The 57671-nt window shown below is 52.5% G+C and carries 48 protein-coding genes (1 of these 48 running past the window's edge); 12 read left to right on the top strand and 36 right to left on the bottom strand.

Going from position 1 to position 57671, the window contains the following annotated elements:
- The 6 genes from lepA to rpoE form a co-directional block, all read right to left on the bottom strand.
- Positions 1-1063 carry the 5' portion of a translation elongation factor 4 gene (gene lepA, locus HUF18_RS06175; protein WP_225691527.1) on the bottom strand. It extends 737 nt beyond the left edge of the window, so the window shows 1063 of its 1800 coding nt (coding positions 1-1063); the start codon lies at positions 1061-1063; its stop codon lies beyond the left edge, outside the window.
- A gap of 142 nt (positions 1064-1205) precedes the next feature.
- Positions 1206-2594 (bottom strand): DegQ family serine endoprotease, encoded by a 1389-nt coding sequence (locus HUF18_RS06170; RefSeq protein ID WP_145469167.1) that lies wholly within the window; start codon positions 2592-2594, stop codon positions 1206-1208.
- A gap of 13 nt (positions 2595-2607) precedes the next feature.
- Positions 2608-3054 (bottom strand): SoxR reducing system RseC family protein, encoded by a 447-nt coding sequence (locus HUF18_RS06165; RefSeq protein ID WP_225691526.1) that lies wholly within the window; start codon positions 3052-3054, stop codon positions 2608-2610.
- A 7-nt stretch (positions 3055-3061) separates the two neighbouring features.
- Positions 3062-4144, bottom strand: a complete 1083-nt coding sequence (locus HUF18_RS06160) for a MucB/RseB C-terminal domain-containing protein (protein ID WP_225691525.1) — start codon at positions 4142-4144, stop codon at positions 3062-3064.
- Positions 4141-4716: a sigma-E factor negative regulatory protein gene (locus tag HUF18_RS06155; RefSeq protein ID WP_145469164.1), complete on the bottom strand. Its 576-nt coding sequence runs from the start codon at positions 4714-4716 to the stop codon at positions 4141-4143. The genes HUF18_RS06160 and HUF18_RS06155 overlap by 4 nt, the downstream gene beginning before the upstream one ends.
- Positions 4717-4734: 18 nt before the next feature.
- The gene (gene rpoE, locus HUF18_RS06150; RefSeq protein WP_145469163.1) at positions 4735-5334 is read right to left on the bottom strand and encodes an RNA polymerase sigma factor RpoE; all 600 of its coding nucleotides are present in this window, start codon (positions 5332-5334) and stop codon (positions 4735-4737) included.
- A 271-nt stretch (positions 5335-5605) separates the two neighbouring features.
- On the opposite strand from rpoE, the gene nadB reads away from it, so the two are divergent.
- Positions 5606-7213, top strand: a complete 1608-nt coding sequence (nadB, locus tag HUF18_RS06145) for an L-aspartate oxidase (RefSeq protein ID WP_225691524.1) — start codon at positions 5606-5608, stop codon at positions 7211-7213.
- A gap of 41 nt (positions 7214-7254) precedes the next feature.
- On the opposite strand, the gene HUF18_RS06140 is transcribed toward nadB, so the two are convergent.
- Together HUF18_RS06140 and HUF18_RS06135 are read right to left on the bottom strand one after the other, a co-directional pair.
- Positions 7255-7647 carry a hypothetical protein gene (locus HUF18_RS06140; RefSeq protein ID WP_225691523.1) on the bottom strand — a complete coding sequence of 131 codons (393 nt, stop codon included), beginning with the start codon at positions 7645-7647 and terminating at the stop codon, positions 7255-7257.
- Positions 7631-7885 carry an FAD assembly factor SdhE gene (locus HUF18_RS06135; protein WP_145469160.1) on the bottom strand — a complete coding sequence of 85 codons (255 nt, stop codon included), beginning with the start codon at positions 7883-7885 and terminating at the stop codon, positions 7631-7633. Before HUF18_RS06135 ends, HUF18_RS06140 begins: the two co-directional genes overlap by 17 nt.
- A gap of 232 nt (positions 7886-8117) precedes the next feature.
- On the opposite strand from HUF18_RS06135, the gene ygfZ reads away from it, so the two are divergent.
- Positions 8118-9116, top strand: a complete 999-nt coding sequence (ygfZ, locus tag HUF18_RS06130) for a CAF17-like 4Fe-4S cluster assembly/insertion protein YgfZ (protein WP_225691522.1) — start codon at positions 8118-8120, stop codon at positions 9114-9116.
- A gap of 37 nt (positions 9117-9153) precedes the next feature.
- Entirely contained in the window at positions 9154-9990 is an 837-nt protein-coding gene (locus HUF18_RS06125; protein WP_145469158.1) for an HDOD domain-containing protein, read from the top strand.
- Between the two features lie 7 nt (positions 9991-9997).
- On the opposite strand, the gene HUF18_RS06120 is transcribed toward HUF18_RS06125, so the two are convergent.
- Positions 9998-11122, bottom strand: a complete 1125-nt coding sequence (locus HUF18_RS06120; protein ID WP_225691521.1) for an enoyl-CoA hydratase/isomerase family protein — start codon at positions 11120-11122, stop codon at positions 9998-10000.
- Positions 11123-11287: 165 nt separating this feature from the next.
- On the opposite strand from HUF18_RS06120, the gene HUF18_RS06115 reads away from it, so the two are divergent.
- On the top strand, positions 11288-11962 hold the full coding sequence (locus HUF18_RS06115; protein WP_225691520.1) for a hypothetical protein: 675 nt from the start codon (positions 11288-11290) through the stop codon (positions 11960-11962).
- Between the two features lie 38 nt (positions 11963-12000).
- Positions 12001-12975, top strand: a complete 975-nt coding sequence (locus HUF18_RS06110) for an alpha/beta fold hydrolase (protein WP_225691519.1) — start codon at positions 12001-12003, stop codon at positions 12973-12975.
- A 70-nt stretch (positions 12976-13045) separates the two neighbouring features.
- On the opposite strand, the gene wrbA is transcribed toward HUF18_RS06110, so the two are convergent.
- The 5 genes from wrbA to HUF18_RS06085 form a co-directional block, all read right to left on the bottom strand.
- The gene (wrbA, locus tag HUF18_RS06105) at positions 13046-13648 is read right to left on the bottom strand and encodes an NAD(P)H:quinone oxidoreductase (RefSeq protein ID WP_225691518.1); all 603 of its coding nucleotides are present in this window, start codon (positions 13646-13648) and stop codon (positions 13046-13048) included.
- On the bottom strand, positions 13645-14277 hold the full coding sequence (locus tag HUF18_RS06100) for a DsbA family oxidoreductase (protein WP_145469153.1): 633 nt from the start codon (positions 14275-14277) through the stop codon (positions 13645-13647). The genes wrbA and HUF18_RS06100 overlap by 4 nt, the downstream gene beginning before the upstream one ends.
- Positions 14278-14380: 103 nt before the next feature.
- Positions 14381-15241, bottom strand: a complete 861-nt coding sequence (locus tag HUF18_RS06095) for a LysR family transcriptional regulator (RefSeq protein WP_225691517.1) — start codon at positions 15239-15241, stop codon at positions 14381-14383.
- A 136-nt stretch (positions 15242-15377) separates the two neighbouring features.
- Positions 15378-16130, bottom strand: coding sequence for an SDR family oxidoreductase (locus HUF18_RS06090; RefSeq protein ID WP_225691516.1), 753 nt, complete (start codon positions 16128-16130; stop codon positions 15378-15380).
- 121 nt (positions 16131-16251) lie between these two features.
- Entirely contained in the window at positions 16252-17286 is a 1035-nt protein-coding gene (locus HUF18_RS06085; RefSeq protein WP_225691515.1) for a metallophosphoesterase, read from the bottom strand.
- Between the two features lie 289 nt (positions 17287-17575).
- Between HUF18_RS06085 and HUF18_RS06080 the strand changes: the two genes are divergently transcribed.
- Positions 17576-18085, top strand: coding sequence for a DUF4442 domain-containing protein (locus HUF18_RS06080; protein WP_145469149.1), 510 nt, complete (start codon positions 17576-17578; stop codon positions 18083-18085).
- A gap of 54 nt (positions 18086-18139) precedes the next feature.
- Here HUF18_RS06080 and HUF18_RS06075 read toward each other — a convergent pair whose 3' ends face one another.
- Positions 18140-18697: a MarR family winged helix-turn-helix transcriptional regulator gene (locus HUF18_RS06075; protein WP_225691514.1), complete on the bottom strand. Its 558-nt coding sequence runs from the start codon at positions 18695-18697 to the stop codon at positions 18140-18142.
- Positions 18698-18799: 102 nt separating this feature from the next.
- Between HUF18_RS06075 and HUF18_RS06070 the strand changes: the two genes are divergently transcribed.
- Positions 18800-19042: a thioredoxin family protein gene (locus HUF18_RS06070; protein ID WP_225691513.1), complete on the top strand. Its 243-nt coding sequence runs from the start codon at positions 18800-18802 to the stop codon at positions 19040-19042.
- Complete coding sequence (locus tag HUF18_RS06065) at positions 19042-19785, top strand: hypothetical protein (RefSeq protein ID WP_145469146.1); 744 nt, start codon at positions 19042-19044, stop codon at positions 19783-19785. Before HUF18_RS06070 ends, HUF18_RS06065 begins: the two co-directional genes overlap by 1 nt.
- 121 nt (positions 19786-19906) lie before the next feature.
- Here HUF18_RS06065 and HUF18_RS06060 read toward each other — a convergent pair whose 3' ends face one another.
- The 10 genes from HUF18_RS06060 to HUF18_RS06010 all read right to left on the bottom strand — a co-directional run bounded on the left by HUF18_RS06060 (position 19907) and on the right by HUF18_RS06010 (position 32937).
- Positions 19907-21226: a CDC27 family protein gene (locus HUF18_RS06060; protein ID WP_225691512.1), complete on the bottom strand. Its 1320-nt coding sequence runs from the start codon at positions 21224-21226 to the stop codon at positions 19907-19909.
- Between the two features lie 12 nt (positions 21227-21238).
- Positions 21239-21865 carry an energy transducer TonB gene (locus HUF18_RS06055; RefSeq protein ID WP_145469145.1) on the bottom strand — a complete coding sequence of 209 codons (627 nt, stop codon included), beginning with the start codon at positions 21863-21865 and terminating at the stop codon, positions 21239-21241.
- Positions 21866-21867: 2 nt separating this feature from the next.
- Complete coding sequence (locus HUF18_RS06050; RefSeq protein ID WP_145469144.1) at positions 21868-22278, bottom strand: ExbD/TolR family protein; 411 nt, start codon at positions 22276-22278, stop codon at positions 21868-21870.
- Between the two features lie 14 nt (positions 22279-22292).
- Positions 22293-22817 (bottom strand): MotA/TolQ/ExbB proton channel family protein, encoded by a 525-nt coding sequence (locus tag HUF18_RS06045; protein WP_225691511.1) that lies wholly within the window; start codon positions 22815-22817, stop codon positions 22293-22295.
- 3 nt (positions 22818-22820) lie between these two features.
- A complete protein-coding gene (locus tag HUF18_RS06040) occupies positions 22821-24203 on the bottom strand; it encodes a MotA/TolQ/ExbB proton channel family protein (RefSeq protein ID WP_145469143.1) in 1383 nt (460 codons plus the stop codon).
- Positions 24203-24985, bottom strand: coding sequence for a DUF3450 domain-containing protein (locus HUF18_RS06035; protein WP_225691510.1), 783 nt, complete (start codon positions 24983-24985; stop codon positions 24203-24205). Before HUF18_RS06035 ends, HUF18_RS06040 begins: the two co-directional genes overlap by 1 nt.
- A 257-nt stretch (positions 24986-25242) precedes the next feature.
- Positions 25243-26667 (bottom strand): hypothetical protein, encoded by a 1425-nt coding sequence (locus HUF18_RS06030; protein WP_145469141.1) that lies wholly within the window; start codon positions 26665-26667, stop codon positions 25243-25245.
- Positions 26668-26765: 98 nt separating this feature from the next.
- Positions 26766-29744: a TonB-dependent receptor gene (locus HUF18_RS06025; protein WP_225691509.1), complete on the bottom strand. Its 2979-nt coding sequence runs from the start codon at positions 29742-29744 to the stop codon at positions 26766-26768.
- A 199-nt stretch (positions 29745-29943) separates the two neighbouring features.
- Positions 29944-31839, bottom strand: coding sequence for a GAF and HD-GYP domain-containing protein (locus HUF18_RS19685; protein ID WP_274704258.1), 1896 nt, complete (start codon positions 31837-31839; stop codon positions 29944-29946).
- A 120-nt stretch (positions 31840-31959) separates the two neighbouring features.
- The gene (locus HUF18_RS06010; protein ID WP_145469138.1) at positions 31960-32937 is read right to left on the bottom strand and encodes a LysR family transcriptional regulator; all 978 of its coding nucleotides are present in this window, start codon (positions 32935-32937) and stop codon (positions 31960-31962) included.
- 173 nt (positions 32938-33110) lie between these two features.
- Here HUF18_RS06010 and HUF18_RS06005 point away from each other — a divergent pair, with 173 nt between their 5' ends.
- Positions 33111-33755 (top strand): leucine-rich repeat domain-containing protein, encoded by a 645-nt coding sequence (locus tag HUF18_RS06005; RefSeq protein WP_225691508.1) that lies wholly within the window; start codon positions 33111-33113, stop codon positions 33753-33755.
- A gap of 70 nt (positions 33756-33825) precedes the next feature.
- On the opposite strand, the gene HUF18_RS06000 is transcribed toward HUF18_RS06005, so the two are convergent.
- From HUF18_RS06000 to HUF18_RS05970, 7 genes are all read right to left on the bottom strand, one after another.
- Entirely contained in the window at positions 33826-34995 is a 1170-nt protein-coding gene (locus HUF18_RS06000) for a hypothetical protein (protein ID WP_225691507.1), read from the bottom strand.
- A gap of 8 nt (positions 34996-35003) precedes the next feature.
- Positions 35004-35468: a DUF6160 family protein gene (locus HUF18_RS05995; protein WP_225691506.1), complete on the bottom strand. Its 465-nt coding sequence runs from the start codon at positions 35466-35468 to the stop codon at positions 35004-35006.
- Positions 35465-36898: a hypothetical protein gene (locus HUF18_RS05990; RefSeq protein ID WP_225691505.1), complete on the bottom strand. Its 1434-nt coding sequence runs from the start codon at positions 36896-36898 to the stop codon at positions 35465-35467. Before HUF18_RS05990 ends, HUF18_RS05995 begins: the two co-directional genes overlap by 4 nt.
- 10 nt (positions 36899-36908) lie before the next feature.
- Positions 36909-45329, bottom strand: a complete 8421-nt coding sequence (locus HUF18_RS05985; protein WP_225691504.1) for a lectin-like protein — start codon at positions 45327-45329, stop codon at positions 36909-36911.
- 13 nt (positions 45330-45342) lie between these two features.
- Complete coding sequence (locus HUF18_RS05980) at positions 45343-46806, bottom strand: DUF6160 family protein (RefSeq protein WP_225691503.1); 1464 nt, start codon at positions 46804-46806, stop codon at positions 45343-45345.
- Position 46807: 1 nt separating this feature from the next.
- Positions 46808-47938: a DUF6160 family protein gene (locus HUF18_RS05975; protein ID WP_342453560.1), complete on the bottom strand. Its 1131-nt coding sequence runs from the start codon at positions 47936-47938 to the stop codon at positions 46808-46810.
- Between the two features lie 345 nt (positions 47939-48283).
- A complete protein-coding gene (locus HUF18_RS05970) occupies positions 48284-49336 on the bottom strand; it encodes a DUF2333 family protein (protein WP_145469130.1) in 1053 nt (350 codons plus the stop codon).
- A gap of 150 nt (positions 49337-49486) precedes the next feature.
- Between HUF18_RS05970 and HUF18_RS19605 the strand changes: the two genes are divergently transcribed.
- Complete coding sequence (locus HUF18_RS19605) at positions 49487-50950, top strand: sigma-54 interaction domain-containing protein (protein ID WP_274704257.1); 1464 nt, start codon at positions 49487-49489, stop codon at positions 50948-50950.
- A 156-nt stretch (positions 50951-51106) separates the two neighbouring features.
- A complete protein-coding gene (gene ccoG, locus HUF18_RS05950) occupies positions 51107-52507 on the top strand; it encodes a cytochrome c oxidase accessory protein CcoG (RefSeq protein WP_225691501.1) in 1401 nt (466 codons plus the stop codon).
- A gap of 77 nt (positions 52508-52584) precedes the next feature.
- On the opposite strand, the gene HUF18_RS05945 is transcribed toward ccoG, so the two are convergent.
- Complete coding sequence (locus tag HUF18_RS05945) at positions 52585-54030, bottom strand: OmpP1/FadL family transporter (RefSeq protein ID WP_225691500.1); 1446 nt, start codon at positions 54028-54030, stop codon at positions 52585-52587.
- Positions 54031-54374: 344 nt separating this feature from the next.
- Here HUF18_RS05945 and tsaA point away from each other — a divergent pair, with 344 nt between their 5' ends.
- Positions 54375-55115, top strand: coding sequence for a tRNA (N6-threonylcarbamoyladenosine(37)-N6)-methyltransferase TrmO (gene tsaA / locus HUF18_RS05940; RefSeq protein WP_225691499.1), 741 nt, complete (start codon positions 54375-54377; stop codon positions 55113-55115).
- Positions 55116-55141: 26 nt separating this feature from the next.
- On the opposite strand, the gene tmpT is transcribed toward tsaA, so the two are convergent.
- The 3 genes from tmpT to HUF18_RS05925 all read right to left on the bottom strand — a co-directional run bounded on the left by tmpT (position 55142) and on the right by HUF18_RS05925 (position 56971).
- Positions 55142-55816 (bottom strand): thiopurine S-methyltransferase, encoded by a 675-nt coding sequence (tmpT, locus tag HUF18_RS05935; RefSeq protein WP_225691498.1) that lies wholly within the window; start codon positions 55814-55816, stop codon positions 55142-55144.
- Between the two features lie 111 nt (positions 55817-55927).
- Positions 55928-56284 carry a VOC family protein gene (locus tag HUF18_RS05930; RefSeq protein WP_145469124.1) on the bottom strand — a complete coding sequence of 119 codons (357 nt, stop codon included), beginning with the start codon at positions 56282-56284 and terminating at the stop codon, positions 55928-55930.
- Positions 56285-56401: 117 nt separating this feature from the next.
- Complete coding sequence (locus tag HUF18_RS05925; RefSeq protein ID WP_225691497.1) at positions 56402-56971, bottom strand: PhnA domain-containing protein; 570 nt, start codon at positions 56969-56971, stop codon at positions 56402-56404.
- Positions 56972-57671: the final 700 nt, after the last annotated feature.

Genomic DNA, 57671 nt, shown 5'->3' with positions numbered 1-57671 from the left:
GAATAATTTCCATGTGCAGCATGCCAAGGAAACCACAACGGAAACCAAAGCCCAGTGCATCGGAATTTTCCGGCTCATAGAACAGCGACGCATCGTTCAGCGACAGTTTTTCCAGCGCATCACGGAAGGCTTCAAAATCGTCGGAAGATACCGGGAACAGACCGGCATACACCTGCGGCTTCACTTTCTGGAAACCCGGTAACGCATCGACATCAGGGAATTTCGCGCTGACGATGGTATCGCCCACCGGCGCACCGTGAATGTCTTTGATGCTGCCGACCATATAACCCACTTCACCGGTACCCAGTTCGCCGGTCGGAGTCATTTTCGGCGTAAAGATACCAATGCCGTCCACCAGGTGGTCACGGCCGGTGGATTTCATGCGGATTTTGTCGCCTTTCTTGATGCTGCCGTTTTTCACCCGGATCAGGGAGACAACGCCCAGATAAGAATCGAACCAGGAATCGATGATCAGCGCCTGTAACGGGGCATCCGGGTCACCTTCCGGCGGCGGGATATTAGCCACCAGATCTTCCAGCACATCTTCGATATTCAGACCGCTTTTCGCGCTGCAACGCACAGCATCGGTCGCATCCAGGCCGATAATTTCTTCGATTTCCTGTGCGACTTTATCCGGATCAGCCTGCGGCAGATCCATCTTGTTCAGTACCGGGCGAACTTCCAGGCCCTGCTCAATGGCGGTATAGCAGTTGGCGACCGACTGGGCTTCAACGCCCTGAGCAGCATCCACCACCAGCAGTGCCCCTTCACAGGCCGACAGCGAACGGCTGACTTCGTAGCTGAAATCCACGTGTCCCGGAGTATCAATAAAGTTCAGCTGGTAAACCTCACCATTGCGGGCTTTATAGTCCAGCGTCACGCTCTGGGCCTTGATGGTAATACCACGCTCACGCTCAATATCCATCGAATCCAGTACCTGCGCCTGCATTTCCCGGTCGGAAAGGCCGCCACACACCTGAATAAAACGATCTGAAAGAGTGGATTTGCCGTGGTCGATATGGGCAATGATGGAAAAGTTACGAATGTGGTCCAGCTGGCTCACAGAATACAACCCGGTTGTTAATTGAAATGGTGGGCGATTTTACTTGAAAGGCGGGGCAAAGGCTATTTTGTACGCTATCCGGCTGTTACCAGTAACCATAAATGACAAAGCCCGGCCAGTGCCGGGCTATCTGTTACAGCAATTATTCAGTAATCCGCAGCGGGATAAACATTGCCGCGCCGCGGCGCACAATGCGCATCGGTACGCTGCGGTTAGCCGGCAGCTTGGCAACCACCGTATTAAAATCGTCCATGCTGCGCACCGGCTCACCGGCAATCATGGTAATGATGTCGCCGTTGACCAGTCCGGCAAAAGCCGCCGGACCACGCTTCACATCACGTACGACCACGCCATCACCGACGCTTTTGCGCTGCGCGTCGGACAGTTCGCTGACCACCACCCCCAGACGGTTGCTGGTGCTTTCTTTCGGACTGGCATTATTCAGCGCCAGCTCGGCGCCATCGCCATCCGGCAGCACGCCAATGGTCACGTTGATTTTCTTACGCTTACCGTTGCGCACCACGTCCAGCTTGACGCTGCTGCCCGGCTTCACCCGGCCAACCTGATGCGGCAGATCGGACGACAGGTAAATCGACTTGCCGTTGAAGTGGGTAATGATGTCGCCATTTTTCAGGCCAGCCGCTTCCGCCGGACTGCCAGGCACAATCTGTGCGACCAGCGCACCGGCAGCTTTTTCCAGACCAAAGGATTCGGCCAGGTCTTTGCTAACCTCCTGAATCACCACACCGAGCCAGCCGCGGCTGACTTTGCCTTTTTCTTTCAGCTGATCGGCGACATCCATGGCCACATTGATCGGAATGGCAAAAGACACGCCCATAAAACCACCGGAGCGGGTGTAGATCTGGGAGTTGATGCCCACGACTTTGCCATCCAGATTAAACAGCGGGCCGCCGGAATTACCCGGGTTAATAGCCACGTCGGTCTGGATAAAAGGCACATAGTTTTCGTTCGGCAGGCTGCGGCCTTTGGCGCTGACAATACCGGCCGTCACCGAGTAATCAAAACCAAAAGGTGAACCAATGGCGACAACCCATTCCCCCACTTCCAGCGCATCCGAATCGCCCAGTTCAACAATAGGCAGATTCTTGGCTTCAACTTTCAGCAGCGCCAGATCAGAGCTCTCATCGGCACCAATCAGTTTGGCTTCCAGCTCACGGCGATCATTAAGACGCACAACAATTTCGTCGGCATCCTTGATCACATGATTATTCGTCAGGATGTAGCCATCTTTGGAGACGATAAAACCGGACCCGAGCGATGCCCGCTCCTGTTCACCGCCACGAGGGCCCTGCCCCGGTGCACCAAAGAAGTGGCGGAAAATTTCCGGCACATCTTCCGGCAGACCATAACGCTGCTGGAAGCCGTTATTCTGCATATGTTGCACAGTACTGATATTGACCACGGCCGGCGAAGTTTCCTTCACCAGGTCACGGAAATCGGGTAACTCCGCCCGGGCCACAGAGGCCAGCAACAGCAGAGGCAGCACTAACATACGGATCATCTGTGTCATGGTTTTTCCTTGCTCAAAGGTGTTCTGAGTGGATCATAGGGATACGTTCACAACCGGGCTTAAGAGTCGGCTGCCATTGTGACTGATAGCGTGCCGCCAGCTTGCGCGCCAGGGCAAAACCGCCCGCCAGTCCGGCAAGTGCAGCCACACCGGCCCAGCCATCGCTGCCGCTCAGCTGGCCGATAACCGCGCCGCCAATCAGGCCCAGTAAAGGCAGGCCATACAGAGCCAGTGCACTCAGTGCCAGACTACCATCGGGCAGCGTCAGCACCACCTGCTGACCCGGCTGCAGCTGTTGTTCGGTACTGACCCAGAGGCGCATCGGCCGGCCAAGTTTACTCAGGCTGTGCTGACCGCAACCAGAGCGGGCATTACAGCTGTTGCAGGCACTGCGCTGCACGGCTTCAACCCAGATACCGCCATCGCCCTGTTCTATAACTTCAACGATTTCCTGACTCATCGCCTGCTTATTCCTCTGCCGCGGACAGCGCGCTGTTTGCACTGTCGGTATTCTGTTCCGCCAGAGCTGCGGGAACGACCGATGTCGCGATACGGATCATGGTATCGGCCGGTAATTCACCCACCACGGTCACCCTTAAACGGCTCTGATTGTCGCCATCGGCCTCTGCGGAAGAATGCTCACGATAGCGCACAACCGCTGCGGTGGCGCCCCAGCGGCTGGTCATTTCCGGCAGGTGTTCCTGACTGACAGGATCAATAAACAAGGTAAAAGCAGCCAGACCATCACTGTACATCAGGCGTACCGGCAATTTGCTCATGGCCCCGGAGTCATCCTTCTGCTCAGCCGCCATTTGCGGCTGCGGCGAGCCGGCCTGAATCACTGCGGTAATATGAAAACCAGACGGAACCCAACCAGGTAACCAGCCGATATCGGCCGTACTGATCTGCTCATGGTCGGGGGAAACAGGGTAAAGAGTCAGTTTATGCCCCTGATCATCGGGCTCAAAGGCAGTCGCCGGGATATCAGGACCAATCTCAATCTGGGCAAACTGGAAACGCTCCAGCACCTGTTGCTGATGATTCAGCAGATCAGAGCGCAATAACAGGCCGGTAACCTGATCAAGCCAGAGCTGATAACCATAGCGGTCCGCATCCACCGGAGTTACCTGTAAACGCTGGGCAAAACGTCCGGCAATACGCTCCACATTGCCAAGCGTAAAGTGATACTGACCATCATCAATATCCATCACCCGGGAAAAACCGTGTAATGGGTTGCTGAGTTCGCTGTTCAGGCGTGGGGAGTGGTCGCCGGGATGAATACAGACGATGTCATGACCATGACGCACCATTTCACGCGGCAGGCCGGTAAGGTGCTGCAGTTTTTCCTGCTCCACCCCATCAATGACGGCGTGGGTGATGGCGAGGGTTTGCCACTCCTGACCATCACCATAGATTAAAACACCGCGATAATTCTGTTGTTGAAAGGCCTGGGTCATGCGTTCCAGCCAGCCCCGGGCGCCTTCCTCAGCCTGCGCGCTAAGCACGAGCAGACTGAAACTCAGGGTAAGCAGTAGTCTGCCTCCCCTCATTTGCTGCCCTCAGCAGGCTGCTGGAAATCCACCACACGGGCAAAAGGAATGGCTGCACGGCTGCCGGTCATAGTCGCCTGCTCAGTATGCTGCAGCACGTACTCCTGCAGTTTGCGCTGTGCGGCTTCAAGCTGGGCAGCATCGGCTTCAGACATGGCCTGTACCGGCGCCGATGCCAGTTGCACCGCTGCAGGCATCTGCGTTTGCTGCTCAGCGACCAGGGCATCTGGCTCAACGCTGTTCAGCCTCACCCCGACAAGTACCGCCAACGTTACCGATGCGGCAACCGCTCCTGAGGCCAACCAGCGCAGCTTGTGGTTATTGGCCACAACCACCTGAGGGCGGCTCACTTCATCCATTGGCTCGCCATCCAGCGCCTGCATAATGCCACGCGACAGATCAACAGCAGCGGCAGGCTCACCGCGCATCAGCGAACCAATCATCTGATAACGCTGCCAGGTACCGCGCAGTTCATCGTCCTGCTCGAGCTGATTAAGTAAACGGCGGACTTCCAGTTCGTCGGTTTCACCGTCCATCAGGGCGGATAAGGATTCATTCATGCGTTCATTCATCGGTTGCTATCCTCCCGGTCAGGCAATGGCGCTGGCGGTATCGGCCAGCAGTGGCTGCATTTTGCGGTCAATGGCTTCACGGGCGCGGAAGATGCGCGACCGTACGGTGCCGATCGGACATTCCATCACCTCGGCAATTTCTTCATAGCTCATACCTTCAAGCTCACGCAGGGTTACGGCCATACGCAGCTCCTCCGGCAGGGCTTCGATGGCGTCAAACACCACTTTCTGCAATTGATCGCGCTGCAGCAGACCATCCGGAGTTTCGATATCTTTCATATTAGCTTCGTCAGCAAAAAACTCGGCATCATCCAGATCAATATCGCGGGTCGGTGTCTTGCGCCCGCGGCTGACCAGATAATTTTTTGCCGTATTCACTGCGATGCGGTACATCCAGGTATAAAACTGACTCTCACCACGAAAGCCAGGCAGTGCCCGGTAGGCCTTGATAAAGGCTTCCTGAGTCACGTCCTGAGCCTCAGCAAAGTCAGGGACAAAGCGTCCGACCAGCGCCAGAATGCGGTGCTGATATTTGATGACCAGCAGATCAAATGCGCGCCGGTCGCCCTTCTGTACGCGGGCAACCAGTTGCCGATCTGTAGATTGTTGATCTGTCATGCTTTTTTCCGCTGTCGTGCGCTGTGTCTCTACAGCCATTGCTAAGCTCATCTACCCAGCCTCCTGTATGCCAGTGTGTCGACCTGGTTCTGGGAGGATAGAGGGGATTTGTTCGGATTAGTTCCGCCAGAGTGTATCATGGCTGGCATATGTGGCCGATGACGGACAGAAAGTTATTCCCCGTACAGCGTCCGTTATGGCCCGTCCGGCACTGGCATAAGCCACCGCTGCGGCATTATAGTGCCCACCACTTTGATACGTACAATACAGCATGAGCCAATCTTTCTCTTTCGATGTTCTTATTATTGGCAGCGGCGCCGCCGGCCTGACGCTGGGGTTGTCACTGCCTGATCACATTAATGCCGCCATCATCAGCAAAGACAGCCTGGATGCAGGCTCCACACGCTGGGCTCAGGGCGGCGTGGCGGCGGTGCTGGATGAAGACGACAGTGTTGAGGCCCACGTGCAGGACACCCTGATCGCTGGTGCCGGTCTGTGCCATGAACCCAGCGTGCGTTTCACCGTAGAAAACTCCACCGCTGCCATTCAGTGGCTGATTGATATCGGCGTGCCCTTTACCCAGGACAGCCCGGATCATTTCCATCTGACCCGCGAAGGTGGCCACAGCGCACGGCGCATCATTCACGCCGCCGATGCGACCGGCCATGCCATCTCCGATACGCTGCTGGCACGGGCGAAAGAAAAGCCCAACCTCAAGCTGTTGCAGAACTACATCGCCATTGACCTGATCACCCGCGAAAAACTCGGCAGCGGCGGTCATGGTTGTATCGGCGCTTATTTTCTCAATAACGATACCGGCGATGTCGACGTAATTACCGCGCGCTCAGTGGTACTGGCCACCGGTGGCGCCAGCAAGGTGTATCTGTACACCAGCAACCCGGACGGCGCTTCCGGCGATGGCATCGCGATGGCCTGGCGCGCCGGTTGCCGCGTCGCCAATATGGAATTCAATCAGTTCCACCCGACCTGCCTGTATCACCCGCAGGCCAAATCCTTCCTGATTACCGAAGCGGTGCGCGGTGAAGGTGGCAAGCTGTTGCTGCCCAACGGCCAGCGCTTTATGCAGCGCTTCGATAAACGCGCCGAACTGGCACCACGGGATATCGTCGCCCGCGCCATCGACCATGAGATGAAACGCATCGGTGCCGACTGCCTGTTCCTCGATATCAGCCACAAACCGGCCGATTTTATCAAAGAGCACTTCCCCACCATTTATGAGCGCTGTCTGGAGCTGGGAATCGACATCACCCGCCAGCCGATTCCGGTGGTACCGGCGGCACATTACACCTGCGGTGGCGTAGTGACCGATATCCATGGCCGCACCGATATCGAAAACCTGTACGCCATTGGCGAAACCGCCAGCACCGGTCTGCACGGAGCCAACCGCCTGGCCAGCAATTCGCTGCTTGAGTGTCTGGTGTTTGCCCGCTCCGCCGCGGCTCATATTGCCGCCAATATCGACCGTAACGAACCGGCCCCCAAAGCGCCGGCCTGGGATGCCAGCCAGGTGACCGATTCCGATGAAGACGTGGTGATTGCCCATAACTGGGACGAATTACGGCGCTTTATGTGGGATTACGTTGGCATTGTGCGCACCACCAAACGACTGGTACGTGCTCAGCACCGGGTGCAGATGCTGCGGCAGGAAATTCAGGAGTTTTACAGCAACTACCGGGTAAGTAATGACTTACTTGAGCTGCGTAATCTGGTGGATGTGGCCGACGTGATCATCCGCTCGGCACTGCTGCGCAAAGAAAGCCGCGGCCTGCATTTCAGCCGTGACTATCCGCAACCGCTGCCACGCGCCTTCGATACCGTTCTGACGCCTAAATATCTGAAAGAACTGGGCGAACTCTGAGCCGGCTCTGCCCGGATCTGAACCCGCTCAAACCCGGAGCATCAGTGCAGATCGTTATATAACGCCGCCGTCAGGCGGCGGTAATCCTCCGCACTGCTCAGACTGTCAGGCCGGATCATCAGCCGCTGCCAGGGCCAGAACGACCACTCCAGTATCAGCACATCCGCCCGCCTTACACTGCCACTGCGCCAGCGCACCGGCAGCCTGCGACCACGAGACTCAAGCCACCAGCTACGGCTGTCATAACCGAGTTTACGCACCACAGGTTTGCGCCAGCCCCGGGCTGTCAGAACCAACAGGAAAAATGCCGCACATAACCACCACAAAAACGGCAGCAGCCAGACAAGAATCAGCAGGGAAAACAACAGAAAGACGCCATCGAGCCAGCGTTGCCGACGCGATGACTGCAGTACCCACTCAGCGGTTGCGGGCATGCTCCCGCACCAGTTCAATAATGCGAGCCAGATCGGCATTATCCGGAACCTGATGCTCCATAAACCAGGTAAACAGGTCCGGATCTTCACATTCCAGCAGCTGACGGTAGCGGGCCTGATCGTCTGCGCTCAGACCGGTGAAGGCTTCTTCGGCAAAAGGAACCAGCAATACATCAAGCTCCAGCATGCCACGGCGGCTGTGCCAGCGGACGCGTTTTGCTTCAATTTCGTCAGACACTCGGAACTCCCAGATAAGCAATAAAAGTAAACAACAGAAGGTAAACGGCAGCAGTCGCAGGGTGCGGCCACGCCGGTGATAAAACCGCAGTATATCAAAGCTGGCAGCGGATACCGCTATCCCGACGGTGGTATAAGCCCGATAGCCACACAATCTGCAACGTTAAGAGTATGACCAATTTGCAGTAAACTGCGGCCATATTGTTATCACCGACACAAGACCCGTATTCATTATGTCTGAAGCATCCATCGTACTTCCCGGCCAAATTGACCCGCAGGGGTTCATCCCGGAGCAACCTGCCACACAGGGGCTGACCTGGCTTTCCGCCTTTGCCCTGCTGGAAATCAGCGGCCCGGACAGTGAACGCTTTCTGCAGGGACAATTAACCTGCGATATGACCAGCCTTAAAGCAGACCGCTGGACTCTGGGCGCTTGCTGTACTGCCAAAGGCCGCATGGTGGCGAACTTTGTGATTGCCCGCCATGGCGACAGCGTCTGGCTGCGCCTGCCTCGGGCTCAGGTCAGCGCGCTACGCCAGCATCTGGCACGCTACGCGGTGTTTTTTAAGGTCACCATGACCGAACATCTGGACGACTGGCTGGTCACTGCCGATGTGCCTGCCGAGCTGTCTGCGTACGACGACAACCCTGACAGCCTGAGCGATGGCCGCCTGCTGCAGCACGACAGCAGTGATAACAGCCTGACCCTGCACTGGCCGGATGGCCGCGTTGAATACTGGCTGCCAGCAGAAAAAGCCAACGCCCAACTCCAACAGGCCCCGGAACTTACTGCCGAGCAGCAATGGTGGCTGGGCGACATTGCCGAAGGCATTGTCTGGGTCGAAGAAGCCAGCCGCGAAGCCTGGGTGCCACAGTTTATCGACTGGCATATCCACGAGGGCATCAGCTTCCGCAAAGGTTGCTATACCGGTCAGGAGATCGTTGCGCGTCTGCAGTATCTGGGCAAAAGCAAAAAGAATCTGGTCGCCGTGAGCACTGTCGCGGATGCCAATATCGCCATTATGACCGCCCTGCAGGACAGTCAGGGTAAGACGCTGGGCGACATTGCCGCCTGGTGCGGCCGTCTTGGCCTGGCGGTGATGAACAGCGACTGGCCAGAGAGCGGCATAAAAGCCGGGGAAATTCCCGTCACTCTCGCCCGTCTTTCCTATACTGAAGGCACAACTGAGCAGAATAACAGCGACGCTGATCCTGCCATCACAGACAACTGATCCGGCCACAGGGCCGGAGCGCTTAAGAGGCCGGCCCATGAGCAACCTGGCACAACAGGTAAAAGACGATATCGTAGCCCAGATCAAGAAGGACGAACTGGTGCTGCCCACCCTGCCCGAGATTGCTTTACGTGTACGCGAAGTGGCAGAAGATGCCAACGCCACCATTCCCCAGCTGAGTCAGATCATCGCTCAGGACCCGGCGCTCAGTGCGCGCATTATTAAGGTCACTAACAGCCCGTTAATCCGCGCCAACAGCCCGGTCACCGACCTTGGCACCGCCATTTCGCGCCTGGGTATCGATTTCACCAGTAATCTGGCCATCGGCCTGGCCATGGAGCAGATGTTTCAGGCCACCCACGACATTATTGATAAACGCATGCGCGAATGCTGGGCACGGGCCATGGAGATCGCCTCATCGGCTCAGGTGCTGGCGCGGCATTTCACTAAACTGCAGCCGGATCAGGCCATGCTCGCCGGACTGGTACATCAGATCGGTATGCTGCCGATTCTGGCTTATGCCGAAAATCACAGCGACCTGCTCAACGACAGCTTCTCACTGGATCTGGTACTGGAAAAACTGCACCCGTCTCTGGGCAGCTATATTTTGCGCAGCTGGGAGTTTTCGCCGGATCTGGTCAATGTACCGAAGGAATATCTGAATCTGCAGCATCAGGCCGACAGTGCGGATTACTGCGACCTGATCCAGGTTGCCACGCTGCAAAGCTACGACGGCAGCGATCACCCGCTGGCACGGATCAAGCGCAGTGAGCTGGGTTCCTATCAGCGCCTGGGGCTGGATGCCGACGATGAAGTTACCCAATGGCAGGAACTGACTGAAGAAGCCGAAGCCACGCAAAACGCGCTGCGCTGAGCGCCGACTAAATACCGGCCAGCGGGTGCTTATCCTGCGGCCAGGGAGATTCCAGCAACGCCTCAATCCAGCTGGCCGGCACATCATCCACATGAGCGTGCTGCCAGCGCGGGCTGAAATCTTTATCCACCACCATGGCGCGAATGCCTTCGGCAAAGTCCGGATGCCGCACCGACTGATAGGCCAGCACCAGCTCCCACTGCACCACCTCTTTTAAACTCATCTGCTTGCCGCGGTGCAACTGCTCCATAATCAGATGTGCCGTTGCCGGACAACCAGCTTTAAAGTTATTCAGTCCCTGCTGCAGCCAGGCGTTGTCTGTGCTGTGCGCCGCAAAACGCGCGGCTATTTTGCTCAGATTGTCGCAGGCAAACAGCTCATCCAGTTCGGCCTGCACCGGCTGCAGCTGGCTGGCCGGCATCTCCGCCGCTGCTGAGCCTTCAAGCTGCTGCAACAGAGAACGCACGCAATAATGGTTTTCGGCCTGGTTATCACTCCAGTTTTGCTGACGCAGCTGCGCCAGAACCTCATCCAGCTGGGCGTGCTGCAGGCAATAGTGAGTCAGTTTCAGGTCTTTGCAATCAACGGCATTCATATGGCTGCCGGACAGCCCCATCCAGTGACCGGCCGGATACGGCAAACGTGACAGATACCAGGTGGCAGCAACATCCGGGAACAGACCGATGCGGACTTCCGGCCAGGCCAGCTTCAGTGTCTCAGTACCAACGCGGTGATTAGCACCGATAAACAGCCCCAGTCCACCGCCCATGACAAAGCCATTTCCCCAGGCAATCAGCGGCTTGGAAAACAGGTGAACACGGTAGTTTTTGCCATATTCGCCGCTGAAAAAATTGTCGGCATAACGGCAATGCTCATCGCCTTCGGCCTGCATGCTGTCATACAGCTGACGGATATCGCCACCGGCACAGAAGGCTTTATCACCGGCACCACGCATCAGTACCGCCACCAGCTTGTCGCTCTTTTCCCAGCGCTTCAGCTGCTTGTCGATCAGATTCACCATGGTTAGATCGACAGCATTCATGGCTTTTGGGGCATTCAGGGTCAGAACACCAATCTTATGGCCAGAACGGGTCGTCAGGGTGTCAAACAAAACCGGGGATTCAACAGTCAAAACAGTCTCCTTGAATGTTCCCAGGGCCTGCTCATCTTTATTAAACAGGCTCTGATAATGCTCAGTCGGCGCAGAACCGGCAGACAATCCGGCTGCCGTACGCGCATCATACAGGAGTGTTACACTCACACGGAAAGCAACCGTACGCCAGAGTGAACACCCAGCATGACGCCGTTACTGAGTCTGATCATAATTGCCGCCATTATCGGCCTGTTACTGCTGCTGATGCTAGTCGACCGAGGTAGCAGAGGCAGTGAATTATCGGCTCTGGCTGATCAGCTGAAACTGGCTTACCGGCCTTATGCCTCACTCAGCCAGCGAATCCGCGACGCGCACTTTCAGCTGCTGGATATTGGCCAGTTCCGGCACTTCCGCCATTTGCTTGAAGGGCAACTGGAGAACGATGACAGCCGCTACCTTAATCTGTTTGATTACAGCCTGATCGGGGCCGGAGGTGCGTCGACTCAGACCGTTATTCTGTTGCCCTGCCCGCTGCCCGAGGCCAGTGCCTTCAGCATCTGTCGCAAGCGCTGGTTGCAGGAAGATGTGTTTTCCGAAAGCCAGCACAAGAAGCTCGCCTCATTAACGGCACAGCAGAAACCCCTGCTGCTGCGCCAGTGGCAGCTGCACAGCCAGAATGGCGAACGCCTGTGGGCCTTACTGAAACCAGAGGTCTGCGACTGGCTTTTGGCGCATCCTCACCTTCACATTGAGTGGGCAGATGGCATCCTGCTGCTCTGCCGGCCTCACCATGTTCTGCCACCGGAGCAGATCGAAGACGCCCTGCAACATGCGCTGCAACTGATCAAATGTCTGCAGGACAGTGCCAGAACGGTCTGAACCAGCGTCTCTCAATAATAAAATTACAGGTATTTTTTATGCGGCCTATCTCAGCCATGTTTCAGACGTCCACCCGCTTGCTTATCGGCGCTGCTACCTTCGCAGCATTAATGCTGAGCGGCTGCTCGGCCAGTCAGCAGGAAGTGATTTATGACAAAGCCATTAACCTGGCCCGCAGCAGCGCCGACCTGACCCTGAAACAGGCCGATACCGGCGATGTGGAAATGCGTTATCTGGAACGTCAGGGCACAGGGCCAACCGTCTTATTGCTGCATGGTTTTTCTGCCAACAAAGATACCTGGCTGAAATTTGCCGCCGAAATGCCACAGGATTATCACCTGATTATTCCCGACCTGGCCGGTCACGGTGACACCCCGGCACCATCAACTCAGGATTATAATTTAATCCGCCAGGCTGAACGCCTGCATAAGCTGATGGCTGCGGCGGGCGCTGAACAATTCCATATTGCCGGTAATTCCATGGGCGGTGCCATCAGCGCCATTTATGCCACCCGCTATCCGCAACAGATTCTCAGCCTGACCTTAATTGATGCTGCCGGTGTTGATGCGCCAGAGCAAAGCGAATATATGCAGGCGCTGGCCGAAGGGAAAAATCCGTTAATCGCTACCGACGAAGAAAGTTTTGAATACCGCTGGAATTTCGTCATGAGCGAACCACCACTATTGCCATGGCCGCTGCGTCCGGTGGTTGTACGTAAAACCATCGCCCGCGAAGGTATTAACCGCGAAATATTCAGCGATATGCTCGCTACCCGCGAAGAGCTGGCAGCCAGCCAGTTTGAGCAACAGCTGAGCGAAAAAGTCACCATGCCAACGCTGATTATCTGGGGAGAGGAAGATCGCGTACTGGATGTATCGGCCGCACAGGTATTCAAAGAAAAACTGCCACAGGCACAGGTAAAAATTTATCCGGGAATTGGTCATTTACCGATGGTCGAAATTCCGGCGAAAGCCGCAGAACTGTACAGCCGTTTTATTGCAACCGCTGAATAATTCGGCAAAAAAGAGAATGCAGGCCAAAAAGCCCCATTACCCGGGGCTTTTTTATGTTGTTTAATAACGTTTAAACCGGTTGCAAACGCAACAGTGTCCGCGCCATATATTCTCCCTGATAAGCGGCAAGACTCAACTCCAGCTCTGACGGCTGACGACTACCATCAGCACCGGCTATACAGGCAGCGCCCAGCGGTGAGCCACCTTTTACCGTACTGATATCCGTTAACCCCGGAGCGGTATAAGGCAGGCCGGCAATCAACATACCATGGTGCAGCAGCGTGGTATGAAACGACTGTATCGTGGTTTCATTGCCACCGCCGGTGCCGGTTGAGGTAAACACACTGGCCAGTTTTCCCACCAGTGCGTTTTGCATCCACAGGCCACCGGTCTGATCGAGGAAATTTCGCATCTGAGCTGCCATATTGCCGAAGCGGGTTGGCGTGCCAAAAATAATACCGTCATAGCCGGCTAATTCGGCAACGCTGGCTTCATCTCCGGCCTGTTGCATTTTAATACCGGCTTTTTCCGCTATCTCAGAACTCAGGGTTTCCGGTACACGCTTCAGGCTGACGTCGACCCCCTCAACTTTACCGGCACCTTCTGCTACGGCCTGTGCCATGGTTTCGATATGGCCATAACTTGAATAATATAAAACCAGTAATTTTTTCATGCCGCCTCCGCCAGTTGCTGTTCAATTAATTGTTCTAACTGTTCATTGGTTAACGTGCTGGAAACCAGCGTTTTACCATTAATCAGCAAGGTTGGAATCGAACGAACATTCAACCGCCGTGCCAGCGCTATATCATCTTCCACCAGCAGGCGAAGTTCTTCCGTTTTTACCTGTTCCGCCAGAGCCTTACCGTCAAATCCCAGCGTATTGGCTGCGGCTATCAGAGTGTCTTCACTTCCAATATTTTCATTCAGCAGCAGGTGACGACGCTGAATTTCGTCGAACATATCCCAGTGGGCAGCAGTGCCGTAGGTTATTTCTGCGGCCTTGGCGAACAGTGCCGCCAGCCAACCGGACGGATAAGAAAAAGGCTTGGCGCGCATGCCCTCGGTATTAAAACGGGCCGGATCATCGGCAGCTGCCTGACACTGCTGCCAGTGGCGCAGAATTTCGGCTTTTGCCAGCGCCATTGAGCCAAAGCGCTCAATCATTTCCTGCTCATTGCGCTGCAATACAAAACAGCGCTGACGGATCTGAACCTGCGGATGATCCGCCCAGCGGCGTAAACGTGGGCTGAGCACATAGCACCAGCCGCAAACAGCATCGTGGAAAAAATCGATTGTGATCATTACTGCTCTCCTGTTGCAGATATTGGACGGAGAGCAGATTACGGCCAGGGGAAAATAAAAAATAATGAAAAGAACGGCTGAATATACGCCGTTTTTTGCATGTTTATGCGGCAGGCGGGGTCTGGGTCAGCAATTCATACAGGCGGGCAACGGCAGTCAGATGTGCAAACTCCGGGTTCAGACCGATATGCAAAGCCACTTCCCGCTCATTGCCGGCTGCCAGAGTAAGGCGCTGCATCTGCCCGGTAATCAGATATTCCGGCAGCCAGGCAAAGCCCACACCGGCTTCTACCGCCTGCTGAGCAAGTGCTGCAGAATCAAGGGTCAGACGCTGCTGTGCTGCCAGCCAGCCACTGTCGCGGTTGGCGCTGCCACTATCACGCAACACGATCTGGCAGTGTTGTTTAAGGTCGCTGTCAGTGAGTTGCCCGGCGCTCGCCAGCGGATGAGATAAACCGCAGACACAGTGTTTACGCACCGCCAGTAAAGGCTCACTCAGTATGTCATGGGGTAGTTGACTGGCGATGGCGACAGCAACCAGCCCCTGTTCCAGCAGCTGCGCGGCACCCGATAACGCACTTTCATAAATCTGTACCGACACCTGTGGCATTTCTGCGCTGAACTGCGCCAGTCGCGGTAACCAATATGCCGGAGGTAACAGGACATCCACCGCCAGGGCGATTTCCTGACGCTGTGCCAAAGCACTATCGGTAGCTTTTATTTCCAGCGATTCGGCGCGGGCCAGTAAAGCCCGTGCCTGCACCAGCAATTGTTCACCGGCCAGCGTCAGCTGCGACTGACGCCCCTGAACCTGAAATAAAGGCTGATTTAATAAAGATTCCATTTTTTTCAGACTGTGCACCACCGCCGACTGGCTTTTGCAGAGAAATTCTGCCGCTTTAATGGTGCTTCCCTGCTCAGCCGTAGCAACAAAAGTGCGCCACATTTCCAGAGTAATTTTCATACTGTTTAAACCGCATACCAATCTGGGGATACAACCGTATTTCCTGACGGAAACCGGCGATGTCAGAGCTTGCTTACAGCGGAGAGCGTGGCTCTGACAATATACTGAGCAGCTCTGACAACATACGATGACGAAGTTATTCGTCCGCCCAGGATAATACCTGTCCGGTCACGGCGCCGCCATCAATGACGAATTCACTGCCGGTTGAATAAGTGGCTTCGGTAAACATAAAGCGCGCCATGCGCGCGACCTCAAGCGCCTCACCAAACCGGGGAATGGGCTGCGCCTGAGCAATCGCATCGGGCAAGCCATCAGTCATAGCAGTGCGTATTGGCCCGGGGTGTAATGACAGCACGCGGATATTGTATGGCGCCAGATCCAGCGCCGCGGCCTTGGTCAGCCCGCGTACGCCCCATTTACTGGCCACATAACCGGCAAGACCGCCATAACCCTGTAAACCTGCTGTGGATGAGGTATTTACAATGGCCCCGCCCCCTGCTTTTTTCAGCGCCGGTGTGACGCAATGAATGCCGAGAAACACACCGTATAAATTGATATCGGTAACGCGCTTAAACTCTTCCGGCGAGCTGTTTTCTGCACCACTGAAACCCACGACTCCGGCATTATTGAATAGTGCGTTCAGGCCGCCGAATTCTGCTTCGGCAAAAGCGATTGCCTGCTCCCAGTCCTGAACACTGACCACATCCAGATGCCGGTAACGCACCCGTGAACCCAGCTCCTTAGCCAGAGCATTTCCTGCATCATCCTGTACATCGGCAATCAATACCTGAGCACCTTCCGCTGCCAGCAGCCTGGCGGTAGCGGCACCAATGCCACTGGCTCCGCCAGTGATCAGTATTTTCAGATCCTGCGTTGCGATTACGTTCATAACGGTTCTCCTTGCTGATTCTGCAGCCGGCATTTGCCGGACCATGATCAAAGCATAGGCAAAAAAAATCCGCTGCCACACGGGTGACAGCGGATTATGCGTTATTGCACTAACGCCCGGTTTATTGGCGAGTCAGGGTTTTATCAAAAGCACGGGTCAATTCACCGCTGACGCTGTCAACGGTATAAGAAGTTGCACGGAATTCATCGCCAGCGATTTCGATATAGAAAAAGCCCAGCGTTTTATCCTGCTGCCAGTAAGCGGCGTTGCGCTCGGTGTCTTTGAACTCACGGCTCTTGCCACCGGCACCGGAAACCATGTGCAGGGTTTTTCCGCATTTATCCACCGGCTGCAGGAATTGCAGTTCATGATCGTGACCGGCAATCATCACATCCACTTTGTTACAGACATGGTCTTTCAGCATGTCGTAATACACCACGCCGGCGCCCGGGAAGCCGTCATACATACCGGCGTTACCGTGCTTACCGTTGGACAGAAACGGATGATGGGCAAAGGCAATTTTCCACGGTGCGGAAGCGTTATTCAGCTCGCGGTCGATCCATTCTGCCTGGGTCTTTTTGTACGGCAGCTGCCAGTATTCAGCATCAGCATCGCCCACTGCGGCCAGCGGGTTGGAATCGAGGGAGAAGAAGTTAATCAGTGGCTGCTCTTCGTTTAACGGCGCGGAGAACGTGTAGTAACGTGCCGGCATCTGCCACTTATTGCTTGGGCGGTTCTGCTGATAGTGATAATCCACCTGAATATCGCCTTTATCGTTATCCAGACCGTCACCACCGAATAACCATGAGTTATCGTGATTGCCCAGCGTCATATAAAACGGGAAGTTGAGGTTTTTATACGGGTCTTCAAATTTGGTCTGGAACTGAATATCCGATACCGAATCTACGCCGGCTTCATAAATGTTATCGCCCAGTCCGATGGCGAAATCACAACCACGTTCGGCACATACAGATTCCAGTGCCGCAGCCACTTTATACTGACCATCGCCGCCAGTCCCCATATCACCGATAGCGATAAAGCGGACGGTCTTGTTAACAGTACCCACATCCGGCAGCGGCTCCGGGGTTTTCGACATGGCCAGCGCCTGAGCGGCAACCACACTGCTCAGCAGCACGGGAAGCATCATTTTATTCATAGGTATCTCCTTTATTCAGCGGTGAGAACAACATTGTGAAAGCCGCCGCAGCATAGTGGCACCATGTTACAGCTTTGTTTTTGTTTTATGGCAATGCGGATAACAGCACAAAGGTACCAATCTCAAAAGGACACTACCGGCCAGTGGTGAGGATATAACGCAACCCGGCTCAGGACGGCGTCAAAACAGCCTGATACACGGGCCGTTAAAACGTCATTTCGGCCATATTCAACACAGGCCAGCCACTCTACACTGCGCGCCTTTACAACCAAAACCGAAGAACCCAGCTATGGCAAACACAGATAAAGCAAACCGTCCTAACCGACTCAGCACCGTCGTCAGCAAAGTGAATAAACTGCCGGTAGCCTGGCGCGCCAAGGCACTGTCACTGGTAATGGGCCGGGTGATTCCTTTCGCCGGCACCGCCGGCACCCGCGTAGAAAAACTGACCCCGCAGGAATGCGTGATCGTTATGCGCAACAAGAAGAAAGTGCAGAACCATATCGGCAGTGTGCACGCCGCGGCGATGGGTCTGCTGGCCGAGTCGGCCACTGGTTTCATGACCGGCATGAGCGTACCCGATGACCGCATCATTGTTATCCGCTCCATGCAGCTGGAATACCTCAAGCGTGCCAGCGGTGATATGAAAGCGGTGGCAAGCTTCAGCGATGAGCAGCTCGACTATGTGAAGAACACCGAAAAAGGCGATATCGAAGTGCCGGTTGTAATCACCGATGGCAGCGGTACCGAAACCGTCAAAGCCACCATGGTGTGGGCGTGGACGCCGAAGAAGAAGTAAGTATGTGATGCAGCGGCAAAGGAATTGCCGCAGCCATTACGCGGGAGCAAAACGCTACTGCCGTTCATGCTCCTTACAAATCAGCTCTGCATCTTCTGCTGACAGTGGCTGTTGCAGCAGATTGCAGAAATACCCGTCTTCTGTCTCACGGTTATGGCGACACGAACGGCATATACCAAATGATTTCATCTGATTAGCGCTTAAAAATCCTGTCAGCAATAATTTCAGGGCGGCGCTGACCTGTTGCTGCTCAGCAGCCGATAAATGCGCACAGGCTTTAGCAAACATCGGAGAGGGAATCAGCTGCTGCAACAGCTGCTGACCCGCCTCAGTCACGCGCAGATGCGTTACGCGCTTATCCGCGGTATCCGCGACCTTTTGCAGCAATGCCTTTTTTTCCAGCACTTTCAGCGTCTGTGACACCGTACCTTTGGTCTGCCCCAGATACTCACTCACCGCCATTGGCGTATCCGAATAGCGATTGCAGATCGACAGGTAATGCAGCGCCTCCAGCTGAACCGGCAACAGGCCGAATTCTGCGCCGCACTGGCGTGCGTCAACCCGGAGTAATTCCCCAAGCCGCTCAACGTGGTTGTAAATCAGATCAGTCATCATTGGCACATAGTATCGACTAAAAACTTTATTGACAACAGGGCAATCCGTCCCTTAGGGTTTAAAAGGTATCGAGTCGATACATAAATTTGGAGAGAGATAATGAACAACGCCATTTTTTATCACGCCGGTTGTCCGGTATGTGTCAGCGCAGAACAGGCTCTGCTGGCCGCACTGGATCAGCAGCGCCTGAATCTGAAAATCGTCCATCTGGGTGAAGAGCCCGCCGAAATTACAGCTGCGGAACTAGCCGGCGTAAAATCGGTACCCGCATTGCTGCTCAACGGTCAGGTGCTCCATATCAATTTCGGAGCCTCATTAGACGATTTAAAAGGAGCGCAATAATGGCTAATCATTCACTGTTGCTGGCCTTTATAGCGGCGGGATTTTCTGCCGCAGCCTGTGCGGGCGGCCACCATCACGGCGGCATACAGGCAGAAAAGAAAAATATTGAACTGGCTCCTTTCGATATTATTCATACCAAAATCACCACTGAAGGCAGCATCGCAACCTTCCATATGGCGGTATCCGGTAATGCCGGAGAAAATACTCCCGCGGCGAGCGGACAGCTTGCCGGCAGCCATGTATTTTCTTATGTCTGGCCAACAACCATTGACAGCTACGAGGTGGGTTTTGACAAACAAGCCGGTATTCTGGCTCTGGCGGTAACCAGCCATCCGGATTTTGACGACACACCGCTGTACGATGAAAACAATGATGGCGATACCGGCAACGACGGCAATCTCTGGCACAGTCATTGGGTGGTGTTACATCCCGATGAACGCTGTGGCAAAGGTGCACTGGGCGTTGCCGATATTCCGGAAGGTGTTAAGCCGCGTTTGCCGGCAACCTGGCCGGGCCTGCCAATTCTGCTCGACAGCCCGGGCTGGGACCCGGTGTTCTCCGCCGAGCATGTGGAGGTTCGTGTTCCCTTTGCAGATATTGCCGTTGTTGAACAGGCAAACTTTGATGGTGTAACCGCAGGTTTACGGGTTAATCAGAGTGTGCACTCGCCACTGCTGTGTGTGGTGAATGTAATGGATATAGCCTCGGGTGATCTGAGTTTACCGGGCAAGGTCAATCACTGAACCGTAGCCGGACAAGGATGTCTGCTTATTCAAAAAATCCGAGGATAAATACCTGAAAAGCTCCATAAAAAAGCCCCGGCAGTATTAACTTGCCGGGGCTGTTTTATAGCCGATAAAAGAATCAGTTATTCGCAGCCATATACTCACGGCGCTTTTGTTCGCCATCGATATAACGCAACCACTGATCAGCCATTTTTTCTGCTTCGGCAAACTTCTGCGCTTCTTCAAAGCTGTCGCGTGCGTATGGCAGATCATCCAGATTAAACAGAATCAGACCTTTCAGGATATAGGCCGCCGAAGGCTGCTGCAGCTTACCCAGCTTCAGCGCTTTATCGACATTATTCAGTGCCAGCTTCCATTCCTGACGTTCGGTATGAATCTGCGCCAGCTTGTAGAAGTCTTTACCGGCCTGAGAGGCTTCAGCCGCTTTGGCCATTACCACAATGGCTTTATCGTATTCTTTTGCCAGCATCCAGGCATCACCCAGCAAAGACAGATTTTTAGCACTGGCTTCAATCTTTTTGTCTTTCATGCCGTCTTCAAGAATGGCAGCGGCTTTATACGGAATTTCCTGCCCTAATAAAGCCTGCGCCAGATTCACCAGCTCGCTTTCTTTGCTCAGCAAACCCTGCTCGTGTGCGGTTTCCAACGCCGCCAGTTCTTTCAGCGGCTGGCCAAGCTCACTGTAAACGGCCGCCAGTTGCACCCAGTATTGGGCTTTCGGATACAGGGTCGACAGATCCTGCAGACAGCGCGCCAGATTTTTGAAATCTTTGTTCTGGTAGTACACCGCACGCTCCAGCAGCAGCCAGTTTTCTTTTGGCTGGTTGCCCTGCTCTTTGGTCATGGCGATGGCTTTTTTCACATCCGGCAGAGCCTGCTGATATTTCTCCAGCTGGAACTGCATCTGTGCCCGTAAAATAAAGGCTTCAGCATTCGGTTTTTCAACCATCGCGAACCATTTATTCAGCTGCGTCAGTGCATTTTTATAATCTTCCTGAATCAGATAGAGTTTAGCCAGACTGTACAGTGTGGTCTGCTCCAGACTTTCCGGAATATTTTTGGTTGCCACGACGTTTTTATAGGCACCAATAGCGTTCTTATAATCTTCCTGATTAAAGTACACATAGGCGAACATATTGTGTGTCATCGCCTGTTCGTAACTGTTGCGTTTGATTTTCTCAACCGCGTTCAGTGCCTCAATTGCTTCGGCGTATTTCTTTTCATCAGACAACGCCCGGGCAGCATCCAGCTTTTTATAGATATGAGGTCGTAAAGTCTGGGCACGGCGTACACGTTTCTTTTCTGCAGAAGAAGATTGCTCTTCTGCCTGCTGATCCTTGCTCTGCGACCAGGCTGCCGCCGGCGCAAGCATGCTTGCACCATAGGCCAGTACCGCAGTCATCAGCACAGCAACGGGTTGTTTCATAGCATTCGTCATAAAGGACTCCTGTTATCTGCCACTCTTATCCAGTTCAAAACGGATAATGTTGCGTACGCCTTTTACCTCAACGGCTTTACCGTTTTCGATTTTCGGCTTGTATTTGAATTTGGTAACCGCCGCCATCGCCTCACGGTCAAAAATACCCGGAGGATCGGCTTCAATAACATGCGGCTCGGTCACCGTACCCAGCGTGGTTACGGTGAATTCCACCACCACATAACCTTCAATACCTTTCTGCGCGGCACGGCGCGGATAATTAGGTGCAACTTTTACGATCGGTAAAAATTCACCATCACCACTGCCGCCACCGAGTCCGGCATCAACGTTAAGATCGGCGCCAAGATCAAATCCACCGATATCAAAACCATCGGTATTTGCCTGTGCCATGTCCGGGCGGGGCATATCCGGTTTTGGTGGTTCGGCCGGCGGCGTTGGTGGCTTCTGTGGCTTGCGCTCTTTGGTGCGGACTTCGTCGTCTGGCTTATCCATCACGAAGCTCTGAATGCGGCCAAAGTCCTGTTCGTTCAGCACCGATCCTCCGGTGCTGATCAGGCTCTGCATCATCCAGAACACCGCAAAGGTAGCGACGGCTGCAACCGCCAGCGCAGCGCCGAAGCGTAGCAAGCTGGATTGCATGATCAGCGCTCCTCAGTCGCCAGTGATACATCATAAACACCGGCCTGACGGGCAGCGTCCATTACCGCTACCAGCTGACGGGTTTTGGCTTCCTCATCGGCCTGAATAACGACAGTACCCTGCGGATTTTCGGCGTGCATGCGTTCGATATTGGCGCGTACCTGGCTTTCATCAACTTTGCGTTTGTTAATCCAGATTTCACCCATGTCGTTAATGGCAATCAGGATATTGGCACGCGGCTTGGACTGCGCTGTGCTGGCATCCGGACGGTTGACTTCGATACCGGATTCTTTAACGAACGAGGCCGTTACGATAAAGAAAATCAGCATAATAAATACCACGTCCAGCATTGGCGTAATGTCGATTTCGCCTTCTTCTGCCTGCGGGGTTAAATTCGAAAAACCACGTCTCATACTATTAATTCCAATTAGTGGTCAAAAGTTAACTGGTCTTCAAGGCGAATTTTTTCGCGCTTGATAAAACGTTCGAGCAGTGACTGAGCAAATACCCCGGTCAGCGCACCGACCATCCCGGCCATGGTTGGAATGGTGGCTTTGGAAATACCGGAGGCCATGGCTTTCGGACTGCCGTTCCCCAGAAATGCCATCACATCAAATACTTCAATCATGCCCGTTACCGTTCCCAGTAAGCCGAACAGTGGCGCCAGTCCAATCACCATTTTGATGGTGCTCATATTGGCGCTTAAATTAATGTTCAGCTGGCTGATCAGATCCTGACGGATCTGATGCGCATGCCAGGAGCGGCGCTCACTGCGCGCTTCCCATTCCTGTACCGCGGCGGCCAGAGCCGGGCGGTACGAGAACATAAAATAAGCGGCGCGTTCGAGTACCAGTAACCAGAGGATAAAAATCAGTCCGAAGATGGCGTAGAGGACATCGCCTCCACGTTCCATAAACAGATATACCGGTTCGTACAATTCACCGAACATCATGGGTTACGCCGCTGTTGCCTGAGGTTTGGTCTGCTGTTCGGACTGACGCGCCAGAATACCGGTGGCGCGTTCTTCCAGAATCATCATCAGTTCACGTGAACGGTTGTTGGTTAAGGTATGCAGGAACACACAAGGAATTGCCGCTACCAGACCCAGAACCGTTGTTACCAGTGCCTGAGAAATACCACCTGCCATCAGTTTCGGATCGCCGGTACCGAACAGCGACATGGTTTCGAATACGTCGATCATACCGGTCACCGTACCCAGCAGACCCAGCAATGGTGCAACCACGGAGATAATTTTGATCCAGCCAATCGCGCGGGTTAAACGTGGAATTTCAGCGGCTATGGCTTCGCCCAGATGCAGTTCCAGGGTTTCGGTATCAGCATTTTTATTGGCATTAAATACTGCCATTACACGACCCAGAGCGTTATTTTCGTTTGGCGTGTCGTTATCCATCTGAGCACGGATTTTTCCGGCTTCGCTGTACAGTACAACCATGCGCCACAGAGCCAGGGCAATACCAATAGCACCCAGTACAATAATGATGTAACCAACCACACCACCCTGATCAACACGGTCACCCAGCTCTGGTGACTGCCCCATGATTTTCAGCAGCTGACCACGGGAAGGATCGATCCAGAAACCGGTCAGTTCAGTGCCGGTAGCAGAAGCCAGTTCCGCGGCAGGATCGGTGTAACGGCTGCCAGGCTGCTTATCCAGCTCGACCAGGCGACCGGCTTCCAGATCCCAGTTCAGGTATTTATCAGCGGAGACAACGTTAAAGCCGCCAACACGAATAACCTGCTCTTCCGTTGTGTCACCGCTTGGCAGTACCACTTGCGCGTTGTAAGTCGATACACGGCCGCTGTAGGTCATTTCACGCTGCATTTCGAACCACAGACGTTCCAGTTCTTCAATGGATGGCAGCTTGGAAGAAGAACCTGCGGTTTTAATCAGATCGGTCAGGAACTGTTCACGGCCCGGTAATTCAGAACTGATAACTGAACCTTCAAATACCGCTTTGGTATCGCCGGCCACCTGCTGCAGTACACCGAATAATTCTTTCAGACTGCCCAGACGGTTATTCAGGCGTTCCTGAGCTTCCGCCACTGCGGTTTCGTTCTGCTGAAATTCTTTTTCTTTCTGTGCACTCAGCTGCTCGAGACGGGTGCGCTCATTCTGCGCATCCGCAACCATTTTTTCCTGCTCAGCTTTTGACTGATTAAAACGTGCCAGACGCTGTTTGAATTCTTTATCGTCACGGGCCTGACCCTGTTTAACCAGATTCAGCAGAGAATCAACACTGACCGGCTCCGCCGCCTGAACATGAGTATTCAGACCCAGCACCAGAGCGGCACTTAAAAACAAAGATTGCAGTTTCATTATTTAGTCTCCTGCTGTGCTGAAGTGGGTGCGGCGACAGGCACTTTAATCAGATCTGGTGCAGCCTGTTCACGGGCGATACGGATACCAGCCATCAGCTTGCTTTTGAAGGATGCGTCCAGTGGCTCCCACTGATTAGCCGCGGTGTTCCATACACCCAGCTCCTGACCGTCCAGTGACTGATACATCAGGGAAATACGGCCCACGCGCAGGAAATCCACTTCACGGCTCTGGCCATTGGTCGCCAGCGTGCCACGGTACGATTCAATGGTGCGGCCGTAATCGACTTCGGCCTGATAGGCTTCTGTTACTTTGCGGTATTTCTCGGCAACAGTTACGTCCGAACGGCCCATCATATTTTTCAGATTGGCTACGCGCTTGCTGCGCTCTTCGGACAGAAACGGCACATCAGCGGCCACAAACTGGTCGATGGCATCAATCATGCGCAGCATCAGCGGTGTGATCTGACGTTCAACCAGCGTGACGTTTTTAATGCTGGCTTCAATACTGGCCAGCTCATCCTGCTGGGCTTTCAGCTGCTTATTCAGCTGTGTTACGTAAACATTCAGACCATCAATTTCTTTGACCAGACCACGGTATTCACGCTCCTGAGCGCGGATACTGTTATCAACAGAATCAATTTTCTGCTGCGATTGCTGTGCTTTGTTGGCGCGGTTAACGCCCTGATCCAGAGCACCGTCTACCGTGGCGGCAGAAGCACCCATTACCACGCCTGCGCTGAGCATGGCGGCCGCCAGAAGGTTGCGAGTTCGCAGTTGCATCGGCATATGTGTATTACCCGTTTTGTTCTCAATTCGTCTGCGTGACGCAGACTCCCCAAATTCAGAGCGCAAGATACTGCAGTTCTGTGACAGTTCTATTACATGACAGAAAGGCTGCATTTTTATGACAGGATGTCATTTATTGCCGGAGCGGCTGAATATAAGGATCGGGGAAAAACGAAGCAGGAAAGTAACGGAAATGCAGGAAATTAAATAAAAACGGCGCCCGAAGGCGCCGTTTTAACCTGAAACTGAAATCAGTTATTCAGGCTTGGTACAGTGTTTGGCAGAGTCCAGCCAGACCACCATGCGGTAGCAGCATCTGGATCAACAGCACCGATGTAGTCGGTTGCTTCGAAGAAGCTGTCGTTACCAGCACCAACAGCTGTTGGCTTGATGGAGTTAACAGTAGAGTTAGAGCTGTACGCCAGTTTGCTGTCGAAGCTGATGGTCAGATCAGACGCAATAGTACCGGTTACAGTTGGAGAGTTTTTCGTTTTCAGAACGTTAGCTGCAGTACAGTCAGACTCCACCTGAGTGAAGTTAGCTACCACGTCATCCGCTTCTGCACAGTTTTTGTCCCAGTTAGCTACTACAGTATTTACAAACTCAACATTCACCTGACCGCGCAGCTTCAGACCTGGCTGATAACCAATGGCTTCGTCTTTGTAAGTACCATCTGACTGTTTTACAGGAACGGTATACGAGGCGTTATTGGTCAGAGGGCCACCAACAACAGTGAAGTTGGCCAGAGCAGCAGTCGTGTGCGACACAGCATCTGAACCACTGGAGTTAGCTTCAACACCGCGAGGATCGTTAGAACCACTTGGCTTATCTTTAGACTGATCTTTAACAATCAGAACATACTGCATATTACCCTGGTAACCTTCATCGAAGTCGATGTCATCATCATCGTTACCGGTCAGAACTGCGTGCTTCAGGTTAGCATTACCACCGAACCACTCGATACCATCATCGAGGTTATTGTGGATCTGGATGTACTCCAGAGTAGTACCAGAACCAACACCCTGCAGAGTCAGACCATTGATTTCGTTGTTAGGACCGGCTACACGACCAGCTTCAGCAATACGAACATACTTGATCACACCGCTGTTATCGGCAGTATCGTTACCACCGAATTTACCAATGCCATCACCGCCTTCACCATCAACATTACAAACTGTTCCGGTACCGAAACAAGCTTCAGTATTGCCTTTGCCATACTGTGGAGCGAAGCCCTGAACAACAACACCACCCCATTCGCCCTGACCATCAAAGTCATCATCCTGAATAGAGCTGAAAGTAATTGGCGCAGCAGCTGTACCTTCTGCCATGATTTTTGAACCACGGGTAACCAACAGAGCACCGGTGTTAAATGCTTTAACATGAACACCTGGTTTAATTGTCAGAGTTACACCAGCAGCTTTAGCAGCTGCAACGGCAGCAGCATCAGCCAGTTCAACGTTACCTGCACCGATGGTTACAAAACCATTTAAACGCCATTCTTTATCCGCAGTCAGGGTCACGTCTTCAGTAATCTGGCCTTCCAGAGTACAAACATTGTCTACACAAGAAACACCAGAAACGTTCTTCTTGCTGCTGTTGTTGTCATCATCACCACCACAGCCAACCAGTGCTGCAGAAATTACGGCCAGAGCCAGGTAGTTCTTTTTCAGTTCCATTTAATCTTTCCTCAGAGAGTTCATCAAAAGCCGACTCGTATTCTGATCCGGCTTTATGACACTTAAATGACATTTAATAAGTAATTTTTACGATTCAGTTAAAAACTGTATTCAATGCTGGCGCTGATATTTGCACCATCGAAATAGCTTTCTATTTCCTTACCATCACGACTGAAAACCACTTTTTCATCGGTGATATTATTAGCCTTAGCTTTTACCATAAAATTTTCTGTCGCATCGTATTGATATACGATATCGACGCTATAACGCCCTTCTTCAATTTCAGGATCCAGTGCACGAGAAGTCTTATAGATACGATCATCGAAGTAATTCACCAGGAAAGTAATATTTTGGCCTGATGGTAAGTGATCGAAACCTATCTGAAGGTTAGCCAGATATTCTGATTGTCCCTGAAGTTTACGACTGCTTTTACCTTCAAATCGGGCAGTGTCATCACTCAGGTTAACCGTCGCATCCAGAAAGGTCAGATTACCGGAGACAAAACCTGACCAGGCATCACCATCCAGAGTGTTTTTCCGGAAATCAAACTCAATCCCCTGAACTGTCGCTGAATCTTCATTACGGAAGGTTGAACCATCGGAAGCAGAACCTGAACCATCCGGAATACTGCGTTCAATCGGATCAGCAATATCTTTACTGAATAACGCAACAGAAATGCTTTCTTCTTCACTGAAGTAGTATTCACCACGCAGATCAATATTGGTAATTTTTGAGATCTGAAGATTCGGATTACCGAAAATCTGCTCATCGGTTTCCGGATCGTACTGTACAGAACGCGAACGCTCTGTCAGACCTGGGCGGGACAGCGTCTGACTGACACCAAAACGAACCTGCATTTCTTCATTTGCCTGCCAGCTGACAGAAACGACCGGAAGAACCTCATTCGCACTCAGGGTATCATCCACAACACTGCTGTTTGGATAGCTCAGGGTCTGTTCAGAATCTTCCAGACGGGCGCCAGCCAGAATTTTCACATCCGTCAGATCCAGCTCAGCCGAACCATAATAAGCGAACATATCATCAGTAGCTTCATAGCTGTCCGTTGGTGAAGTACGTACCTGAATACGTGCATCTCCGCTATCGAAATTGGCAGCCGTAAGGATATGTTCAATATCCTGAGTGACATCAAGGGTTGAGGTCGACGGTATCTCAAAACCAATACGCACCAGATCAACGGTACGGTCTTTAGTTGACATCAGCATACCGGCTTTCAGCTTCATACCGATGGTGTCGGTAATCATCTGATCGAAGGTGTAATCCAAACCAAATTCAAACGCATCTTCAGTTAATTCTGCATAGCGACGTTCAATCGTCGAAGGAATCAGATTACCGTTAATGTACTGATACGTACGGCGATCCGGTTCATCACGACTTGTCTGAGAGTAGCCCAGGCGCCAGTTTAACTGGTTGGTGCCATCGACAAAGAAGTGCTCACCTGAAAACTGCTGTGACAGAAACTGACGCTCCACCCACTGCAGTGTATATTCTTTGGTTTGCTGGTTATCATCAGCGTCATATACGGAGGAGGTACGAACAGTATTATCGGTTTTACGCAGTAAAATCGATTTACTGTTCAGTTTATGGTTTTCATTTTCAAAGCCGGCAACAAAATAACCTGTAGCATCAATTTTGCGCTTACTACGCTCATAGGTACCAGAAATATTCTGATCGTCGGTTTTCGCATCATGACGGGCTTCTGTTTTATCGTTGTACTGAACAGCACCGTAAAAACCAACATCGCCGGCGTCTTTACTGATTAAATCACCAAATGCGTAAGAAAACCCACGCTCGGGTTTTGCCTGAATCTGATCTACACGGTAATTATTATCGAATGATTTACCCAGAGCCGCAGCTTCTGACGGCAGAGTACAACCAGCAAAATTACAGTAATTAATAGCGTCATTACCGCCATTGGTTGCACTGTCCACCAGTGATGGCAGGTCACGGCTACCATCATCCATACCAGTAAAATCGGTACTACTGCCTTCATAACCATTAACATCACTGAAGGTGGTACGGGTATTCAGACCACCGTTAACTTTGATTTTATTGACCGGGCCATCAGGTAAGCCTTTGGTCGTCATCATGATCGCGCCACCGGTCGTATCACCCGGCAGGTCTGGCGTATAACTTTTCTGAATATTGATCCCACCCAATACACTGGCAGGGAACAGATCCAGAGGGACATCACGACGCATTGGATCGGTACTTGGCATCAGACTGCCATTCAGTGTGGAGGAAATATAACGTCCCTGCAGACCACGCACGACCGCGAACTGACCACCAACCAACGATACACCCGCAACCCTTTTCAGTGCAGAAGCTGCAGAGGAATCACCAAACCGGGCCATCTGCTCAGAACCAATGGCATCCAGTACGGCTGATGAGTCACGTTCCTGTGCGGTTGCAGTTGACGGAATATAAGAACCAACCGCTACCACTTCTTCAATCACGCCATCACCGGACATGCTCATGGTCATGTTGACGCCGGTATTAACGTTGGACATAACGCGTACAGAAGAAACATCGCGCTTACCATAATTCGGGTGCGCGATATTCAGCGCATATTCACCGCGGGGTAATTCGAAGCTGAAGAAGCCATCGGCATCAGTCATCATTGCCATTTCGGTGCCGGCAACAGAAATGCGTGCTCCGCTTACCGGGCCGCCGGTTTCATCAGATTGCAGATAACCTGATATCTGACCAACAGCAGGAGCTTCTTCCTGACCCGGGGTGTAGACATTAATTTCCGGCATCGGCTCACCGCCGACCAGTTCAACCTGAACTTCGGCATTCTGGGTGCTGCCTGCGGTAGCAAAATCAAATTCGCCTAACCACTCACCGTATTTGGAAAGCTCAACTTTGTGATCGCCCTTTTTAATATCAAAAACGACAAAGCCCGATGCACCGACCAGTTTTTTCTGGCCATCAACGCTGACAGCAAGATCACGTACCGCGCTGCCATCTTCGGTGATATACAAAACGGCTTCGCCAGCCATCAGCTGAGACACGAATAAAGACGATGCTGCGGCAAGCAGCACACGAGTTGGTTTCATTACGCCCCCTACGAGGAATACAGGAATTAACAGGCGGCGCCGTAAACGAGTGACAGAATGGCAGTCAATTAACTGTTGTCGTCCGTGATACTCTTCTGACTCAAGCTGGAATCAGCAGCCGCACCTTAAGTGCGGTGCAGTATGTTGCGGTTATATGACATTTCGATTACAAAGCACCGAAAGCCGGCAGGGGCAGGAATCAGATGAATTTAAGTCCGGGTAATATCTGCAGCAATGGCAGACGGCTGAACAGGCGCACCAGTGATGCATCAATTTTATGGTTTCCGGCATCGGCATGCAGAATATCTAGCGCCCGCCCGACCGGCATCGCGGCTTTGTAAGGGCGATCGGAGGCGGTTAAGGCATCAAAAATATCGCACACGGCCATCATTTTTGCGCCGACCGGAATATCAGCGGAAATCAGCCCGTGGGGATAACCTGTGCCATCCAGTTTTTCGTGGTGTGCTCCGGCAATTTGCGGGATACGTTCAAGCTCCGGCGTCCAGGGAATGGTGGCCAGAAAGCGAATGGTATGGCTGACATGGCTTTCTATTTCACGCCGTTCTTCTTCGGTCAGGCTGCCACGGCGCACGGCCAGCGCCAGAAAATCCTGATCTTCCAGCAAGGGCCGCTCACAACCATCAATATCGGCGTAAACCTCACCACGCAATAATTGCAGATGCCCGAATGTACCTTCATCAAGGATGCTGGGTTCGTTGGCCAGTTCTACGGCCTGCTGCATCGCATCCAGTTTTTGCAGAGCCTGTTCTTCAGCCTGCTGCAGTTGCTGTTCATATTCAGTGTTCAGCCGCCGCTCTCGTGCAGCGGTTAATTTTTGCTGCAGAAAATGATTACGCACCCGCTCTTTCTGCAGGGCAATACGGTAATGAAAACGTACCCAGGCTTCCGGGCTGAGTTTTTTGGCTTTTACCAGTACATGTTCACGCACCCCGACTTTGCCGAAATCATGCAGCAATGCGGCATAACGTAATTCGCGCAGCTCTTCGCTGCGAAAACGGATGGCCTGATACTCTTTGGCAGTTTCACTGTGCGCCGCCTCGGCCAGTGCAATGGTAAGTTCGGCAACCCGGAAGGAATGACCCGAAGTGGTTGGGTCACGTTGTTCAATGGCGTGCACAGACGCACTGACAAAGCCTTCAAACAGAGTATTGATACGTTCAATCAGCAGGTTATTTTCAATCGCAATACCCGCCTGACTGGCCATGGTTTCGAGCAGTGTTACCAGCCGCTCGTCAAACGGCAGGGTTTCACGTTCGACGATCTCAGGGCTGCTCAGTTGCACCTGAGGACTGCGTTTACGGTTAATAAACTGGATAACACCGACAATTTTTCCATCGTGTGTGCGCATCGGAATAACCAGCATTGAGCGGGTACGGTAACCCAGCTGCTGGTCATAGGCTTTATTAAATGCAAAGCCGGAGCCTGCCGGCAGGTGGTAGACATCATCAAAATTCAGGATCTCGCCGGACAGCGCGGCAAAGCCGGCCAGTGATGAACTGTCGAGCGTAAAATGCTGCTCTTCCGAATGAAATTCCACCGAGTCATTCTGACTGAGTTTAAACACCAGCTGCCGCTCGCCGTTGTCGCCGGGTTCAATCAGAAAAATCGACGCAGCATCACAGTTAGCAAAACGCCTTGCCTCTTGCAGAATACGCACCAGTAAGCGGGCATGATCCTGTTCAGCTGACAGCGCCAGGCCGATATCCATCAAACGTTCAAACTGGTTTTCCTGATGGGCAAGCTGGCGGGAAAGGTATTGCGATTGCTGCTGTTGCTGGTAGAGGCGCAGGGCCTGTTTGAGGGCATTGTTTAAAAAGGGTACCGGTAAAGAAACCGGCAGAAGAATGTCAGCCCCTAAGGTGCTGTGATCCAGGCCACTGTGCTGATCATACTCCAGCAGGCGGATCTGGCCTTGCGGCGCCTGCTGGCAGGCTGATGCTGATGAATATAAACCAATGTCCGCAGTCGCGGAGTCTGCCACAGCCATATAGCCGCCATCCAGCAGCGCCTGTACAACGCGGGCTGCTTCCTGCGACAAGGATTCAGGAAAAAAAAGCGTAGGTACCGTGCTCATTCGGGTATCCATCCACACATGCCGTTACCGTGTCAGCTTCCAGAATAGACCCTGACGAGGAAACATGTGCTGCGGCCCCTACTCCTCGGCCAGGGCCTGTTAACGCTAATTAAACAGGCCCTAGGATTTACGCTCTTCGTTACGCAGCAATCTGGCAAAAGCCGTTATCTGCTCTTCAGTGGTTGGCAAGGCATCAAGTACCTTTTCCAGGCGCTCTGCTTCGGCCACCATAAAATCAATAAACACCCGTACTTTGCGTGGCAGGTACTGGCGTGACGGATAGGCCAGAGATATTGGCTGCGGCCGCAGGCTCCAGTCGGTAAACAGCGGTACCAGCTGACCATTAAGAAACTGCTCTCCAGCCAGCAGGTAATGCACATCACCAATGCCAGCGCCCTGCACAAGACTTCCCAGACCAGCAACCACCGAGTTTGTTGAGATTGTCGGCTCAACTTTAACTTCCACAACCTCACCGGTTTCATTATGCGTCAGCTCATAGCTTTGCGGCTGGCTGCCCTCGCCGATTTTTACACAACGCATCTGCGTCAGATCATTGGGATGTAAAGGCCGCCCGACACGTGCCAGGTACGAAGGCGCGGCACAGAGTACAGAATCGGATTCTGCCAGCGTACGGGCAATCAGCGACGAATCGGGCAGATCGCCCAGGTATACCCCCAGATCAAAGCCCTCCTGAATCAGGTTGACCGGACGGTCGGTATGAATCACTTCCAGCCGGACATCCGGATACTGAGCCTGATAACGGGCAAAGTAATGACCCATAACGCCACTGCCGGCCATCATTGGCACAGCAATACGCAATAAACCCTGTGGGTTCCCCTCGCGGTCAGAAATCATCTCATGAGCTTCGATGATTTCATGTACCAGATGCCGGCAACGACTGTAATAAGCACTGCCGACTTCCGTCATACTAAGCTGACGCGTAGTACGCTGCAGTAAGCGTGCGCCAAGGTTTGCCTCAAGGTCGGCAACCATACGGCTGACGCGTGATTTGGGCATTCCCAGCGCCTTACCGGCGGCAGTAAAGCTGCCTTCATCCACCACACGGATAAACACAGTCAGTTGATTCAGATCCAGCATGTGGATATTACGCTCCCTTTACATCGAATACCGGCTCAGGTGTCGCCAGAGCGGATAATTTTACTTATAAATCAATGAGCTACAAAATCGGCCGTTTTTCATACGAATCTAGAGTGTCTCTGGTTGCTGTGGTACGATGGTATCCATTAAAAAAATAATAAAACAGGCTTACCATGAATACGTCCTGGACCCGATCAGCACTGGCTGTAACACTCAGCACCCTGCTCGCCGCATGTAACAGCGGTGGAGGCAGTAGTGCTGGCAACAGCCATAACGGCATCGATTCAAACACACCTGACACCAATAAGCAGCCATCCACTGCAGCCCTGACGCCGGTAGATTTTAATCGCCTGACGGACAGTGCCCTGCAAAGCTGCATTGCAGATACAGGAATTGAATATCAGGAACAGCTGCAATTGCTGGAATGCCCACATCTGACAATCAGTACGCTGGCAGGCCTTGAACAGTTCACCGAAATCCGGGTACTGAATCTGACCAATAATCAGCTTCAGTCCGTAGCAGAACTGCAGGGAATGAGCAAACTTGCCTGGCTGGATATCAGTCATAATCAGCTGAACGACATCAACTATCTGCATAACCTGACACAACTGACCAGCCTGCAGGCTAGCCATAATCAATTGAATTCTATTGATACGTTACAGCTCACAAAACTGAATAAGCTGTACATCAACGATAATCAACTCAGCAGCCTGAACTTTATTGGCACGCTCCCGGCTCTTAAGCATCTTACAGCGCACAACAACCCCTCCACTGTGCCGGGATCAATACCCGAAACATTAGAAACCTTCAGTATCTGATTTATCGTTGTAAATAAAAAAACCTGCTAACGCAGGTTTTTTTATATGAGGAACAAGCTGCCGAAGCAGCTCAATTATTGTTATAAGTCTGAGACCAGCTGGGCAAGTTAGCAATATTGCCATAGTTGGTATTGCCACCATAGATGGCATTCTTCGGGTGACCCGGAAAATAATTATTTGGATGATCACCTTCCTGAGTTTTCGCAATCAAACCGCCGTCACCGCCCATATTAATCCAGAACCCAGGCGATGTAACATCAGGAGAAAAACCCTGCACAGAGCTCCACTGTATAGACCGTGTTCCTACACTGAAAAAGAATGCCTTTGAATGCTCAAGATAATTGGACTGTACTGGAAATAGTTGAGCATGGGGTGACTGATTCAATAAAGCATCTGGGCCAGTAATAAGAGCAGATGCTATACCATCTACACTGTATAGATCCAGTGTTTTAGTATCAAGCCAGCCAATTGTACGAACCCCACCAAGAAATGCTTCTAATTTAATGGTACCTAAACCACCAAGCACAGGAACTTGAACATTTGCTGTAATATTAGGACGAATAAAACCCGATATTACATCGATAATATTCCCCTGATAACCGAATGATTCTTCAGACCCTATGCGGAAACCAACTAACTTACGGGCGCCGGAAGTCTCATCAAAAGCAAATTCAAAATAAGGATTTTCCTGAATAAAGGGTAACAGCTCATATTGTCCATTGCCCTTATCCCGAACTTGCCCCATCGTCACATCACGAAGTTTAATATCGACGCCACCATCAGGCTGGTAACCACCAGGAAAATCGAAAAAACTTTTCTCACCATCAGTATCATGAGTCAAAGCAGAGGATTTGTAGTTTTCATCTGCTAAACCAACGGAACCGCAAGGCTTAGCCGTACACGCCCAATTGATATTATCGTTATATGACACTGGTAATACATTGTTGTAGCAAACCTTATCTCCACCGGCACCACCAGTACAATTAGTGCCCTCAGGTCGCCAATAACGTCCCAATGAAAGCTCTTCAACGTTAGCGTTAATTTCAATACGGGCACCAATAGTCAGCCTCAGCATACTAAGGTCAGCACCTTCTGGTTGCGACACAACCTGGTCGGTCACCTCAAAAATGGCCTGACCATAAGTCAATGACATTTCGGATTCGTCCATTGGTTGCATGCCTGCCCATACGGAAGGACAAATCATCACGATTAATGCCGGCAGCTTTTTTATTATTTTCATAAACTTGCCTATTTTATTGCAAAAATGTTCATACGGGTTGCTGCCGGAAATTGCAACGACCCATCAATATCCATGCCCATAATAAAGCGATGGCTGGCACTAACTTCACGATCAGGACCAACATAAATACCATCAGTCGACAGTTCGTCGTAAATAATCTCGTCCGGCATTGTGATCTGAACGGCACCAACGCTACCGGAAGGACCGAAATCATTGATCAGATCAATTTTCATTCCTTTCATTTCAATTGCGCCGGTCAGATTATCAATCACCAGCCAGTATTCCTGAGAATCTTTATAGTCGGCATCAGCATTGTTGTAACTGATGCGGGTATCATCGCCAAATTCAAAGCGGGCACTCAACGTTATACCTGCCTGAGCGGTTGTTTCCTGAAGCTCACTTTCGGCCAACTCACTCATTTCCGCAGAAACTAACGACGATATGAACGCAGTCAATAAAATTGCATATCTCATCGATTAAGATCCTGTGTGGTAATAACCAGACGTTGTATTTCCAATCCACGAACTTCCACAACATTTTGATTGGGAATAAAAGGTAATTGTGCTGAAGGATTATCCTGATTATAAATTGCTATCTGTTCGTTATAGATCACCGTTTTCGGCACAAAAGCACGGTGCTTTACATCGTTCACCGTTGTCACGATATTCCCGGTTTCATCGCGCAGATAAATGTCATCGATACCAGTAATAACTTCCGGATCATCGGGATCACCAAAGGCCAGAGACTGAATAAAAATATTCCCCTGCGGAGCCTGTCCTACATCCTTAGGCAGCGCTGCTATCTCCAGACGTAACTGTGTAGACGGAGCAACCATCACCGGGTTTTTCCAGGTACCACGTGATATCTGTGAAAACTGTACGGTACTGATCGTCATCGGCTGATCAACACTTCCCATCGGCAAATACATATCAACCCCCCGTAGCTCCAGTACGCTGGCTGCAGCACCGGAAGGATCTGCAGTAATACGAATAGCATCAGCACGCAAACCGGTAGTCATGGCCATCGCCAGACCACGGTCAGCATATACTGGCGCACCGCCATTCTGATAACGGGCCAGATCGGCCGCAGACAAGCGTTCCCCCTGGTTGCTGTGTGCCCAGATCATGGTACTGGTGCCATACAGTCGGGCGCCTTCTACATCGACATAGCCCAGAAATTGTTCATCCGTCGATTTATCCCGGTTCTGATCGGTAATAGCATCAAGACGGAAATGCAGATCAAACTTATCGGTAGCAAGATCCAGCCGATCTTCCTGCTCCTGTAAATAGGCTTGATACTCACTGGTCAAACTGAATAAATTACCTACATTTACCGATGCATTACCGCTGAAGAAATCATTCGGCAAACCGCGGTAGTAAGAGGTGCTCTGATTCGCATAGCGCGGTGTGGTATTTCCAATGCCCATCCGGTTACCTGTCCACTGGAAAAATCCACGCTCTTTTTGCGTCAGGTCGGCTGCGGGGAAACCGGTATAAAAAGCAACATGGGTCCGGCTTCCAGACTCATAAGTGCCATCACCATCAGGATCAATTAAGCCTGTGTGCTTTTCGGTAATTTCACGCAGCTCACCGACCACAAAGGGGTCATCATAAGTGCCGAAAAAACCACCACTGTTTGCGGTGCCGGGCTCTGCTCCGGAGCGATAGAAGCGCAGCTCACTCATGACCAGCATTTCCGAATCCGGATCATCAGACAGGCGCAAGCGCAACTTGAAATCGTCAGGCTGCCCATAGTTACCGGAATGAATCACAACATCATCGAAGGTGGCGCCGATGCCTTCGCCAGTAACTTCACCAAGCTGTGATTCATTCAGCGGTTGCATAGCGACACAGATCACCGGGAAGGCTAAAACTAAAGCCAGTGTGCAAATATTATATTTCATAACGTTCACCTTAGTTTGAATACCATTCCCAATTACGGTAGCAAACAGCAGCTCCGCTATATGCCAGCATAATTTCCCGGTTTCCAGTCGACGATCCACGACCACACATTCCTCGAGTTGTATTAGCCCGAGCATAAACCCTGAATCCAGAAGTCATATAGAAACGCTGATTATTATTTACGGAACCCGACTGACAAGCCTGAAGTTCTACACGTGAGTTTTCATTATTACCACTTGCTTGCCAACAGTACCCTGGATTTTCCTTACTCTCTACTTGCTCAGTGAAAGCGTTGTAAGTGAAATAATATGCGTTAACACCTGACGCACCGCCACCCGAATCTCCACAATTAAAGTTAAGGCCATAGTTCCATCCCAGGGGCTGGCCTGCGCCCCGGCCATACATACATTCATTGTTATCGTCGTACTCCATACGCCGCCACACAACTTGCGGACGGAAAAGGTAAGTTTGTTCCTTCACTTCACCGCTAACATTACCGACAAATCGTACTTTCATTTCGACGTTAGCAGAATTTCCATCAGTTACATATGGCATAAGCAAGCGCGGGTTAAATATCGCTCCAGTGTCTTTATCCAGTGGAATTGAGCCTGTTGCATTAAAGGCTTGTTCAGGGTCGCTACTTTTACGTAACAGCGATGCCATATTCTGGCCATTAATAACCGAATTAACGGTGCCATTCTGATAGAAAGTTACCGAATACAGCAAAGCCGTATCCTGAATATCGTAAACCCCATCAAAACCATTAAAGGCTGCATTCAGACTGATATAGCCATGAACCGGCTGAATATCTCGGGTAATATGCTCAACCGCGGTAACGTTCGAAGAATCCAGAGCAGCAGTGCTAACTGAGTCAAACTTGGTCGCCGATGCATTCAGGAATATATCATCCAGAGAATCCCGCGTATTTTTAATGCGGAACGCAACCTCGGTGAAATTCTGCGTATCTTTATTCGCATTGGACCGATCCCCCAAACCAGCAATCCGGTCCGGATTAACCTGATCCAGGCGAACTTTAACTACCCGGTTATCACCCGGCTCTACGGTGTCAATAGTATTAATCGTAAAGGTACGGCTACTACCAGCATTACGGGTAAATGCCAGCGCCCCACTCACTGGAGCATTGGCTCCGTCTACCTGTAGCGACAGTATATCGGTAAGATTCTGACTGCCCAGAGAGGTTGCGGATAACTCATAGGCGGTTGTGAATTCAGTGTTTTCATTCAGCGTCCTGGCCAAATTGATGGTAACGGCTGTTCCTTCATCAACGTCAAGAATATTACCAGCCGGAGCATCCGCAACGCTGGCAGTTACCAATGCCGGTTCAGTTACATCGACCATCGTCAACTGCAAATCAGCCTGATTGATTACTTCATTATGGCCATCTCCATTTGTAGCCTGTAACTGCACAGCCACAACTTCATCAGACTCCTGTTCGCCGTCATTCTGCAGAGTAAATACAACCGTCTGCACATCTTCAGCCGCAGAACCAGAAGCTTTAGCATCCCAGTTCAGGACCGGGGTAAAGCTCAGATCATTCTGAGGGGCATCGTCCGGTGTGTGAGCAATTTGCACAACATTCAACTGTGCCGCTGGTGCGTAAAGACCAGTATTCGTCCGGACAACACTCACTTCACAGGTCAGCTCTGCCGCTGTCGGCTTAAGCTCATCCGGGATCGCGGTGGCTGTATTGGGCTCTTTGCAAGTCAGGGTCGAGCTCACGAAGCCAAACTCACCCGGTGAATAATCGCGGATTACCAGCTGCGCCTGATTCTGAGCCGTCAATAGCGGATCAATACCGGCATCGTGGTTCAGGCCGGTAATGGTGACCTGAAGATTAATATCCGGAGTGCCTATAGCCGGATTATTGACCACGGCAATATCAAAGCACTTATCGGCACTGTCACCATCGGCAAAGGTTACCGAATCGCTGGCTGCAACCGGTTCAATACCGGAAGGCAGATAATTGAAATCTGTTCCCGCAACAGCCGTACCGCTGATACTGTAATTAACCGTAACCTCTCCCTGCGCGCCGGACTCACGCACAATGCAGACGGATTGAGTAGCTTGGTTATTTTCCAGTACGACCATAGGATCAGGGCCGGTTACTGAGAAGTTACCGAAGGGGTTCGGTGTTACATCATTCAGACGCAGCGCATAAGTTGTATTCTGCCCGGTTTCGGCTCCTGCCGTATTGGCCAGCAGCAAGCGGGCAATTTCGGTACCTTCACGCAGATTGTCGTCGGCGCTATCAAGTGTAATGGTCAGACTCTGCTGACCACGGGTATCCGCCGGCCAGCTAACCGGAACACCTGTGCCCGACACATACGCGGCCCCAAACGCCAGATCAGCCGGATGCAGCGGATCGGTCATATCAGCCTGGTTACCCAGTGTCGCCGTGCTGGCTGCAGCATTAATATCCACATACACCGTCAGCGGTGCCTTGCTGCCACGACTGCGCTCCAGCAACAGGGTCACGCTGCCAGCATCTTCATCCAGCTGAGTACCGGCCTGAATAAACTGTATCTCACCCACAGGAGGCGTCGGCAGAATCTGCAGGCGTTCTGCGCCCGTCAGAACACGATCGTAAACCTGAATATCATCAATCAGACCAGTGAAAGACTCTGCCGCCCCCGGAATATTACCGACGTAAAGATTACCGTTATTAGCGAGCGACTCTTCACCAAGAGCAAATGGGTAGCTGCCTACCAGCTCGTCATCCAGATAAATATCCAGCCCGTCCGCGCGTTTGCTGTACACCACGTTCAGCCACTGGCGGAACGGGATATCGACAACATTGACGCTGCGGTTATCGCTCTGATTGGTGCTATTGGTCGCGTGCAGACTCTCGGCATCCGGATACAGGAAGATGCCTGGCTGACGTTCCAGGCCGCCATCGCCTTTTTGCAGAATCCCACGCCAGGCACCGCTGGCCGCTGCTTCAATACTGATACGGAAAGCAACGGTGTATTCGCTAGCCGGTACGTCCAGACCACCATCTGGCTGAGCCGCCAGACCCGGAACGATCATAACGTCCGCCGCCGACAGGGCCAGTGCCCCCCCCACAACCGGTGGTAACGGATTCGCACCATCATTCAGTGCGTTATGACCATTACCGGTCACATCCCGCTGCGGAGAAGCTGAGTCATTAAAATCCCAGGCTGCCAGTAACGGAGATTTCACCCGTACGGTAATAAAGGTTTCAGACGTTGCCGCCAACGCTGTACCCGGCGGGATATCTGTAGCAGTAATTTTGAAGACCAGCACAGCATCCTGATTCAGCAACACCGGACTGCTGTAAGACGCAGTCAGAATTGCACTACCTGCCGCACCCGCCACCAGAGAGCCTGGGCTGACAACCACATCTGAATCAGCCACATTACTGAAACGGCTATCAGATACCAGACTCCAGCTGGCACTGGCAATTCCTACTTCTTCATCATCTTCCAGCAATGCATGCAGCTGAACATTGCTGGTGTTTTCTGCCACTACCAACTCCGTCAGGCTGGTATCAGCTACCGGTGCAAAGTTGGTTTCCGGACCGTTAATCTGCCAGTTGCCTTCATCGGTACGGTCCTGAGCGTTGATCCATATCTGACTGATACCGGAGAGCTCCATCGCCAGACGCAGCTTGGCATTCTGTACCGCGTCAGTCGGAGCCGCATAACGCCAGTCACTACCAAGTGTCTGACAGGCAGTAAAACCTTCTGACCAGCGCACACTGGTATCAGCGGTGGTATTCACCAGACGCCATTCATAACCGTTGGTACAGGCGTAACCACGGGAAACCGGCGTACCACTGGTGTATTTGCAACTATCTGTATACCAGGTGCCGGAACCCGCTACCACGCGATCCAGATAGGCGCAGTCGTTATTCTGGTCAAGAAGACTGGCAACGCCCCAGTCACTGTAGGCCTGATATGCACGCCAGTGACCTTCCACATCCTGATCACTCAGGTTAATCCAGGCATCCCGTCCGGCTGCAGCAATAACGGCTGCCAACGTATTCTGATCCATGCTGGCCGAGTGGGTACCATAGCCCTGAGGCACAAGGAACTCACTGCCCGGATACTCCCGGGCACAGGCAGAAAAACCTTCCGACCAAATGCCAACCGCGTTGGTGATATTCCAGCTGATGGTACTTCCGGTGACAGTACGACAGGCAAAAGCAGCCTGCTCCACGGAGCATTTTCCGGCATACCATTCGCCATTTTCAGCAATGCGGCCACAATCACGGTTACCGGAATTAGACGGTTCTCCGCTGCGCCACCAGGAGAAGCGTAAACGGTTGGCAATCCACTGTGACTCCAGCGCCGTGTCCGTCAGATTTATCCAGACCGGTTCCCCACCCATTTGAGCAAGTAATTCTGTCATTTCATCCGGTGAACGCGGCACCGCAAATAAGCTGGCATTCTGATTATCGCAGGCAGCAAAACCTTCATCCCAGCGCCCGCTGAGACCCGTTGTACTCCAGCTACCATTGAAGCATGCGTAAGTATAAGAGGAACTGCAGGACACATCCGTCCAGGACCCGTCCGGATGCAGTACCGAACAGTCGGCATTATTCAGATTGCGGAATACCGGCTTTTGCCAGATACCAAGCTTCAGACGATCAGCAAACCAGCGGCTATTGGCCGAGGTAATGGCATTAACGTAGTAATAATTAATCCAGGTATTTTTAACCTGCGCATTGGTATTACGGATGGCAGCATCCAGCGCCAGCTCTTCGGCAGCAGTTACCGGCGCAGAAAAATAATACTGTTCACCAAATTGCTCTTTACAGCGGCTGTTGCCCAGATCATAAGACCAGTAATCCTCACCAACCTGAGGTACAACCTGCAGCGCACCATTGACCAGAGCACCTTTAGACGTCGCTACTTTCCAGGCTGCACCATCGGTACAGGCATAGTGAGCAGCAAAACTCGTGCAGCTGGCAGTACGCCACGGATTGTTCTGACCTGCGGCGGTCGTGGATTTGTACGCACAGCTGCTCAAAGGCTCCTGCCCGGGATAGGCTGAAATCCAGTTGGTAAACGGTTGATTTTTACGGAAGTGACGGCCATCTGCAGCACCAGAACGATTATCTTCATAACCTCCATCATTCATATTCAGCCAGACACGGGAAATAGTGTTTCCACGTTCAGCAGAGGCCAGCAAGCGGGCAAAATCGATCTGGATAGAATCATTTATATTAAGCGGCGCAGCAAAGACAAAATTAGAGCCATACTCACTGAAACAGGCTTTATGACCATCCGCAGGATTCGCCGCCGTACCTTGTGAGCGGGTAACTTTCCAGACATAACCATCATTACAGGCCCATGAATATTCTGCAGCACTGGTACAGGAAGTATCTGACCAAAGACCAGTGTCATCCTGGTACGCACAGTCTTCGCCATACAACAGTGCAGTTTCATCTGCGGCAGCCAGTCCGCCATTATCCGGCTGGCCAGCAGCCCAGTTAGGATACTGACTGATCGAAGCGGCATTCAGCGTCCAGACACCTTCTTTCATGGCATCAGTCGCATTAACCCAAACCTGTGCAACCACCCCCATCGCATTTTTCGCCGCCAGGTTTTCGTTATAGGTTGCCGGAGCTGCGAAGACCCAGCCGCTTCCCAGAGCCGCACAAGCTGCAACAGCCTGGGAGAAATCTTCGAGTGCGCCCTGTAAAACGGAAATTTGCCAGCTGCTGCCGTTACGGCATAAATAGGCACGATCAATCCCCGAATCACAACGTTCGTCTGCCCAGCTGGCTTCAGCATCATTATTCAACAGTGCGCAGTTTTCGCGGGTACCACCATTGGGTTCAACGGATGACCACAGCGGAGTTTTCAGACTGCGCTGATTCCACTCCCACACGGCCATATCTTCCAGCCGGTTGCCGTTGATCCAGAAATTACCACCGACTCCGGCCAACAAAGCAAAATACTGCATTTGCTGTGCATCATCGAGGGAACGGGGAGCATTAAATAAATAGCCACTGCCCAAAGTATTACAGGCTTGCTGTCCCGCTGAGAAATCCGTCAGGTTGATAGCATTTTCCGTGAAATACCAACGCCCACCGGTTGTACAAGCCACCGGTAATGCATCAGCACAATTACGTGTCCGCCATTGAGAGTCGGTGACGTCTGCCGCCACACAACGCTCATCACTGCTGACAGAGGGCTGCCCTTCTGCCCAGTTATTAATATCAACATTGAGCAACCAGGTACCTTCCGACTCCTGGTCACTAACATTGATGTAAACGTTATCGACAGCAGCCGCTGTCATGACCGCAACCAGATCATTACGCTGACTCAGAGTGACCGGTGCATAAAATTTAAACTGGCCACCAAAAGATTGCTCACAGACAAGCGACAGTGCCGTTGGTGTTGTAAATGAATGACTGGTTGCAGTAACACTCCAGGTTCCGTTTGCACCCACATAAGGGTTGTAGCAGGCAAGAGGGACAGAACTGGCGCACGGCAGATCATTCCATAACCCTGTGGTACGTTGCTGTACGGCGCAGTCTTCATTACCACCGGCGTCATTCGGTTCACCTGCATTCCAGAATGGCGCAATAACATCCGCACCGAGGTTGTAAACAAAGGTTCTGTTATAACGCTTATCATTAATGTTGATCCAGATATTTCCGGATCCTGTTTCCTGAGCCATGCGCAGCAAATCAAGGCTTTGCGAAAACGACGCTGGTGCAGCGAACCGATAATTTCCTGCAACACCATTTTTAGTGATTGCGGCACAAGCATTATGCCCATTATTGAGGTTTTCATTGAATTCACCATCAGCACCGAGACTCACTGCAGTTGCTGATATTGCCCAATCATAACCATCAAAGCAGGCAACCCTCTTAGTATCGCCACAGGTAAAATCATCCCATAAACCAGCACTCCCCCCGCTGGTATACAACTGAACACAGCTGCCGGTGTCGTTTGGTTCAAAGTAGGCAAAGTTTGAATATACCGCTTCATTAGCTTTATTAGCCTGAGCCAATGACAATGCCTGACCATCCGAATAACGACTCCAGCTTCCGGATATATCAACAAGACTACAGTTATTCAACCAGTTACAACTTTTCTCAGTGGTATCATAAAAAACTTTTCTGGCCGGTCTATTGCCACCGATATCTGGTTGTTCATATCCCTCATTCCACAACCACACTCCGGTATCCTGTACACGTTTGAGATTCAACCAGACTTTAGTGTCGTTACTCTGAGCCCGGATCAGCTGATACACCCGCATACGTTCCGGCTCAGTCACCGGAGTTTTCAGCTGGTAATTAACAAAGTCAGTGGAAGCAGTGTCAGAATCCGAGCGGCTACAGGCATCCAGAGCCTGGTTGCTAAACTGATGATCCGCGTTACGGATAATCCAATTAGTCCCGTCACTGCACAACAGCTTGGCACGGCTGTCGCAGTCTGCTGACAACCAGCGTCCATCACTCTGACGTGCAACAGCACATAAACCACGATTTACATCCGGCTCACCAGCAGCCCAATCAAACAATCCGTGATTCAGCATCCAATAGCCTTCAATGCTGTTGTCGCGCGCATTAATCCAGGCAGCAGAAACTCCGGCAGAAGACAGAGCGTTACTCAAAGCCGTGTTATCAGAAGAAGTACGAGGTGCCGCAAACTGATACAAAACACCGAAGCTTTTCTGGCAAGCCTGAGTTAATTTTTCAATGGATGTGAATGCAACGGATGAATTAGCAACTTGCCAAGTGCTCAGCGCAGTATCAGCACAGGCAACCGCATATGAAGCTGAACAATCGGAAGCACTCCAGTTTCCTGCGCCATCAATAACAGCACAATCGCCGGCCGTGCCCGAAGGCCCTCCAGCCCCCCAAAAAGGGGCAATGGCTGAAGAGTTTTTATTAATTGCCCAGACATTTTCAATTTTCATGTCCTGAGCATTAATCCAGACACCATTAGTTACATTGGCGGCACTGATGGCAGAAGACAGAGCATTACGTTGCGCAAGCGTAACAGGTGCTGAAAAAGAGGTATTAGCAGGACAGGCGTTCTGAGCGCTGCTGATATTTTCGGCTGCATTATTGTCTGCCCCCATGGCAACACTGGCAGAGCTGATCGTCCAGTTCGTGCCGTTAAAACATGCAACCCGTCGACTCTGTTCACAACCAAGATCGTTCCAGGTACCATCCGCAACCTGAGTGGCACAATCTTCGCTGCTGGAATCATTCGGCTCATTATCCTTCCAGAAAACAACGGTATCGAGATTAATTTCAGCCGCCTGCGCACGGGTAATACTGCCACCGTTGTAGTCTACAGGCGTGCCCGTATTACGTGCCAGGTCATACCAGACAGATGCCTTCGACGAAACGCTTGCTCCCTGAGCAGCAACAGCACTCAGAGCAAACGTCAGTGTGAGAAATATTTTTTTATAATTGTTATTCATATACTACAGGCCCTTACTGGAGCGGTTCTATCCGGAAGTAACTACCCGGTTGCAGCGAAAGATTATTCATAACCAAACGGCCACTCTGCCCTTGCTGAATTAAACCATCACCGACACGAATGGCATTGATATTGGCATCCATACTCTGATTAAGAATACCGATATGCAGGCCTTTACTGGTCTGGTCGATCGTTTGCGACACAGAGACATTATTCAGAACAACTTCGGCGGTCAGTACAGGATCAGGATCACCATTATTTACCGCAGGGTCATCTTTAATGGTGAGGTCAAAGCTGGTTGTTCCTGCGATGGTAAGATCCATCTGCATGCCCTGAGCGCCAGAACCCGGCAAGGTATAGATCTGCTGCTCTATACTGCCACCATTCAGATTAAGATTTTCGATTGCATATGATCCCATGCTCAGAGATTCATTACTGCCGTCTCCGGAGCTCAGGGTCAGCGCACCAATAATCAGATCCAGATCACTGACACCATAAATGGTGGCATCGATACCTGTTGAATAACCGTTATCGGTAAAATCCGTCTGATAGTTAATTTCACCATTAGTGCGCAGCTGGACATTGCGCATATTCAGGCGCTGATCTCCTGTGCGGTAAAACGCACTACCAATATTAAGATCTGCGTTAATAACACCTTTCAGACCATCGACACCAGGCGTGTCATTCGCGGCCATCGTGATATAACCGGTATTAATAGTAATATCGGAATAGCCCACATCGCCAAAATTATTGGCACCAAAAATGTTATTTCCGGCAGGGTCCAGCAGCGAAATATTTTTGATTTCAAAGCTGCCACTGGTTTCACCAAGTTCCAGTTTTAATTTGTCACTATCGCCTGTCAGGAACAACTCACTACGAAATTCCGATTGTCCGGTTGCAGGCAAAAATACAACATCCGAAGAAAAAGTCAGGCCATCCTCATCAAACTGATAGGTCAGACCACTACCCGCTTCCATCACGGTACGGAAAGCAATTTTAGAGCCGGCAGCATCATTGAGGAGCACCGTCTCCAGGTAACTGTTACCAACAAATTCCCAGACCGAAAAACGCATAGCTCCGAACAGAGTGCGCCCACTAAGGGATATCTCACCCAACTCCAGATCCAGTGTATTAATATCGCTGCTGCGGATGCTGACGTTACCGCCACTGTCGATATCAATATCTGTACGGATCGTATCGACACCAATCATATTGCCCGCGCCATCGGTTTCGATGGTGCGTAATTTCAGACTGCCGATTTCCAGATAATCTTTACCTTTACCGTCTTTATCGTTTTCGGTAAAGCGGATCGCACCCGTCGTCAGAAAATCGCCATCCGGGTTTTGCGTCGTCATTTCAATGGTGATGCCCGACTGCCCGGATACAGCCGCCATAGACTCATCACCGAGAGGCTGCATGGCAATTACCGGTGTACTTCCTGCAATAAACGAAACGACCAGCAGATTACGTACAGTCATATCAATGCCCCTCAATCTGCAGATAGCTGTTATTGGTCAGGTTCATCTGAATATCCATAGTGCCGATACTCACCGGGTTGACAGCATCACGCACTTTATCACTGCGCTGCAGGGTCACATCCTGCATCAGCATATTCGCTGCAACACCACTGGCTGCATCGGTATTGTCAAAATCGAATACCAACCCACGCTGCCCATCAACGTTCATACGCATACCTTTAACGCTGAAATCACTTAAGAGACTGATATTCGCTGACATTTCAAACACATTCGGATTGGGATAAGAATCATCCACCTCACCGGCGATATACACGTAATCAAAGTGAGAACCTTGTTTCAGCACAGCATCAAATTCGAGGCCATATTCACTGGCACCCCGGGCATTTTTAATCAGCAAATAACCGCCTGGAGTCAGCACAATATTTCGCAGCGCAACGCTGTTCAGAACATCATCACCAACCCGGGCGTTATAGAAGTTGATATTGCCGCCAGTTGTGGTTGGCAGGCCCATACGCAAGCCTTCGCCAACCAGATCGAAGGTGATGTCTTTAAGAAACAGGCCGCCACCGCTGGCATCGTAAGGGTCGGAAAAGTCCACCGTTGTGGTAAAGCGGGTGCCATCGTCTTCGATATAGGTTTCATAAGACATCGAATTAGGAATATCCAGATCCAGCGTCAGGCCATTACCATCAAAGCCGCCGGCATACAGATATGTAACCATAGAATCGCCAGCGCCTATCTGGAAATTGCCCTGTCCAAAACCACCAAGGGAATATTCATTGATGGCAATGGATCCTATTTCCACCTCAACCGGCAGGTCACGATTGGTGAACACCAGCGCCTTACGGCCACCAACATCTTTTACTTCAAGATCAACCTGAACCGGCCGGTTGGTTTGGGTGTAAACGCGGATTGGCGACATAGAAATACTGCCCACGGTGCCATCTGCACCCAGGCCGTCGTCGTCGATATAAGAAATGGAATCAATACGCGCGTCGTATTCCGACGTATAACGCAATCCCTGAGCCTGACCTGTCACTTCCGACAGCGAGCGTTCATCCAGCGCTTCAAGCGCCAGAGCAGGTGAACCGGCCATCATTGTGGCCAGGATGAGACAGCACTTTGATGCCATCTGACTCTCCCTAATTTTTTTATTGTTGTTATACGTACGGACTAGCGGTGATACGAACGTGCAAGATACCAGAATCAAAATCACCGTGCTACTTGGATACCAAACGCACGTTCCATTACCAATCCGTTGAAATAAGGAAAAACCGTTAATATTCAACTACTTAGATAGCAGCTAAACATTATGTAAAGTTCGCAGAAATTGGCCAGATTGCGTCAACCGGAAGCAGCAAGCTCAGGCGTCAGGCAGGCAGAAAAAAGCATGGGTTACATGGCGCCAGAAAGTGGCCCGAGGCAACAAATCAGGAGGGTGTTCCGGGCGGATCTGGCCACCCGGAGATCAATAGAATCAGCCCTGCGACAACAGCTCGCGCAAATCCAGAATAGCGGCATTGGCACGGGAGATATAAGACGCCATTACCAGAGAGTGGTTGGCAAACAGACCGAAGCCACTGCCATTAAGAATCATCGGTGCCCACAGAGGCTCCTGAGTAGCTTCCAGCTCACGGATAATCTGCCGCAGGCTGACCAGTGCATTCTTCTTATCCAGCACGTCACGGAAATCCACCTCAATCGCACGCAGGATATGAGACAGCGCCCAGGCGGTACCGCGCGCTTCATAAAACACATCATCCAGCTGCGTCCAGGGGGTTTTCACTTCCTGATCATAATCCGCCGGCGTTGACTGACTGGCTGCACTGTCGCCCGCCAGATCGGTATTCAGACGGCGCTTGCCCACAGAAGCACTCAGGCGCTGCGACAGGCTGCCCAGGCGGGTTTCCACATCAAACAGCCACTGGCGCAGGTTATCGGCGCGGGCATAAAACTGTGCCGTCGGTTCTTTCGGATCAGCCAGACGGTGCAGGTAGTTATCCAGTGCTTTCAGGCCGCGCTCGTATTCCGCTTCAGAAGAAGGAACTGCCCAGCTGTTGTTATCAAAGTGCAGCTGTGGCTCCGCCACCGACAGGTCTTTATCTTCAGTAGACTGGCTCTGCGAGCGGCTGAAGTCTTTACGCAGGGCACGGGTAAAGTCACGCACCTGAATCAGCACGCCGTATTCCCAGTTAGGGATATTGTCGAGCCACAAACCCGGCGGGAAAACATCATTACTCAGATAGCCTCCCTGCTTGTTCAGCAGAGCCGCCGTGACTTCCATCAGCGTTGCGGTGGTGGTGAAACCAACCACCGGCTCTACCCCCATCGCCTCAGCACGCTGCATAGCGCGCTCGCGCACCGGGAACATATCCGGCTCAGAGCTCCACAGAAATCCCAGAACAATGCATACCAGCAGATACACCACCAGCCCCAGCAGTACCGCGCTGCGTACCACACCACCATCAGTCCACCAGTCCTGCAGACGCTCACGCATATCCAGAATTTTGTTCTGCAACTGCCCCTTCATATCTTCCTTTCCTTTGTCTGTATCGCAAAAAACAGCAGCAAGCCTACCCGCCACCGCCCGTTCGGACAAGCTGCACACAGCTGATATACTGCGGCAACTCAATTAGTCTGTACCGCTTTGGCGGTTAACCCTGTCAGCCGAGGCCAGGCCATGTCCGCCAGTCAGAATTCCCCAGCCCAGAGCCACAGCGCACTCAGCCACAGCGAACTGAGCCATCGCTATCAGCGTATTCTTGAGGCGATGTCTGAAGGTGTCTACGGCCTTAATGCTGCAGGCCACGCGACTTTTGTAAACCCGGCGGCCGAACGTCTGACCGGCTGGAGCCAGGCCGAAATCGAAGGCCAGAGTATCCACCGCTTTCATCATCACAGCCATGTGGATGGCCGCCATTATCCGCAGGACGATTGCCCGATTTACCAGACCCTGCAGACCGGCATCACCGCCTACAGCGATCAGGAAGTCTTCTGGCGCAAAGACGGCAGCTGGTTTCCGGTGGAATATTCCAGCACCGCCATCATCGACAACGGTGTCATTACCGGCGCGGTGGTGGTGTTCAAAGACATCAGTGAACGCCTGCAACATCAGCGCTCACTGCAGGCTGCCCTTGATCAGGTAGGTCAGCTGCAGCGCCAGCTGCAGGCCGAAAACCAGTACCTGCAACAGGAGCTGCGTGATCAGCAGGGTGAATCGGAACTGCTCGGCCAGAGCGATGGCATGCTGCAGCTGCAGCACAGCATCCGCCAGGTGGCGCCGACCCCCAGCTGCGTACTGATTCTGGGTGAAAGCGGCAGTGGTAAAGAGCTGGTCGCACGCAGTCTGCATCAGCAAAGCCCACGTGCCGCCAAACCCATGGTGCGGGTGAACTGCGGCGCCATGGCGGAAAACCTGCTCGAAAGTGAGCTGTTCGGCCACGAACGTGGTGCCTTTACCGGCGCCCACCAGCGCCGCATCGGCCGCTTTGAACAGGCCGACGGCAGCACTCTGTTTCTCGATGAAATCGGTGAGCTGTCCGCTGCCGCCCAGGTCAAGCTCCTGCGCGTGCTGCAGGAGGGTGAAATCCAGCGCCTGGGCAGCCAGCACACCATTAAGGTAGATGTCCGTATCATTGCCGCCACCCACCGCGATCTGGCTGCCATGGTACAGAGTGGCCAGTTCCGCTCCGACCTGTATTTCCGCCTCAATGTCTTCCCTTTGCATGTACCGCCTCTGCGTGAACGCCAGGCTGATATCCCGCTGCTGGCCACCCACCTGCTTCAGCGGCTGGCCAGCCGTCTGAACCGCAAGGCGCCGGCCCTGCAACCGGCACAACTGCGCCAGCTGATGAACCATCCCTGGCCGGGTAACGTGCGCGAGCTGGCCAACGTGCTCGAGCACGGCCTGATTCTCAGCAGCGACCAGCTGCAACTGCCGCTGTTACAGAGCATGACCAGCCTGCAGGATCACAACGGGCAGGAGACAAAGCCACTCCCTCTGCAGGAAGCCGAGAAGCAGCATATCCTGCGCGCCCTGAACTATTGTGGCGGTATGATCGGTGGCGATAAGGGCACCGCGAGACTGCTGGGCCTGCCGGTTTCCACCCTGCGCTCACGCATGAAAAAGCTGGGCTTACTGTAACAAGAAGCGACATATCGCATAAAACCATATATCGACTCTGAATATCGTTTTCACATCTGAGGTAATGACCAGAACCCCAGTATTTATGCGCCCTGAATAACTGGTACGCCGGTTGCCATAGGAGCCTGTCAAAGATTTTCACAGGTTCTGATGGTTATGATCCCCCGCATTCCCCTGCTCTCCGCTTTGTTCACCGCTGCCCGCCGCCGCCACGACAACCGCATCCCCCTGCATATGATTGACGAGCCGCCGCACCGGGTGCGTCTGGCCAGCGGCCTGTTCCGCAACTGGCGCCGTGCTGTTGGCTGGCCGCTGCTGGCAGTATTCTTTATCACCCCATGGCTCAGCTGGCAGGGCAAACCTGCGGTGTTTTTTGACCTCAATGCTCAGCAGTTTCATATCGGCGGCTGGCTCCTGTGGTCGGAAGATCTGTTGCTGCTCAGTGGTCTGCTGATCGGCAGTGCCTTCGCCCTGTTTTTTGTTGCCATGTACGCCGGCCGCCTGTGGTGTGGCTTCAGCTGTCCGCAGACGGTGTGGACCTTTATGTTTATCTGGCTGGAAGAGAAAATCGAAGGCTCACGCCAGATGCGCCGCAAGCTGGATCAGGGTAAAGGGAGCCGCCAGCAGAAGGTTCGCCGGGCACTGAAGTTTGTTGCCTGGGGACTGCTCAGTCTGGCGACCGCCATTACCATCATTGCCTACTTCTACCCGCTGGCGCAGTGGTGGAGTGATGTTATCCAGGGAGATATCAGCAACGTCGCCATGTTCTGGCTGATCCTGATCAGCACCCTCACCTTTCTCAACGCCGGCTGGCTGCGTGAATCGGTCTGCACCCATATGTGCCCCTATTCCCGCTTTCAGTCGGTGATGTTCGATAACCAGACCCGCACCGTACGCTACGACAGCGCGCGTGGCGAACCCCGGGGGAAGCACAACCCTGACAATACCAACAGCGGCGGCGATTGCATTGACTGCGGTCTGTGTGTGCAGGTCTGCCCGACCAATATTGATATCCGTGACGGTCTGCAGATTGCCTGTATCGACTGCGGTGCCTGCATCGATGCCTGTGACAAAGTAATGCTGCAAACCGGTCGTGCCACCGGCCTGATCACCTATCAGCCAGAGCAACAGCTAAGCCCGCTGCAGCGCTGGCGTCTGTGGGGTTATGGCGCACTGGCACTCAGTGCCTTTGCCGTCATTCTGGTCACCACACTGCTGCAACCGCCACTGAGTGCCAGCCTGGAGCGCGACCGCCTGGCTCTGTACCAGCTGACACCGGACGACACCCTGATCAACCGCTACACCCTGAAGCTGCACAACCGCAGCCAAGACGCTATGCAGCTGACGGTTTACGATCAGCAGCAGATCCTGTTGCACACCACCCTCAGCGCCGGTCAGCGCGCCGCCCACAGTCTGGATATCGAACGTACCACCGACACCCCAAGCCAGGCGCTGGAGTTACGTATTGAAGACCAGCGCAGCGGCTATCAGCAGGAACTGCCAGCGCGCTTTACCAACCCCAGAGTGCGTACCGCCAGCCTCGCGGCAAACAATTAAGGGCCCGATCAACGCCCACAAAAAAGCCCGTATGGAGTTCCATACGGGCTTTTTTTAAGACCGGTTAAAAGCGTCTGTTACATACGATAGTTCGCCTGGAAAGACAGACCCAGTGCATTCACATCGAACTCACCTTTCAGGTTGTCGGCGCCTTTCTGCTCATCGTCCAGATCGTAGTTGTACTCGTCGATCTTGGATTTATCGATAAACAGGTACGCCACGGCCGCATCAAAGCTCCAGCTGTCGTTCAGGTTGTAGGTGGCACCTGCAGTCAGCCACTGACGGTCGTTATCCGGTACACGCGCAGTACGGTGCTCGTCCTTAACCGGTGAAGCGTCAAAGGCGTAACCGGTACGCAGCGTCCAGTCCTGATTCAGGCTGTACTCAGCACCCACAGAGTAAGACCAGGTGTCATGCCATTTTTCAACGATATGGCCAACGTAGTTCTCACCCAGACCACTCAGGTCATCGATGATGCCGGACTTGGTCGCGATCACATCGAAGTATTTGAACGAAGACCAGTCGGTCCAGGTCGCACCCGCCAGCAATTGCAGACGGTCATCCAGCTTATGCGCGATGCTGAAGGTCGCAGAACGCGGGCCGGTCAGAGGTACACGGGAGTCCTGCTTATCGACTTTACCGGTTCCGTTAACCGGGTAAATACCCGCTGGCAAATCAACAACAGTTCCGGAAACGATCATCGGAGCTGGGTCAGCATAGGCCACGACACCCTCTGACTTCTTAAACTCAGACTTACCTTTCAGGTCAAAGTCGATCTCAGAGCGGTAAGCAAAGCCCAGCGTGGTGGACTGGCTGGCATCCCACATTACGCCGAAGTTCCAGCCATAACCGATATCATCGCCTTTGACTTCAAACTTGTTTTCATAGCCTTTGTACTGAGGATCGGTAGCACCAGGAGCACCAAAAGGCACCAGATCCAGTTCTTTGCTCAGCAGACCCTGAGCGTAAACAATATCAATACCCACACCGAATGACAGGGTATCGCTCAGCTGATAAGAGAAGGTTGGCTGAATATCAATGGCAGACAGCTGAGTCTCATCGGCAAAACCGCCGGCCAGAGAGCCGCTTTTGTAATCCGTTGCGGTACCGAACGGCGCGAAAATGCCCAGACCCACGGCCGCTTTGTCATCCAGCTTGTGCACGATATAGCCAAACGGAATGACTTTATCCGGCATAAAATCGCCACCGTCGTTATACACACCGGCTTCAGCAGTATCGCTGGTCACCATACCAGTCGGGTTGGTGCGTACACCTTCAAAACTGCCTTCCAGCTGCAGATAGGTAAAACCAAAGCTGGCCTGGGAGCGCTCAAGACGGCTCATACCGGCCGGGTTAAAGAACACCACAGAAGCATCGTTGGCAACCGCTGCGCTGCCGGCAAAGGCGCGGCCGGCGCCACTGGCGCTTTGCTCATTAATTTTAAAACCGGAAGCCTGAACACCGGCGCTGAACAGGGAAGCTGCCGCTACGGCAACCGCCAGAACGGATGGTTTATTGAACATCAGAACACCTTGCTGAAACGCTATGTGAGCCGCCCGGTCAGGAGAACCCCACAGGCGGAATAACCGACGGATTTATTACTGTTCGTCGAATGCGGCGGCAGTATGCCAGCACAAAAACGGCCAATTTGTATCAGATGGTAATCATTAGGTAACTTATTGAAACAAATTAGGCTTCAAATGACTTTTTTGAACATCCATGTTCAGTATTGAAAAAAACACCACGGAACCTGTACGCCATTGCAGGGTCGGCGCAACGCCAGCACAAGCTCTGCACAAAATCATGGCGGGGTCGTATGCGCTAACCGACCACAGGTATACTGCCGCTTTTTCCGGAATAATCTGTCATGAGCCCAGCAGCCATACATTCTGCAATCGGCCCCACCAGCGTGCAGCCAGTCGCCATTGCGCGTACGCCGTTTGCCGAAAAATTTGCCATTCCGCGCCAGCCACAACTGGCACCAGCTGCACGGGCGGTGATTGAGCTGCTGCCACCTTACAATCAGCCGGAAGCCCTGCTTGGTCTGGAGCAGGTCAGCCATATCTGGCTGCTGTTTCAGTTCCATCAGGCACCGGCCGATGATCCTGCAGCACCGCGGCTGCGGGTACGGCCACCGCGTCTGGGCGGCAACGAGAAACTGGGAGTATTCGCCACGCGCAGCACCCACCGCCCCAACGGTATTGGCCAGTCAGTGGTCAGGCTGGAAAAAGTGGAAGGCACGCGATTATGGGTATCCGGTGTCGATCTGCTCGACGGCACTCCCATCCTGGATATCAAACCCTATGTCCCCTACGCCGACAGCATCGCAGACGCCGACAATGGCATCGCCAGCGAAGCGCCGGCCACCGTCAGCGTCAGCTGGCAGCCAGACGCTTTAGCAGCAGCACAACAACAGGCGAAAAGACTGGGGGAAGACGTTGTGGCACTGGTGGAACAGTGCCTGGCTCAGGACCCAAAACCGGCTTATCAGCAGCCGGATGAGAGCCGCCGTTACGGTGTGCGTTTCTGGGATATCAATGTGGTCTGGCATTACCCGCAAAGCGGCGGGATTTGTGTTCTGTCGGTTGAGACTGACGGAGCCATATAAGCTCCGCCACAGCCCGACATCCGCACTCAGCGTAAAAAATACAGCCGCTGTTTAAAGGATGTCAGGCCACGGGCCTTAAAGCGCGGCTCTTGCTCGATCAGTTCCCGCTCCTCCGCCAATGTCAGCGTATACAACGCATCGTAGTGAGCATGTACTTCGGCGTCACTGAGCGCAAACGGTGGGCCGTCCATCTGGCTCTGATCATAATCGAGGGTCACCAGCATCTGTGGCGCACCATGACTGAGAGCATGCAGATGCTGGCTGTATTGCCGGCGCATACTTTCCGGTAACGCCACCAGTGCCGCACGGTCATACACCGCATCGATATCGCCACCCAGCTCACGCTGCAGCAATTCCCGGCTGACGTTAAAGAAATCACCGGCAATCAGTAATACGCCGTCGCCACGATAAAACACCTGCTCATCTTCACGGTTTTTTTCAATGGCAATGTCCAGTTCCGCAGTCAGCTGAGCGGCCAGTTCGTCCAGCGCAATTTCACTGAGTTCAATGCCGACCACGCCATAACCAGCCTGACGCAACCAGAACAGATCCAGCGTTTTTCCACACAGCGGCAACAACACTTTGCTGCCTGTGGCCAGATGCATATCCGGCCAGTATTTCAGCAGGACTTTATTTACCTCATCGAGGTGAAAACCAATCTCTTTTTTTGACCATTTGTCGTGCCAGAATTCGCTGTGCATGAATACCCCATCTGCCAATCTCAACACGCCGACAATGCGGCGCAAAGGTTGTTTATAACCGATCAGACATACCGATTCCAATCCGACTCTGGTCGTTCTCTGCCGGTCGGCCTATTCCGCTGCTTTATCCGACCAGACCGCCAGCTCATTGCCACCGGGTTCTGAAAAATGAAAACGCCGGCCACCGGGAAAACTGAATACCGCCTTTGTTATTTGCCCGCCAGCCTCTTCTACCCGTGCCAGACAATGTTCCAGCTCCGCAGAATAAAACACCAATAATGCACCGGCGGCCGGCGCTTTTTCAGGGTCCAGATAAAAACCACCATCCAGTCCGGCTTCGGCTGCAAAAAAAGCACAGTATTCCGGGCCATAGTCCTGAAATGTCCAGCCAAAAACCTGCTGAAAAAAGGTTTTACTGGCCGCCAGATCGCGGCTGGAAAATTCGACGTAATTTAATTTTTCCTGCATACATACTCCCTGTATCAGATACTGTCTGACTGTGAATAAAGTCCATCACCATAGCCTGAATAACGGCCACAAAAAAGCCGGAATAAATCCGGCTTTTAAGACGATCAATTTCGTAACTCAGGCCTTTTTGGTGTAAGCACTGATAATCACAATACGCGTACCGTTTACCCGGCCTTCAATATGCTCCGGGTTATCAGTCAGGCCAATACCACGCACCATGGTGCCGCGCTTGGCAGTAAAGTTGGCGCCTTTTACATCCAGGTCTTTGATCAGGGTGACGTTATCACCGGCCTGCAGCACAGCACCGTTGCTGTCACGGGTTGGTTCGCGGTCATCATCTGCCGCTGCGGCACTGGTTTCTGCCCATTTGCGGGTGTCGTCTTCCATATACATCACATCCAGCAGATCCTGCGCCCATGGCTCGGCCGACAGACGCTTCAGCATACGGTAAGCCAGCACCTGTACCGCCGGAACCTGGCTCCACATGCTGTCATTCAGGCAACGCCAGTGGTTAGCATCCGGCTCAGCACCTTCAACCTGGGCTTTACAGGTCGCGCAGAGAACAACACCGCTGTCGACGGTCAGCTGGCTGTGCGGCGGCACCAGAAACGGAGAAAGATCGTTGGCAGAAGTACACAGCTCGCACTGATTAGCCGCGCGCTGCAGCAGACTTTGTTCGATAGACATAAGCATTACCCTTAAATTAAGGCGGGCCATTATGCACAAAAACACCCTTTTTGTCGCCTGTGTCAAAAACTGTAAAGCCCCATCAGGGCGTAATGCTGTTAACTTAAAGTTTTAAATCATTTTGAAACGCCCAATGCCTCGCAGGGGAACTTATCCCTTTGCCGGCGGGGCTTTATACCTGACCGCCATGGATGGCGGAAATGCATGTTTTGCAGGAGCAAAAACAGGCCCAGCTTCGCGCTGTGCAGGCCTTTCTCCTCAATTCAGACCACCTCGGTCACGGCAACGCGGATAATGGGCCATCCATGGCCCTATCCGCTCGCTCTGCATCCCTGCAGAGACGCACCGGCTCGGTGCTCTTCATTCCGGCGTCCTGCAGGCGCATTCATTATTCCGCTCAGCGGCTTTTCAAAACGGACATTTTCAGCTGGAAGAAATGACGTTGCGGCTGAGATAAACCGCGCCTCTGGGCCCGCCGCCATGAACGATGATTTTTACGATCTGACTGGCATGGATGCCAGACAAGCGTATGTGGCCATGGATGGCCAATATACGCGTGGTCAGTAAAAAACGAGTGAATAAGGATTACGGGCCAGAAAGCGCAAAGCAGGGGCCCGGGGAGAAGTGTAGTGGTCTAATCAATCCGGACACCCGCTTAGGTGATAAAATCACAACCCAAGAGGTGTCCAATGAAAAAACA

Origin of the sequence: Thalassolituus sp. ST750PaO-4 (genome assembly GCF_020320405.1) — a bacterium.
Classification (GTDB): Bacteria; Pseudomonadota; Gammaproteobacteria; order Pseudomonadales; family Oceanobacteraceae; genus Venatoribacter; species Venatoribacter alkanivorans.
Note: the sequence above shows the minus strand (reverse complement) of the source record. Positions and strands in the feature narration are given on the sequence as shown.

Coding starts and splice junctions, on each gene's coding strand:
- HUF18_RS06060 (WP_225691512.1), bottom strand. CDS start 21,226: ATGACGAATGCTATGAAACAACCCGTTGCTGTGCTGATGACTGCGGTA.
- HUF18_RS06055 (WP_145469145.1), bottom strand. CDS start 21,865: ATGCAATCCAGCTTGCTACGCTTCGGCGCTGCGCTGGCGGTTGCAGCC.
- HUF18_RS06095 (WP_225691517.1), bottom strand. CDS start 15,241: ATGAAAATTACTCTGGAAATGTGGCGCACTTTTGTTGCTACGGCTGAG.
- HUF18_RS06115 (WP_225691520.1), top strand. CDS start 11,288: ATGACGCCGTTACTGAGTCTGATCATAATTGCCGCCATTATCGGCCTG.
- HUF18_RS05975 (WP_342453560.1), bottom strand. CDS start 47,938: ATGGCATCAAAGTGCTGTCTCATCCTGGCCACAATGATGGCCGGTTCA.
- tsaA (WP_225691499.1), top strand. CDS start 54,375: ATGAGCCCAGCAGCCATACATTCTGCAATCGGCCCCACCAGCGTGCAG.
- HUF18_RS05990 (WP_225691505.1), bottom strand. CDS start 36,898: ATGAAATATAATATTTGCACACTGGCTTTAGTTTTAGCCTTCCCGGTG.
- HUF18_RS06160 (WP_225691525.1), bottom strand. CDS start 4,144: ATGAGGGGAGGCAGACTACTGCTTACCCTGAGTTTCAGTCTGCTCGTG.
- HUF18_RS06155 (WP_145469164.1), bottom strand. CDS start 4,716: ATGAATGAACGCATGAATGAATCCTTATCCGCCCTGATGGACGGTGAA.
- HUF18_RS06085 (WP_225691515.1), bottom strand. CDS start 17,286: ATGAATAAAATGATGCTTCCCGTGCTGCTGAGCAGTGTGGTTGCCGCT.
- HUF18_RS06100 (WP_145469153.1), bottom strand. CDS start 14,277: ATGATCACAATCGATTTTTTCCACGATGCTGTTTGCGGCTGGTGCTAT.
- wrbA (WP_225691518.1), bottom strand. CDS start 13,648: ATGAAAAAATTACTGGTTTTATATTATTCAAGTTATGGCCATATCGAA.
- HUF18_RS06045 (WP_225691511.1), bottom strand. CDS start 22,817: ATGATGTTCGGTGAATTGTACGAACCGGTATATCTGTTTATGGAACGT.
- HUF18_RS05995 (WP_225691506.1), bottom strand. CDS start 35,468: ATGAGATATGCAATTTTATTGACTGCGTTCATATCGTCGTTAGTTTCT.
- ygfZ (WP_225691522.1), top strand. CDS start 8,118: ATGTCTGAAGCATCCATCGTACTTCCCGGCCAAATTGACCCGCAGGGG.
- HUF18_RS19685 (WP_274704258.1), bottom strand. CDS start 31,839: ATGAGCACGGTACCTACGCTTTTTTTTCCTGAATCCTTGTCGCAGGAA.
- tmpT (WP_225691498.1), bottom strand. CDS start 55,816: ATGCACAGCGAATTCTGGCACGACAAATGGTCAAAAAAAGAGATTGGT.
- HUF18_RS05925 (WP_225691497.1), bottom strand. CDS start 56,971: ATGTCTATCGAACAAAGTCTGCTGCAGCGCGCGGCTAATCAGTGCGAG.
- HUF18_RS05970 (WP_145469130.1), bottom strand. CDS start 49,336: ATGAAGGGGCAGTTGCAGAACAAAATTCTGGATATGCGTGAGCGTCTG.
- HUF18_RS19605 (WP_274704257.1), top strand. CDS start 49,487: ATGTCCGCCAGTCAGAATTCCCCAGCCCAGAGCCACAGCGCACTCAGC.
- HUF18_RS06025 (WP_225691509.1), bottom strand. CDS start 29,744: ATGAAACCAACTCGTGTGCTGCTTGCCGCAGCATCGTCTTTATTCGTG.
- rpoE (WP_145469163.1), bottom strand. CDS start 5,334: ATGACAGATCAACAATCTACAGATCGGCAACTGGTTGCCCGCGTACAG.
- HUF18_RS05980 (WP_225691503.1), bottom strand. CDS start 46,806: ATGACTGTACGTAATCTGCTGGTCGTTTCGTTTATTGCAGGAAGTACA.
- HUF18_RS06040 (WP_145469143.1), bottom strand. CDS start 24,203: ATGAAACTGCAATCTTTGTTTTTAAGTGCCGCTCTGGTGCTGGGTCTG.
- HUF18_RS06165 (WP_225691526.1), bottom strand. CDS start 3,054: ATGAGTCAGGAAATCGTTGAAGTTATAGAACAGGGCGATGGCGGTATC.
- HUF18_RS05985 (WP_225691504.1), bottom strand. CDS start 45,329: ATGAATAACAATTATAAAAAAATATTTCTCACACTGACGTTTGCTCTG.
- nadB (WP_225691524.1), top strand. CDS start 5,606: ATGAGCCAATCTTTCTCTTTCGATGTTCTTATTATTGGCAGCGGCGCC.
- HUF18_RS06050 (WP_145469144.1), bottom strand. CDS start 22,278: ATGAGACGTGGTTTTTCGAATTTAACCCCGCAGGCAGAAGAAGGCGAA.
- HUF18_RS06090 (WP_225691516.1), bottom strand. CDS start 16,130: ATGAACGTAATCGCAACGCAGGATCTGAAAATACTGATCACTGGCGGA.
- HUF18_RS06000 (WP_225691507.1), bottom strand. CDS start 34,995: ATGAAAATAATAAAAAAGCTGCCGGCATTAATCGTGATGATTTGTCCT.
- HUF18_RS06035 (WP_225691510.1), bottom strand. CDS start 24,985: ATGCAACTGCGAACTCGCAACCTTCTGGCGGCCGCCATGCTCAGCGCA.
- HUF18_RS05945 (WP_225691500.1), bottom strand. CDS start 54,030: ATGTTCAATAAACCATCCGTTCTGGCGGTTGCCGTAGCGGCAGCTTCC.
- HUF18_RS06065 (WP_145469146.1), top strand. CDS start 19,042: ATGGCTAATCATTCACTGTTGCTGGCCTTTATAGCGGCGGGATTTTCT.
- HUF18_RS06070 (WP_225691513.1), top strand. CDS start 18,800: ATGAACAACGCCATTTTTTATCACGCCGGTTGTCCGGTATGTGTCAGC.
- HUF18_RS05930 (WP_145469124.1), bottom strand. CDS start 56,284: ATGCAGGAAAAATTAAATTACGTCGAATTTTCCAGCCGCGATCTGGCG.
- HUF18_RS06075 (WP_225691514.1), bottom strand. CDS start 18,697: ATGACTGATCTGATTTACAACCACGTTGAGCGGCTTGGGGAATTACTC.
- HUF18_RS06170 (WP_145469167.1), bottom strand. CDS start 2,594: ATGACACAGATGATCCGTATGTTAGTGCTGCCTCTGCTGTTGCTGGCC.
- HUF18_RS06110 (WP_225691519.1), top strand. CDS start 12,001: ATGCGGCCTATCTCAGCCATGTTTCAGACGTCCACCCGCTTGCTTATC.
- ccoG (WP_225691501.1), top strand. CDS start 51,107: ATGATCCCCCGCATTCCCCTGCTCTCCGCTTTGTTCACCGCTGCCCGC.
- HUF18_RS06140 (WP_225691523.1), bottom strand. CDS start 7,647: ATGCCCGCAACCGCTGAGTGGGTACTGCAGTCATCGCGTCGGCAACGC.
- HUF18_RS06005 (WP_225691508.1), top strand. CDS start 33,111: ATGAATACGTCCTGGACCCGATCAGCACTGGCTGTAACACTCAGCACC.
- HUF18_RS06080 (WP_145469149.1), top strand. CDS start 17,576: ATGGCAAACACAGATAAAGCAAACCGTCCTAACCGACTCAGCACCGTC.
- HUF18_RS06125 (WP_145469158.1), top strand. CDS start 9,154: ATGAGCAACCTGGCACAACAGGTAAAAGACGATATCGTAGCCCAGATC.
- HUF18_RS06030 (WP_145469141.1), bottom strand. CDS start 26,667: ATGGAACTGAAAAAGAACTACCTGGCTCTGGCCGTAATTTCTGCAGCA.
- HUF18_RS06010 (WP_145469138.1), bottom strand. CDS start 32,937: ATGCTGGATCTGAATCAACTGACTGTGTTTATCCGTGTGGTGGATGAA.